This window comes from Streptomyces sp. ATLC9 (assembly GCF_057196705.1).
Genome location: NZ_JBXUOY010000001.1, coordinates 1 through 56,194, shown reverse-complemented (window position 1 = coordinate 56,194; position 56,194 = coordinate 1). Strand labels below are relative to the sequence as shown.

Genomic DNA, 56,194 nt, shown 5'->3' with positions numbered 1-56,194 from the left:
GGTGAGCTGCATCGCGGTGCGGGTGCCGAAGACCGACACCTCGTTGCCGGGCGGGCCGAAGGGGATCACCGCGATGGCCATGAAGGCCGGGATCGCGCCGATGATGGGGGCCAGGATGTAGACGGCCTTGTCGGCCGCCTTGACGTTGACGTCCTCCTTCAGCATCAGCTTCACGCCGTCGGCCAGCGACTGGAGCATCCCCCATGGGCCGTGCCGGTTGGGGCCGATGCGCAGCTGCATCCAGGCGACGACCTTGCGCTCCATGACGATGGAGATCAGCACGGTCACCATCAGGAACGCGAAGCAGAACACCGCCTTGAGGCCGATCAGCCACCAGGGATCGGTGCCGAACATCGACAGGTCCTCGTCGGCGAGGAACCTCGTCCCGCCGACCGGGACGGACGGGCTCATCACGCCTCCACCCCCTTCGTCTCCTGCGGGGTCCCGGCGGTCACCCCGGCGGTAGGGGCCGCCGACAGCTTCACGAGCCGGCCGGGCACGGTGCCCAGACCGTCCAGGACACCGGATCCCGTGGAGTTCAGCGGCAGCCAGACCACGCGGTCGGGCATCTCGGTGATCTCCAGCGGCAGGGTGACCGTCCCGGCCGGGCCGGTCACGGTCAGCGGCCGGCCGGTCGCCACCCCGACCTCGGCGGCCGTGGCGGCCGAGAGCCGGGCGACGGCGGCGTGCCGGGTCCCGGCCAGCGCCTCGTCGCCGTCCTGGAGCCGGCCCCGGTCGAGCAGCAGCCGGTGTCCGGCGAGCACCGCCTCGCCCGCGGCGGGCCGCGGGACCTGCCGGCTGCCGGCCTCCGGGGCGTCCGCCCGGGTGCCGTCCCAGACGCCCAGACGCCGCATCTCGGCGCGGACGGTGCGCACGTCCGGCAGTCCGAGGTGGACGTCGAGGGCGTCGGCGAGCATGTGCAGTACGCGGTGGTCGGACTGGACGAGCCGGCGGGTCATCTGGTCGGGCTTGATCGCGGCCTCGAAGGGCCGCGAGCGCCCCTCCCAGTTGAGGAAGGAGCCCGCCTTCTCCACGACCGCGGCGACGGGCAGGACCACGTCGGCCCGCTCGGTGACCTCCGAGGGCCGCTGTTCCAGGCTGACGACGAAACCGGTCTCGTCCAGCGCCCTGCGGGCCAGCTCCGGGTCGGGCAGGTCGGCGATCTCCACGCCCCCCACCAGCAGGGCCGCGAGTTCGCCGCCCGCGGCGGCCTCGACGATCCGGCCGGTGTCGCGGCCGAAGCGGGTCGGCAGCTGCGCCACGCCCCAGACGGCGGCCGTCTCCGCGCGGGCGTCCGGGTCGGTGGCGGGGCGTCCGCCGGGCAGCAGCGTCGGGATCGCCCCGGCCTCGACCGCTCCCCGCTCACCGGCCCGGCGCGGGATCCACACCAGGCGGGCGCCGGTGGCGGCGGCCGTCCGCAGGGCGGCGGCGAATCCCCCGGGCACGGCGGCCAGCCGTTCCCCGGCGATGATCACCGAGCCCTCGGCGCGCAGCGCCTCGGCGGCCTTCTGCCCGGTCTCGTCCAGCCCGACTCCGCCGGCCAGCGCGTCCAGCCACTCGGTCTCGGTGTGGGGCGCGGCCGGCAGCAGGGTGCCGCCGGCCTTCCTCAGCCCGCGGGTGGCGTGAGTGGCCAGGGAGAAGACGCGCTGACCGTGCTTGCGGTACGCCTTGCGCAGTCGCAGGAAGACGCCGGGGGCCTCCTCCTCGGCCTCGAAGCCGACCAGCAGCACGGCCGGGGCCTTCTCCAGCGCGGAGTGGGTGACACCGCGCCCTTCGGCGTCCAGTCCGCGTCCGGCGATGTGGGAGGCGAGGAAGTCGGCCTCCTCGGTGCTGTGGACGCGGGCGCGGAAGTCGATGTCGTTGGTGTCGAGGGCGACCCGCGCGAACTTGGCGTACGCGTAGGCGTCCTCGACCGTCAGACGTCCGCCGGTGAGCACGCCGGTACGGCCGCGGGCCGCCGCCAGTCCCCTGGCCGCGGCGTCCAGCGCCTCGGGCCAGCTCGCGGGTTCCAGCTCACCGGTTCCGGTGTTGCGCAGCAGCGGGTGGGTGAACCGGTCGCGCTGCTGGGCGTAGCGGAAGGCGAAGCGGCCCTTGTCGCAGATCCACTCCTCGTTGACCTCCGGGTCGTCGGCGGCCAGCCGCCGCATGACCTTGCCGCGCCGGTGGTCGGTGCGGGTGGCGCACCCCTCGGAGCAGTGCTCGCACACGCTCGGCGAGGAGATCAGGTCGAAGGGGCGGGAGCGGAACCGGTAGGCGGCCGAGGTGAGCGCGCCGACCGGGCAGATCTGGATGGTGTTGCCGGAGAAGTAGGACTCGAAGGGCGGCCCTTCCCCGATACCGACCTGCTGCAGGGCGCCGCGCTCCAGCAGCTCGATCATCGGGTCGCCCGCGATCTGGTTGGAGAAGCGGGTGCAGCGGGCGCACAGCACGCAGCGCTCCCGGTCCAGCAGCACCTGGGACGAGAGCGGCACGGGCTTGGCGAAGGTGCGCTTGCGGCCGTCGAAGCGGCTGTCGGCCTGCCCGTGGGACATGGCCTGGTTCTGCAGCGGGCACTCGCCGCCCTTGTCGCAGACCGGGCAGTCCAGCGGGTGGTTGATGAGCAGCAGCTCCATCACGCCGCGCTGGGCCTTCTCGGCCGCCGGTGAGGTCAGATGCGTCTTGACGACCATGCCGTCGGTGCAGGTGATCGTGCAGGAGGCCATGGGCTTGCGCTGGCCCTCGACCTCGACGATGCACTGGCGGCAGGCCCCGGCCGGGTCCAGCAGGGGGTGGTCGCAGAAGCGCGGGATCTCGATGCCGAGCAGTTCGGCGGCGCGGATGACCAGGGTGCCCTTGGGCACGCTGACCCCGATGCCGTCGATCGTCAGCGTCACCGCGTCCTCGGGAGCCTCGGGCGGCTTGGCCTCTCCGCCTCCGGAGGCCTTGGCGTCGGTGGTGACGGTCACGCTTTCACCTCCAGGTGTGCGGTCCTGTCGTCGGCCCACAGGGTCGACTTGGCCGGGTCGAAGGGGCAGCCCCGCCCGGTGACGTGCTGTTCGTACTCCTCGCGGAAGTACTTCAGGGAGGAGAAGATCGGGCTGGCGGCCCCGTCGCCGAGGGCGCAGAAGGACTTGCCGTTGATGTTGTCGGCGATGTCGGCGATCTTGTCGATGTCGGACATGGTCGCCTTGCCGGCCTCGATGTCGCGCATGAGCTGGACGAGCCAGTACGTGCCCTCGCGGCAGGGGGTGCACTTGCCGCAGGACTCGTGGGCGTAGAACTCCGTCCAGCGGGTCACCGCGCGGACCACGCAGGTGGTCTCGTCGAAGCACTGGAGCGCCTTGGTGCCGAGCATCGATCCCGCGGCGCCGACGCCCTCGTAGTCCAGCGGGACGTCGAGGTGCTCGTCGGTCAGCAGCGGGGTCGAGGAGCCGCCCGGGGTCCAGAACTTCAGCCGGTGGCCGGGCCGCATGCCGCCGCTCATCTCCAGCAGCTGGCGCAGCGTGATGCCCAGCGGCGCCTCGTACTGGCCGGGACCGGCGACGTGGCCGCTGAGGGAGTACAGCGTGAAGCCCGGGGACTTCTCGCTGCCCATCGTGCGGAACCACTCCTTGCCCCGGTTCATGATCGCGGGAACCGAGGCGATGGACTCGACGTTGTTGACGACGGTGGGGCACGCGTACAGGCCCGCGACGGCCGGGAAGGGGGGACGCAGCCTGGGCTGCCCGCGCCGGCCCTCCAGGGAGTCCAGCAGCGCGGTCTCCTCGCCGCAGATGTACGCGCCCGCGCCCGCGTGCACGGTGATGTCCACGTCCAGGCCGGATCCGAGGACGTCCTTGCCGAGGTAGCCGGCCTCGTAGGCCTCGCGGACCGCGGCGTGCAGGCGCCGCAGTACGGGGACGACCTCGCCGCGCAGGTAGATGAAGGCGTGGTTGGACCGGATCGCGTGGCAGGCGATCACGATGCCCTCGATCAGCGCGTGCGGGTTGGCGAAGAGGAGGGGGATGTCCTTGCAGGTGCCCGGCTCGGACTCGTCGGCGTTGACCACCAGGTAGTGCGGCTTGCCGTCGCCCTGGGGAATGAACTGCCACTTCATGCCGGTGGGGAAGCCGGCGCCGCCGCGGCCGCGCAGACCGGAGTCCTTGACGTAGGCGATGACGTCGTCGGGTTTCATCGCCAGGGCCTTGCGCAGGCCCTCGTACCCCTCGTGCGCCCGGTAGGTGTCCAGCGTCCAGGACGCCGGATCGTCCCAGAAGGCCGAGAGCACCGGGGCCAGCAGCTTCTCCGCTGATTCGGCGGTCATCACTTGCCCTCCTTCGCCACCGGGCCGGCCGGGTTGTCGGGGTCGGAGGCGGCCGTCCTGCGCGGCGCGTCGTGGGAGCTGGGGTGGGGCTGGGGCGCCTCGCCGGTCTCGGTGACGGGCTGCCCGGCCGACGCGGGCCCTTCCCCGCCGCGCGGCGAGACCACCTTCGGCCCGGCCTTCTCGCCCTTGGCCAGCTTCAGTCCGGCCAGCGTGGCCGGGCCCGCGCTGCCGCTCGCCTCGACGGCGCCGGGCCGCTCGTCGGGGAATCCGGCGAGGATGCGCGCGGTCTCCTTGAAGGTGCACAGCGGGGCGCCGCGGGTGGGCCGCACCTCGCGTCCGGCGCGCAGGTCGTCCACGAGCTTCCTGGCGCTCTCGGGCGTCTGGTTGTCGAAGAACTCCCAGTTGACCATCACCACGGGCGCGAAGTCGCAGGCCGCGTTGCACTCGATGTGCTCCAGCGTCACCTTGCCGTCCTCGGTGGTCTCGTCGTTGCCGACGCCGAGGTGTTCCTGGAGCGCCTCGAAGATGGCGTCGCCGCCCATCACCGCGCACAGGGTGTTGGTGCACACCCCCACCTGGTAGTCGCCCGAGGGCTTGCGCCGGTACATGGTGTAGAAGGTGGCCACCGCCGTGACCTCGGCCGTGGTCAGGTCGAGCAGCTCGGCGCAGAACCGCAGCCCGGTGGGGGTGACGTGCCCCTCCTCGGACTGCACCAGGTGCAGCATCGGCAGCAGCGCGGAGCGGCTGCCCGGGTAGCGGGCGATGATCTGACTGGCGTCCGCCTCCAGCCGGGCGCGGACGTCGGCCGGGTAGTCGGGGGCGGGGAGCCGGGGCATCCCGAGCGATACGTCTGTCACCGGTCGACGCCTCCCATCACGGGGTCGATGGACGCGACGGCGACGATGACGTCGGCGACCTGGCCGCCCTCGCACATCGCCGCCATGGACTGCAGGTTGGTGAAGGACGGGTCCCGGAAGTGGACCCGGAACGGGCGGGTGCCGCCGTCGCTGACCACGTGCACGCCCAGTTCGCCCTTGGCGGACTCCACCGCGGCGTACGCCTGGCCCGGCGGCACCCGGAAGCCCTCGGTCACCAGCTTGAAGTGGTGGATGAGGGCCTCCATCGAGGTGCCCATGATGTTCCTGATGTGGTCCAGCGAGTTGCCGAGCCCGTCCGGGCCGAGCGCGAGCTGCGCGGGCCAGGCGATCTTCTTGTCGCCGACCATCACCGGGCCGGGCTCCAGCCGGTCCAGGCACTGCTCGACGATCCGCAGCGACTGGCGCATCTCCTCCAGCCGGATCAGGAAGCGGCCGTAGGAGTCGCAGGTGGTGTCGGTGGGGACGTCGAAGTCGTAGGTCTCGTAGCCGCAGTACGGCTGGGCCTTGCGCAGGTCGTGCGGGAGTCCGGTGGAGCGCAGGATGGGGCCGGTGGCGCCGAGCGCCATGCAGCCGGCCAGGTCCAGGTGGCCGACATCCTGCAGGCGTGCCTTGAAGACGGGGTTGCCGGTGCAGAGCTTGTCGTACTCCGGCAGGTTCTTCCGCATCTTCTTGACGAACTCGCGGACCTGGTCCACCGCGCCGGCCGGCAGGTCCTGGGCGAGGCCGCCGGGCCGGATGTAGGCGTGGTTCATCCGCAGGCCGGTGATGAGTTCGAAGAGGTCCAGGACCAGTTCGCGGTCCCGGAAGCCGTAGATCATCACCGTGGTGGCGCCCAGCTCCATGCCGCCGGTGGCGATGGCCACCAGATGGGAGGAGATCCGGTTGAGCTCCATCATCATCACGCGGATGACGTCGGCGCGGCCGGGCACCTCGCCCTCGATGCCCAGCAGCCTCTCCACCGCCAGGCAGTACGCCGTCTCGTTGAAGAACGGCGTGAGGTAGTCCATGCGCGTCACGAAGGTCGTGCCCTGCGTCCAGGTGCGGTACTCGAGGTTCTTCTCGATGCCGGTGTGCAGGTAGCCGATGCCGCAGCGGGCCTCGGTGACCGTCTCGCCGTCGATCTCCAGGATGAGCCGGAGCACGCCGTGCGTGGACGGGTGCTGCGGGCCCATGTTGACGATGATCTTCTCGTCGTCGCCCCTGGCGGCGACGGTGGCGATCTCGTCCCAGTCGCCGCCGGTGACGGTGTAGACGGTGCCCTCGGTGGTCTCGCGGGCGCTGGCCTGCGAGGCGGTGGGGTCCGTCGCGTGCGGGGTTGCGTGCGAGGTGCTCATCAGCTGTACGACCTCCGCTGGTCGGGAGCCGGGATCTGGGCGCCCTTGTACTCGACGGGGATGCCGCCGAGGGGGTAGTCCTTGCGCTGTGGGAAGCCCTGCCAGTCGTCGGGCATCATGATCCGCGTGAGCGCGGGATGGCCGTCGAAGACGATGCCGAAGAAGTCGTACGCCTCGCGCTCGTGCCAGTCGTTGGCCGGGTAGACCGAGACGATCGACGGAATGTGCGGGTCGCCGTCGGGCACGCTCACCTCCAGCCGGATCAGCCGGTTGTGGGTGATCGAGCGCAGATGGTAGACGGCGTGCAGTTCGCGCCCGGAGTCGCCGGGGAAGTGGACGCCGCTGACGCCGGTGCACATCTCGAAGCGGAGCGCGGGGTCGTCGCGCAGGACGCGGGCGGTGACCGGCAGGTGGTCGCGGGCGATGTGGAAGGTGATCTCGCCGCGGTCCACGACCGTCTCCTCGATCACCTCCTCGGGCACCAGGCCCTGCTCCTCGAGCGCGCCCTCCAGCTCGTCGGCCACCTCGTCGAACCAGCCGCCGTACGGCCGGCTCGACGCGCCCGGCAGCCGCACGGTGCGCACCAGCCCGCCGTAGCCGGAGGTGTCGCCGCCCTCCTTGGCGCCGAACATGCCCCGGCGGACGTCGATCACCTCGCCCGTCCCGCCGCGCGGCGAGGGGACGGCGCCGTTGCCGTTGTCCTGTGCCTCGCTCATCGGAGCAGCCCCTTCATCTCGATCGTCGGAAGCGCCTTGAGCGCCGCCTCCTCCGCCTCGCGGGCGGCCTGCTCCCGGTTGACCCCGAGCTTCTCGCCCTGGATCTTCTGGTGGAGCTTGAGGATCGCGTCCAGCAGCATCTCGGGGCGCGGCGGGCAGCCGGGCAGGTAGATGTCGACCGGCACGATGTGGTCGACGCCCTGCACGATCGCGTAGTTGTTGAACATTCCGCCCGAGGAGGCGCAGACGCCCATGGAGATGACCCACTTGGGGTTCGGCATCTGGTCGTAGACCTGGCGCAGGACCGGCGCCATCTTCTGGCTGACCCGGCCGGCCACGATCATCAGGTCCGCCTGCCTCGGCGAGCCGCGGAAGACCTCCATCCCGAAGCGGGCGAGGTCGTAGCGGCCGGCGCCGGTGGTCATCATCTCGATGGCGCAGCAGGCCAGTCCGAAGGTCGCCGGGAAGACCGACGACTTGCGCACCCAGCCCGCGGCCTGCTCGACGGTGGTCAGCAGGAAGCCGCTCGGCAGTTTCTCTTCGATACCCATGTGTACGCCCCTAGTCCCATTCCAGGCCGCCGCGCCGCCAGACGTAGGCGTAGGCGACGAAGACGGTGAGCACGAAGAGCAGCATCTCCACGAGCCCGAACAGCCCCAGGACGTCGAAGGTGACGGCCCAGGGGTAGAGGAAGACGATCTCGATGTCGAAGACGATGAAGAGCATCGCCGTCAGGTAGTACTTGATCGGGAAGCGCCCGCCCCCCGCTGCCTGCGGAGTGGGCTCGATGCCGCACTCGTACGCCTCGAGCTTGGCCCTGTTGTAGCGCTTGGGGCCGACGATCGAGGCCATGACCACGGAGAAGACAGCGAAGGCTGCCCCGAGCGCTCCCAGTACGAGGATGGGCGCGTAGACGTTCACCGCTCCTCGCTCCTTCCAGTCGACGACGCTGCCGGCGGGCCGTTGCGGGCCGTTTTCGGACCGGTGTTCCGTTCACGAAGATCGTGCACATGTGAGGCAGTTCACAAGCCCGAGTCGACTGCATCCTATGCCCGCCCTTCTGTGATCTGCGACACGGGGTACGGCAACAAGTTTGTGATCTCCACCACCTGACGAATGATCATGAAGCCGGATGGACGGCGATCTTCACACGCGAAGCGGCCGACTGATCACCACACGTGATAATCCGATGCGTCTTCGCTGGTCGGAGAGGTTTCGCCCTATCAAATGATGTCCGCTACAAGCAAATTTGCCCTGGACGTCCGGACCCGCTAGACGATGCGGAACGAAATCCGGACGAGGCCCTGGACGAGACCCCGGGGCCGCCCCCGCGGCCTCCCCGGACCACCGTCGCGGCAAGATCGTGAATCCGTGCTCAATCTGTGACCTCCGCCACGCCCGCCCTCCCCGGCGCGGGGCCGCCTTTGCGGGGGGACGACCACTCGTGCTAGACGCGCGGAGCGAAGTGGATCAATCGGACAATGTCATGGTCACGGCCTCTTAACGGGGCAATGATCGACTTCCGGAAGAGCCCTCCGGAGCGCCCGACTCCGCTCGAAGTGGGCGCGTACACGCCGAGTGTGTCGCAACACACCTTTGTTGAACGGGACCTCCCGCGGCTGATAGCCGTGGTGGCATGTCCCAGACCGCCCACATACCCAGCCACCGGAAACCCCGTCGAGCCGGCAGGAACCCCCTGCTGCGCACGGGCGTTGCCGGTGGCGTCCTCAGCACTCTCGCGGTGACCGCCGCGGCCGCGCCCTCCTCCGCCGAGGAGAGGAGGACGGCCGCCGACACCGCCGAGACGCCCGCGATCGTCCCCGACGCGGCCACCGGCACCCTGCGGGCCGCCGACGCCAGCCGGACGGTCGCCACCCGGTACGAGACCGAGGCCGCGCGGACCCTGGCCGCCGAGCAGGCCATGGAGCGGGCCGGAGAACTGGCCGAGAAGAAGAAGGCCGAGGCCGAACGCAGGGCGGCGGAGGCCGCCGAGGCCGAGCGTGAGCGCGCCGCCCGGGAGCGCGCGGCGCGCGATTCCCGGCGCACCACCCTCAGCGCCGCCCCCGCCGAGACCGCGGCCCCCGCCACCCCCTCCGCCTCCGCGCCGGCCGGCGGCGGCAACGCGGCGACCCTGGTGAGCTTCCTGCGCGCGCAGGTCGGCAAGGCCTACGTCATGGGCGCCACCGGCCCGAGCGCCTACGACTGCTCCAGCCTCACCCAGGCCGCCTTCCGCCAGGTCGGGATCAGCCTCCCGAGGACCTCGCAGCCGCAGTCCACCGCGGGCACCCAGGTCTCCCTGAGCAGCGTGCGGCCGGGCGACATCCTCTACTGGGGCAGCGCCGGCAGCGCGTACCACGTCGCCGTCTACATCGGCAACGGCCGCTTCATAGGCGCCCAGAACCCCTCCACCGGCGTCGTCGAGCGCGACATGAGCTACGACATGCCGACGGGCGCGATGCGCGTGCTGTGACGCCTCCGGTGTCCCCGTGACGAGCACACGTGCGGTCCCGCCCGGGATTCCCGGGCGGGACCGCACGTGTCCGCCCCGCGCCGTACGGGCCCGCGCCCGCTATGCGCGGGGGGCGGCCTTCGTCAGCCCGTTGATGATCCGGTCCATCGCGTCGCCGCCCGTCGGGTCCGTCAGGTTGGCCAGCAGCTTCAGCGTGAAGCGCATCAGCACCGGGTGGGTCAGACCCCGCTCGGCCGCCAGTTTCATGACCCTGGGGTTGCCGATCAGCTTCACGAAGGCGCGGCCCAGCGTGTAGTAGCCGCCGTAGGTGTCCTTGAGGATCCTCGGGTAGCGCCGCAGCACCAGCTCGCGCTGTGCCGGGCTCCGCCGGGCGTGGGCCTGGACGATGACGTCGGCCGCGATCTGCCCGGACTCCATGGCGTACGCGATGCCCTCGCCGTTGAACGGGTTGACCATGCCGCCCGCGTCACCGACCAGCAGCAGCCCCCGCGTGTAGTGCGGCTGCCGGTTGAAGGCCATCGGCAGGGCCGCGCCGCGGATCGGGCCGGTCATGTTCTCGGGTGTGTACCCCCACTCCTCGGGCATCGAGGCGCACCACGCCTTGAGGACCTCGCGCCAGTCCAGCTCCTTGAAGGAGGCGGAGGTGTTGAGCACGCCCAGGCCGACGTTGGAGGTGCCGTCGCCCATGCCGAAGACCCAGCCGTAGCCGGGCAGCAGCCGGTCCTCCGTCCCCCGCCGGTCCCACAACTCCAGCCAGGACTCCAGGTAGTCGTCGTCGTGGCGCGGCGAGGTGAAGTACGTGCGCACGGCCACGCCCATCGGACGGTCCTCGCGCCGGTGCAGGCCCATCGCCAGCGACAGCCGCGTGGAGTTGCCGTCCGCGGCGACCACCAGCGGGGCGTGGAAGGAGGCCGGCGTCTTCTCCTCGCCCAGTTTCGCCTCCACACCGGTGATCCGGCCGGTGCGCCCGTCGGTGATCGGCGCACCGACGTTGCACCGCTCGTACAGCCGCGCCCCCGCCTTCTCGGCCTGCCGGGCGAGCTGCTCGTCGAAGTCGTCGCGCCTGCGGACCAGCCCGTAGTCCGGGTAGCTCGCCAGCTCCGGCCAGTCGAGCTGGAGCCGGGTGCCGCCGGCGATGATCCGCAGACCCTTGTTGCGCAGCCAGCCCGCCTCCTCGGAGACGTCGATGCCCATCGCCACGAGCTGCTTGACCGCGCGCGGGGTCAGCCCGTCGCCGCAGACCTTCTCCCGGGGGAAGGCCGTCTTCTCCAGCAGCAGGACGTCGAGCCCGGAGCGGGCCAGGTGGTAGGCGGTGGTGGAGCCGGCGGGGCCGGCTCCCACCACGATCACATCGGCGCTGTGCTCGGAGGCTGCCTTCGAGGGGGACTCGGTCACGACGGACTCCCGCAGGACTCGGTGTTCAACGTGCCGGTCGCGCCGGGCACTGGACGGAAGCAGTCTATGCAGGGGCCCCCGGCCCGCCGGGAACAGGGATGCGCGTGCGAAAACTCCCGCCCCCGCCACCGATCACTCTGCCGTCCCGGCCCGGTCCGTTCCCGGTCCTACGGGGCGAACCCCCGGTGCAGGGCGACGATCCCGCCCGTCAGATCGCGCCAGGCGACCCTCTCCCACCCGGCGTCCTGGAGCCCGCGGGCCAGGCCGGGCTGGTCGGGCCAGGCACGGATGGACTCGGCGAGGTAGACGTACGCCTCCGGGTTGCTGGAGACGGCCTCCGCCACGGGCGGCAGGGCCCGCATCAGGTACTCGGTGTAGACCGTGCGCAGCGGCGCCCGGGTGGGATGGCTGAACTCGCAGATGACGACCCGGCCGCCGGGCTTGGTCACCCGCAGCATCTCGCGCAGCGCGGCGCCGGTGTCCTGGACGTTGCGCAGCCCGAAGGAGATGGTGACGGCGTCGAACGCGTCGTCGGCGAACGGCAGCCGGGTCGCGTCCCCGGCCGTGAACGGCATCCACGGTTCGCGCTTCTTGCCCTCCCGCAGCATCCCGAGGGAGAAGTCGCACGGCACGGTGTACGCCCCGGCGGTCGCGAACAGCACCGAGGACGTCCCCGTCCCGGCCGCCAGGTCCAGCACCCGCTCCCCCGGCCGCGCGTCCACGGCACGGGCGACCTCGCGCCGCCACAGCCGGCTCTGCCCCAGGGACAGCACGTCGTTGGTGATGTCGTACCGGGCCGCCACCTTGTCGAACATCGCGGCGACTTCGTTGGGCTGCTTGTCCAGGGATGCGCGCGTCATGCGCCCATCCTCCCAGCACCACCCCCATGACCTCGCCCCGCCCCGCCCCGGGTTCCCGGCGCACGGGCGCACGGAGCTGTGGCACGCCATCGCGAACCGGCCGGCCGACACGGGGTCCGCGACCGCTGGGATCCGGCCGATCCCGTCAGGCCACGCCCAAGCTCTTTGCGGTGTCTCCCGCGGGTGCGTTACACACTGTTCCCGTAGATGTGTTGACCGTCATCATGGGGGAGATCGTGTCGTTCGACGAAGAGTGGGCCCGGCTCGTGGCGAAGGCCACGCGCGAGCAGGCGGCCCGCACCCGTCTCAACACACTCGACGGAGGCGGTGGCGGTGGCGGCGCGAACAAAACCCTCCACGTCACCCCGGGCGAGCTCATCAAACGCGCGGGCAGGACCGACACCATCCGCGGCGACTTCGCCGACGCGGACAACGCCGTCATCAAGCAGACCGGGGAAGTCCCCGCAGGCCTCGCCGGCTTCAGGTCCGCCACCGCGTTCACGACCTTCCGGGAACGCTGGGAGGAGCAGATGAAGTACCTCCAGGGATTGCTGGACAACGGGGTGGCCAAGCCTCTGCGCGCCGCTGCCGGCGAACTCCAGCAGGAGGACGGCGACCGGGCCAGGGTGATCGACGGTCTCAAGATGGAGGACGGGAAGGGTTCGGACGGGTGACACTGAGCTACAGCACGGTCAAAGACGCCGACCTCGCACCGCTGTCGGAGGCTGTGGCCAGGTGGAAGAACCTGCCGGGCAAGTTCACCACCATCGCCACGTCCTTCAGGACCGAGGTGGCCGACGCCCTGCGCGCCTCCGACTGGGAGGGGGAGGCCGCGAAGGCCGCGTTCAAGAAGTTCGGCCAGGTGCAGAAGCAGATGGGGAACGCCGCGGACGAGGCCGCCGACGTCCACCGGCTGCTCGACAGCGCTCTGGAGAGCTTCCGCTCCGCCCGGAAGCGACTCCGGAACGTCGCCGACGAGGTGGCCGAGGACAGGAATCTCAGACTCTCCTCCGCCGGGCTGGTGTACCTGGACCCGGACGACACGAAGAAGCCCGAGCGGCTCGCCGTCCTCAAGCAGGCCTACGAGGACGTGATCCGCGGTTACAACGACCGCGTCAAAGCGGCCCTCGAAGACGCGACCGATGCGGACACCGCACTGCACTGGGCCCTCTCCCAGGACCCCAACGGGCGTTCCCCCGGCTTCCATCCCGACATGTTCCGCAGCGTCCGGGAAGCCCGGCAGGGACGGGACCGGGCCCGCAAGGACGCCGACACCCTCGTCAAGCTCACCTCTCTCGGCCCCGGCATCACCGACGAACAGCTCGAACAGTTCAACCGCCTGGCCCGGAAGCACGAGGGTGACCCCTATTTCGCCGAACGGTTCGCCGTCAGAGCGGGTCCCGAGGGCACCCTGCGCTTCTGGCAGGGCATCGCCGACCAACGCCATCACTCCGACAAGGATGCGCTGAAAACCTTGGCCGGCATTCAGAAGTCCCTCTCCCACACCCTTGCCGCCGCCTCCCACTCCAAGAGCGAAGCCATGCAGGAGTGGAAGAAGAAGATGGTCGACCTCGGGGACGAGCGTATTTATTTCGTCCATTCAGGCGAAACAGCGATGCTGTCGAGTCAGGGATCCTACGGTTTCTCCATCATGAGCAGCATGATGCGCCACGGCGAGTATGAAACCGGCTTCCTGAAGGACTACGGAAAAGAGCTGTACAGCTTCGAAATGAAACATGAAGGTGACCTAAAGGAACTCTGGTACGTAGATGACCACAAAGCTCGACTCAGTTTCGGGAGTGACTCAGGGAACGACCCAATGGTCGGCTACATGGAAGCCTTGGGGCACAACCCAGAGGCGTCCAAGGAAATGTTCCTATGGGAAGGAGGGAAGAAGGAAGGCGAACCTGAATATATAAAATACATCATGGAGGAGCGCGAGTGGTTCAAAGACTCCACGGAAGGAAAGAAGGGAAGTTCTGAATTTAGGTATGACGAGTTGGGTCACGCCCTGGAGGCCGCCACTCTCGGAATCCCATACGACCAGCCCGAGGCCGGACTGAACAGGAATGACGGCACCGCGAACGTCATGTCTAAGGTTGTGAACATTGTAACAGAAAACCCGGGTTACATCAGCGAGCGACCCGGAATCGGAGATAGCATCGCAAAAGCAGGAGTCGGCTACATTGACGATCTCAACTGGTCCATCTCCGACTTCGGGGGAGCCGACTACAGTGCAGGCACTCGAGATGCCGCGTTTCAGCACAGCAAAGGGTTCACAGAAGGAAGCGAGGAAGGGTCTGGGCATGTAGAACTAAAACCCATGGAGGCCGCTAAATTCATGGCCTACGTCGGGCAGCACGAAGGGAACTACGAGATAATGGCCTCGGCGCAACAAGAGTTCACCTCAAGCCTTCTTAGGTCACACTCCGAACCCGACCGCGAAGCTCGGATAATTCTTGAGACGGGAGCGAAGGCGAACGGAATACTTGACAGCGCCCGGTCCTTTGCCGTACTGGATGAATACGGGGATAAATCCGAAGAGGCTGAGAGAAAACTAGCCGAAGCATCCGCCTGGGAAAGTTTTGCGGTTGAGCAAGGAGTCGGCCTCGGCAGTGATTTGCTTTCCCTCCCCTTTGAAACCGTCAAGTCTCCAGTGGTCTCCTTCGTCGTTCCCGCGCTGATCGAGACTGCAGCAGGCGCCATAGAGACACAGTACGAAAACTCCATGAACCGTCAGATGGAAGAAAGAATGAAGGAGTTCGAAGAAAGGAACAAGATCAACCTCCTGGAATTCACCCAACGCGGAAGCGATAGGTCGATGAGTCCATTGGATGCTTTTGTCGAAGCTCGCAAGATCCCGGAAAGCAGTGACTGGCCGTATAACGTTGACATCGAGGGTCGATACAACGACGGCGGCGACTTGACAGAAACGATCTTCGAAAGATGAGAACCATGGGAAATGGATCACAATCCACAGTTCACCGCATCGCCTTTCTGATGGGTTCCGTAGTTCTAGTGACGTCCTGCAACACGGACAGCAGCCCCGATCAGGCTTGGTATCCGGAGGTTGCCGTAAACCAGGCTTGCGAAGGAATATTCAAGGGGTCCCCCGAAAAAGAAATGAAAGAGAAGTTGAGCGACGGAAGAATTTATGAACACGATTCCAGTGAGAGATTTTCAATCACGGGGGAGGAGTCCGTAAAAGGCGCGGAAGGCTCCAGTAATTCCACCCTGGCCACTATCTGTAAGGTCTACGAGGGAGTCGGTGAAGAAAACTCCTCCATTAGGATCGACTTTCGCCGCATGGATCGACCTACCCTGCCTCGCCCTCCTGTCGGGGAAGACAAGAAAAAATATCTCATGGGAAGCGATATTGTTCTCGAAGAGAGGGGAGAGGTGATGAAACTGGGCGCGCCTTGCATCCTGCCCGCGCTGGCTGACGAATCCGGCGATGAGCACAGTATCCGTCTCACAATGGTGGACGACCTGGGGCTGGAGACCAGGACCCGGGCGATTATTCTCGCCTCGGCAGCGGAGAAGCTCGCTGTCGGGATGGGGTGCGCGAACGAGGTTGAGCACATGGAGGACACCAGGCTGAAGGAGATCAAAGGAGCGTGAACCGGGTCGCGCTTCAGAGGGACCCGCCACCTGAGTTCTGACGTGCGGGGTTCCGGCGCGGCTTCGAAAGGCCGGTTCGGCGGGACCTCGGAGGCCCGGAGGGTCAGGTGCGGCGGTGGAGGAGGCGGCCGGCGAGGACCGTGGCGAGGCAGCTGCCGTCCGCGGCGTGGACGGCGAAGTCCGCGCGGGCGCCTGCGGAGAGCGCGGCGGTGCGGAGGGCGGGCAGGACGGTCAGGCCCGAGCGCTGGACGGCGGTGCGCACCGAAGGGCGGGTGAAGGGGCCGACGACGGAGGTGACACCCTCCCGCAGCAGACGCTGCAGACCGCGACGGGCGCTGTGGCCCCAGCGCATCTCGTCCATCGGGAGGGCCGCCAGGGCGGAGCCCGTGAGCGGTTCGGTGTCGGGGATGCCGGGCAGACCGACCTCGCGCGGGTCCGGGTGGTAGGCGGCCTCCAGCCGGGCCACCGCGTCCACCGCGCAGCGGCCGGGGGCCAGTTCGCCGGGCCAGTGGCGGACACGGGCGGCCGGGTACGCCCCGGCGAGCCCGTCGGCGGGGCCGATCGCCACGATCCGGCCACCCGCGACCGCCACCGCGTGCCCGTCCAGCGGCTCACCGTCCTCGGTGGGGCGGACGGCGAGCGGAGTGTGGATGGTCAGCACGGTGGCGGGCGATTCGGTCGGGGCGGGGTCAGTTGGCGTCGACGAGCCTCAGTTCGGGGTGCGCGGTGCCGCCCTCGATCGCGGTGGAGGACAGGTGGGAGACGACGCGGTCGTCCACCGGGTCCTCTGCCGGGTCCCCGTGGACGACCAGGTGCTCGTACGTCGTCGAGCGCTGTGCCGGGACGCGTCCGGCCTTGCGGATGAGGTCGATCAGCTCCATGCGGTTGGAGCGGTGCTTCGCCCCGGCCGAGGAGACGACGTTCTCCTCCAGCATCACCGAGCCCAGGTCGTCCGCGCCGTAGTGGAGGGAGAGCTGGCCGATCTCCTTGCCCGTCGTCAGCCAGGAGCCCTGGATGTGGGCGACGTTGTCCAGGAAGAGCCGGGCGACGGCCAGGATGCGCAGGTACTCGAAGAGCGTGGCCTGGGTGCGGCCCTTGAGGTGGTTGTTCTCCGGCTGGTAGGTGTACGGGATGAAGGCGCGGAAGCCGCCGGTGCGGTCCTGCACGTCCCGGATCATCCGCAGGTGCTCGATGCGCTCGGCGTTGGTCTCGCCGGTGCCCATCAGCATGGTGGAGGTGGACTCCACGCCCAGCCGGTGGGCGGTCTCCATGATCTCCAGCCAGCGTTCGCCGGACTCCTTCAGCGGTGCGATCGCCCTGCGCGGGCGTTCGGGGAGCAGTTCGGCGCCGGCTCCGGCGAAGGAGTCCAGGCCGGCGTCGTGGATGCGGCGGATCGCGTCCTCCACCGTCACGCCCGAGATCCGTGCCATGTGCTCGACCTCGGAGGCGCCCAGGGAGTGGATCACCAGCTCGGGGAAGCGCTTCTTGATCGCCGAGAAGTGCTCCTCGTAGTACTCCACGCCGAAGTCGGGGTGGTGGCCGCCCTGGAACATGATCTGGGTGCCGCCCAGCGCCACGGTCTCCTCGCAGCGGCGCAGGATGTCGTCCAGGTCCCGCGTCCAGCCCCTGTCCGTGTCCTTGGGCGCGGCGTAGAAGGCGCAGAACCGGCAGGCGGTCACACAGACGTTGGTGTAGTTGATGTTCCGCTCGATGATGTACGTGGCGATGTGCTCGGTGCCCGCGTACCGGCGGCGGCGTGCCGTGTCGGCCGCCTGACCCAGCGCGTGCAGCGGGGCGTGCCGGTAGAGCTCCAACGCCTCCTCCTCGCTGATCCGCCCGCCCCCGGCGGCGCGGTCGAGTACGGACTGGAGGTCGGCGTTATCGGTCACCGGGCGGTCCTCTCGGGCTTGCGGTCGGGTCGGTCGGGCCTGGCGGTCGGGCCGGTCGCCACGCGGCGGCACGGCGTCCGATCCAGCGTACGCCAGTGCCCGTACGGCCTTTCGGCAGGTCAGTCCGTCCGGTCGGGCGGGCCGGGGCGGTACGGCGAGGGGGTGCGACCCCGGCTCAGGAGCTCGACGCGCACATCGGCCGGGAATCCGGTGGTGGGTCCGGTCCGGCGGGCGAACTCGGCGATTCCGTGGAGCTGTTCGGGGTCCAGCCGGAAGTCCAGGGTGGTGAAGTAGCGCTCCAGCAGTCCGGCGTCGAACGCCTCCCAGCGTGCCGCCTGCTCGGCCACCTTGCCGACCTCCTCGAGGGACAGGTCGCGGGAGGCGAGGAAGGCCCGGTGGACCTCCCGCACTGTCTCCGGCTCGCGTTCCAGGTAGTCGCGGCGGGCGGCGAAGACGGCGAAGACGAACGGCAGACCCGTCCACTCCTTCCACATCAGCCCGAGGTCGTGGACCCGGAGGCCGAGCCGGGGCGCGTCGTGCAGGGAGGCGCGCAGCGCGGCGTCGCCGATCAGCACGGCGGCCTGGGCCTCCTGCATCATCAGGCCGAGGTCGGGCGGGCAGGTGTAGTAGTCGGGGGCGAGGCCGTGGCGTTCGGCGAGCAGCAGCTGGGCCAGCCGCACCGAGGTGCGGGACGTGGAGCCGAGGGCGACGCGCTCGCCGTCGAGGGCGTCCAGCGGCACCTTGGAGACGATCACGCAGGACATCACCGGCCCGTCGCAGCCCACCGCGATATCGGGCAGCGCGACCAGCCGGTCGGCGTTGCGGAGGAATTCCACGAGGGTGATCGGGCCGATATCGAGATCCCCGTTCACCAGCTGTTCACTCAGTTTCTCCGGGGTGTCCTTGGTGAGCTCCAGGTCCAGCAGGGTGCCGGTGCGGGCGAGTCCCCAGTAGAGGGGCAGGCAGTTGAGGAACTGGATGTGCCCGACGCGGGGCCGCCTCCGCAGGGGCTCGGCGACGGGCTGGTCAGCGTCATTGGTGTCCACCTCGCGAGGCTATCCCCGCAGGTCCGGCTCGCCTCCTCGGGGGTGCTCACCCGGACGGGCGCGCCGGAACATGATCACCCTTCCACTCCGGTGGGCACCGTGCTACGCTCACAGCAAGTTGCAGTTTGGTTTCCCTTGCAGTACAGAGCCTGCGGAGCATGTGACCGCGGGCTCTCGTCGTTTTCAGAGTTCTTCAGTGGCTTCTGGAGCAGGGCAACCCTTATAGGCCCAAGGAGGGCTTATGGCTACCGGAACCGTCAAGTGGTTCAACGCCGAAAAGGGCTTTGGTTTCATCGCCCAGGACGGCGGCGGTCCCGATGTGTTCGTTCACTACTCCGCGATCAACGCGAACGGTTTCCGTTCCCTGGAGGAGAACCAGGCGGTCACCTTCGACGTGACGCAGGGCCCGAAGGGTCCGCAGGCGGAGAACGTCACCGCGGCCTGAGTTGCCCGGCTCGGCCAGATCTCCTGGCCGTGACGGCGTATGCCGCCCGTGAGGGCGGCGCGGCGCCGGCAGACGACCGGATAAGCAGTACCCAAGGAGCCCCCGCCCCGGCGGGGGCTCCTGCCTTTCCCGGGCCCGGCCCGGGGTGCGGCGCCACCCCGGCGCGGTACGCCGCGGGCCCCGCACGCCTCCCGCACCCGGGGCCCGGGTGCGGGAGGCGTGCGGGGCCCGGTGGGCGCCGTGCGGGGCCCGGTCAGGCGGTGGCGGGGGCCGGCTCACCGCTCCGGCGGTCCCCCGTCCCTCCGGCACCGCCGGTGCCGTCGAGGGAGTCGATGTCGAAGCTCCGGGCGCCGCGGAAGGCGTCCAGGTCGAGGATCCTCTCGCGGGCCGCGACCACGACCGGGACCACCGCCTGGCCGGCGACGTTGGTGGCCGTCCGGATCATGTCCAGGACCGGGTCGATCGCCAGCAGCAGACCCACGCCCTCCAGCGGCAGGCCGAGGGTGGAGAGGGTCAGCGTGGTCATCACGGTGGCGCCGGTGAGACCGGCGGTGGCGGCCGATCCGATGACCGAGACGAAGGCGATCAGCACGTAGTCGGCGACGCCGAGGGAGATCCCGAAGATCTCCGCGACGAAGATCGCGGCGAGCGCCGGGTAGACCGCCGCGCAGCCGTCCATCTTGGTGGTGGCCCCGAACGGCGCGGCGAAGGAGGCGTACTCCCTGGGCACCCCGAGCCGTTCGATGGCCTTCTGGGTCACCGGCATGGTGCCGACCGAGGAGCGGGAGACGAAGCCCAGCTGGATGGCGGGCCAGGCGCCGCGGAAGAACTGCAGCGGACTGACGCGGGCGGCCAGGGCCAGCAGCAGCGGGTAGACGCCGAACATCACCAGCAGGGAGCCGATGTAGACGTCGGCGGTGAAGGTGGCGTACTGGCCGATCAGATCCCAGCCGTACTGGTCGATGGCGCGGCCGATCAGGCCGAGGGTGCCCAGCGGGGCCAGCCGGATGACCCACCACAGGGCCTTCTGCAGCAGGGTGAGGGCCGACTCGGCGAAGGAGAGCAGTGGTGCTGCCCTCTCCCCGATCCGCAGCGCGGCGATGCCGGCGACGGCGGCCATGAAGACGATCTGCAGGACGTTCAGCTCGGTGAACGGCGTGACCACGTCGGTGGGGATGATCCCGGTGAGGAAGTCCAGCCAGGAACCGGCCTGTTCGGGCCGGGCGCCGTCCTTCGGGGACAGTCCGGTGCCCTCGCCCGGATTGGTCAGCAGACCGATCGTCAGGCCGATCCCGACGGCGATCAGCGAGGTGGCCATGAACCACAGCAGGGTGCGTCCGGCCAGCCGGGCCGCGCCCGAGACGTTCCGCAGGTTGGTGATCGAGACGGTGATGGCGAAGAAGACCAGCGGACCGACGGCCAGCTTCAGCAGCTGGACGAAGGTGCCGCCGATCCTGTCGAGGGCGGTGCTGAGCCAGGCGATGTCGCCGCTGCGGGCGGCCCAGCCCAGCAGGGCTCCCAGGACCAGTCCGAGGAGGATCTGGGCCCAGAAGGGGACTCTGGCGAGGCCTGTGCGGCGCTTCGGCCCGGTGGACGCGGCGGTCTCGGTGGACACGGCGGTCTTACCGGGCTCGCCGGGCGCGCTGGATGGCGTGTTGGAGGACACGGACACACTCCGGTGGGACATGTGACGGGGACAGAGTTCTCTGGGGGGTTCTCCGGGTTCTGCGCGTGCGTCGAGGACACGACGGTCCCGGAGAACCGGGAAAGAGGGAAGAGCGCACCGGAGGAAACCCGGCCGCCGTGGTCGCGCGGGGCTCAGCCGATGCGACAGGCCGCGGACAGGCAGCGGCAGAGGTCGACGTGCAGCCGGGCCACGAGCATCGTGCTCCTGGCCTGGGGAGTGGTGCGGGCTGCGCTCGTCATGGTCCTCACGCTAACACCGGGCCCCGGGTCTTCCCGGGTGCCGCCTGGGCGGAACGGTTTCCGCCGACGCACAACGCCCCGCGGGGGGAAGGGCATTCCCGGCGGGGCGTCGTGAGGGAGTGTGACGAGGGTTACGTGCGGCGAGGAGCCCGCCCTCAGTCCTCCTGGCTCTGGTTGGCGGCCAGCTTCCGCTTGGCATGGTCCACGCGCTCGGCGATCCGCACGGACATCTCGTCGCGCTGCCGGCGCAGCAGCACCAGGCTGAGCGGCGCAGAGACGACCATGGCGAGCATCAGCAGCCACAGCGGGTTGGCCTTGCCGATGGCCTCGGGCAGGACGCCGACGTAGGCGAGCACCGCGACGACCACGAAGCAGGCGAGGAAGACGCCCAGCCGCATGGCCGTGTAGCGGAGCGTCGCGTGCGGCTTGCGGACCGGCGCGGCGGCGGACGCGGTGTCCGGTCCGGTGTTCGTGTTGCCGGTCTCCGAGGTGCTGGTCACGGTGGTGGATCCTTTCGGCGTGGCCGGGTCAGCTGAGCCGGAGCCACATGGTGATGTCGTCCCGGAGGTCGTCGTCCGCGACGCGGATGGCATCGGGCACGCGTCCGACCTCCTTGTAGCCGCACGAGCCGTAGAAGTGCTCCAGCCCGAGCCCGCCCCGGCAGGTGAGCCGGATGCCGTGGACGCCGTCCATGCCCCGGGCGGCCTCCTCCACGGCGGCCATCAGGGCCCGGCCCTCACCCCGGCCCTGGCGGTCGGGGCTCAGCATCACGGTGTACAGCCACACCCAGTGTCGCATCAGCCGGTGTGTGTTCGGCATCAGGAAGGCGGTGCCCGCGACCCGGTCCTCCTCGTCGTACGCCGCCAGCAGCCGCGCCCGCCCCCCGGCCATCGCCGTCAGGTGCCGGGCCAGCTCGGGCCGTACCTCCTGGGCGGTCACCGGCGGTGCGAAGCCGACGGCGCCGCCCGCGTTGGTCACCCGCGCCCACAGGTCGCAGATTCCGTCGGCCAGCCGCCGGTCGACGGGAGGATCGAGTACGTACCGCAGTGTCATCGAGCCGTTCTCACCGGTGTTCCGCGTCACGCCCGACGCCGGATCACAGCCGCATCGGCTGCGGCGACTCGCGCCGCGCCGGGTCCGGGCCGTCGTACTCGCGGACGATCTCGTAGCGGGTGTTGCGCTCGATGGGGCGGAAGCCGGCGTCGCGGATCAGCTCCAGCAGGTCCTCCCGGGTGAGCTTGTCGGGGGTGCCGTAGTTGTCCGCGTCATGGGTGATCTTGTACTCGACCACCGAGCCGTCCATGTCGTCCGCGCCGTGCTGGAGGGCGAGCTGGGCCGTCTGCACGCCGTGCATCACCCAGAACACCTTCACGTGGGGCACGTTGTCGAACAGCAGCCGCGAGACCGCGAACGTCCTGAGCGCCTCCGCGCCGGTGGCCATGGTGGTGCGGGCCTGGAGCCGGTTGCGGACCTTGCCGTCCTTCATGTCCACGAAGTCGTGCTGGTAGCGCAGCGGGATGAAGACCTGGAAGCCGCCGGTCTCGTCCTGCAGTTCACGCAGCCGCAGCACGTGGTCGACGCGGTGGCGGGGCTCCTCGATGTGCCCGTACAGCATGGTGCAGGGCGTCTTGAGACCCTTGGAGTGCGCCAGACGGTGGATGCGCGACCAGTCCTCCCAGTGGGTGCGGTGGTCGACGATGTGCTGCCGCACCTCCCAGTCGAAGATCTCCGCGCCGCCGCCGGTGAGCGACTCCAGTCCGGCGTCGATCAGCTCGTCGAGGATCTCGGAGGCCGACAGGCCCGAGATCGTCTCGAAGTGGTGGATCTCGGTGGCGGTGAACGCCTTCAGGGAGACGTCCGGCAGGGCCTTCTTCAGCTCCCGCAGCGAGCGCGGGTAGTAGCGCCAGGGCAGGGTGGGGTGGAGGCCGTTGACGATGTGGAGCTCGGTGAGGTTGTCGCCCTCCATCGCCCTGGCCAGCCGCACGGCCTCCTCGATGCGCATGGTGTACGCGTCCTTCTCCCCCGGCTTGCGCTGGAAGGAGCAGTAGGCGCACGAGGCCGTGCACACGTTGGTCATGTTCAGGTGGCGGTTGACGTTGAAGTGGACGACGTCACCGTTCTTGCGGGTGCGCACCTCGTGGGCGAGGCCGCCCAGCCAGGCCAGGTCGTCGGACTCGTACAGGGCGATGCCGTCCTCACGGCTCAGCCGCTCACCGGCGCGGACCTTCTCCTCCAGCGCGCGCTTGAGCCCAGCGTCCATGCCTCGCCGCCTCCTTGTTCGGTGTGTACGGGGTCGCGGGTCCTGCGGGGCCGTCCTTCGCGGGCGGCTCACTGAGCCTACGCCTGCCCCGCCGCGCACCGGGCGGGGCCCCGGGGTGCGGGCGGGCGGCGGACGCGGTCACTCCTCCTCGGTGGGCAGTACGCCGACCCGGTTCTCCCACTTGGTGGAGAGCACGATGGTGGTGCGGGTCCGCGAGACGCCCTTGGTGCCCGAGAGCCTGCGGATCGTCCGCTCCAGGCCGTCCACGTCGGTGGCGCGCACCTTGAGCATGAAGGAGTCGTCCCCGGCGATGAACCAGCAGTCCTCGATCTCCGCCTGGTCCCGCAGCCGCTCCACCACGTCCTCGTGGTCGACGGAGTCCGAGAGCTGGATGCCGATCAGGGCGGTGACGCCCAGGCCCAGGGAGGGGGCGTCGACGGTCGCGCGGTATCCGGTGATGACGCCGGCCGCCTCCAGCCGGTTGATGCGGTCGGTCACACTGGGGCCGGAGAGGCCGACGAGCCGGCCCAGCTCCGCGTACGAGGCCCTGCCGTTCTCGCGCAGCGCCTGGATGAGCTGTCTGTCCACCGCGTCCATGCGTCCTGGTGCCTTCCGTCGTTCGGGCCGTCGTACGGGCTGTTCGGCTGTCGGATACCGCAAGAGCTTTCCGTAATCGAATCTAAGGCATCCGGGGGCGTCGCCCTACGACTGCCTCTGTGCGCCCCCCAGCTCACCTTCCCATCGGCGGTAGAGATCGTGCGGAACGCCCAGTGCGTCCAGCGCGCGGCCGGCGACGAAATCGACCAGTTCCTGGATGTGCGCCGCCCCCGCGTAGAACGCGGGCGAGGCCGGCAGCACCACGGCCCCGGCCTCGTCCAGGGTGACCAGGTGCCTGAGCGTCTGGCCGTTCAGCGGCGTCTCGCGCACGGCGACGACCAGCGGGCGGCGCTCCTTGAGCGTGACGCTCGCCGTGCGCTGGAGCAGGTCCTTGGAGAGCCCCAGGGCGATGCCCGCCACGGACGCGGTGGAGGCCGGGACGACGATCATGCCCCTGGCCGGGTACGAGCCGGACGACGGACCCGCGGCCAGGTCGCCGGCGGGCCAGTACCGTACGGTGCCGGCCGCGTCACCGGCCGAGCCCGGCTCCGGGCCGGTCCGGGAGCCGGACTCGGGGACCGCCACGTCGTACGCGCCCGGGGAGCCGTCCGCGCCCCGGGCCAGCCAGCGGCGCAGGTCCTCGCGCCAGTGGGCGTCGCGGAAGGGGTGGCCGGTCTCGTCCAGCAGGGTCAGCCGGGAGGCCCGGCTGACCACCAGGTCCACGTCCTCGCCCGCCGCGAGCAGCGCGCGGATCACCGACGCGGCGTACGGCGTCCCGGACGCCCCGGATACACCGACGATCCACGGCCGTCGCACACTGTCCCTCACGGCACCGAGCCTAACGGCCGCCGTACCGCCCTCCCGCGCCGACCGGGGTACTCCGGGCCCTGGCCGTCTCCGCCCCCGAAGTAGTTGGATCGCCGCATGTCCCGTACGCCCCGCACGCCCGTCGCGCACCCCGAGCGCCTCCCGCTCGCCTCACGCACCCCAGGCGCCCCCCGGAGCCCGCGCGCCGGGCGCATGTGCCTGGCGGCGGCCGGCTGCGCCCTCCTGGTCGCCGCCGCCTGTGGGACTCCCCAGAAGAGCGGCGCCGAGGCCAGGGCCCGCCAGTCCGTCGAGAGGCTCGGCGAGTGGGAGACGGTGTCGGTCGCCGTGCGCGTCGAGGCCCCCGCCGACGAGATACACGCCTTCCTGCGGCGCAACCACGAGCGGGGCATGGGCCCGGCGGCCTCCCGCACCGACGCGCTGCTGCTGTCCCGGATGGAGACGGCGTTCGTGTTCGGCGCGGACGGGCCGCTGAAGGACCTCGGCCGGAAGGACAGGGTCGACACGGCCGCGTCCGTGAACTTCGGCAACCGGGACGTGGCCGCCTACAAGTCGGTCGGCGCCGACTTCTACGTGCGCGCCGACTGGGCACGGCTGGCGCACGAGACGGACCGGAGCCGCGAGACGGTGGTGCAGGCGGCCGAACTGGCCCGCTCGGCGGACGGCCTGCCGCCCTCCCTGGCCGCCGCCCGGGACATGCTCGAGGGCCGGTGGGTGCAGATAGACCCCGAGGAGTTCGACCACTTCGCGCGGGCGGTGGGCGGCAAGTACGGCGAGCGCGCCCAGCGGCTGGCCAACAGTGTGGACCTCCTGCAGAGCGCCCGGGCCCAGCACCATGTGATCGGCGCGGTGCGCCGGGCCCTGGACGACCACGCCGTCCTGCGGGACGCCGGGCGGGCGGACGGCACCGAGCGCGTCAGGGTGACGCTCCCGGCCCGCGAGGTCGCCGACGGCCTCGCGGAGGCGCTGGCCCCGCTGGAGGACCGCTTCGACGGGATCGGGTTCTCCTGGCTGGAGCGGGCTCCGGACCGGCGGGTCACGGCGGAGCTGGCACTGCGCGGCGGCGTCCTGTCGGGAATGACGGTGGATCTGGCGCAGTTCACCGGGGGGACGGGCGCCGGGGGTTCGGCGGAGATACCGCTCACGATGTCCTTCGCGCCCGGTTCAGCGGTTCCGGTGAAGGCCCCGCGGGGAGCCAGGTGGCTGGATCCGCAGGACGTGATGGCCGCGGTGCTCTACGGGGAGCTGGGCTCGTCCCGGCCCTGAGTCGCACCGGCCGGAACTACCGACACGTTCCGTGACGTTCTCAGGACGTACGCGGTGGTGGAACGGGCAGACCGGAAGACGGCGGCGCTGCCGCCGGCGTCGGCATCGGCAGTGGTGTCCGGGGTGCCGGGGATGCCGGGACCGACAGCGGTATCGAACGGGAGAGACCGGATGGTGTACGGACCGACGGCCGGGGCGTCCCGCCCCTCACGCGCCTCCAGAGCGGTGTCGGCGGGGGCGCTGATGGCGTCCTGGGTGGCGCTGCTGTGGGTGCTGGAGGCCGTCGACGTGGCCACCGGCAACTCCCTGGACCCCTACGGCATCTCGCCGCGCGAGACGGACGAGCTGGCCGACGTGGTGCCGGCGGCTTTCCTGCACTTCGGCTGGGACCACGTGGCGGCCAACAGCCTGCCGCTGCTGGTGCTGGGCTTTCTGGCGGCCGTCCGCGGAATAGGCCGCTTCCTGGCCGTCTGCCTGACGATCATCGTCGTCAGCGGCCTCGGTGTCTGGCTCACCGCGCCGGAGAACTCCCTGACGGCGGGCGCCTCGGGCGTGGTCTTCGGTCTCTTCGGTTATCTGCTGGTGCGCGGTTTCGTCGACCGGGACGCACTCGACATAACCGTGGGCATCACGGTCGTGCTGCTCTACGGCTCGATCCTGTGGGGCGTGCTGCCCACGGCACAGGGCGTCTCCTGGCAGGGGCATCTGTTCGGGCTGATCGGCGGGGTGCTGGCGGCGTTCTGGTTCCGCCGGTCGGCGCCGGCCTCACGAGTCCGGCGGCGGATACCCTGACCACCAGTCCTGACCTGATCGGCCGGACCGGCCGGGGCCGCACCGTCAGACCGTCAGGCCGCGCAGCACCAGATCGAGCAGGGCGCAGCCGAACAGCGCGATCCCGATGAAGCCGTTGACGGTGAAGAACGCCCGGTTCAGCCGGGACAGGTCGCCGGGCCGCACGATGGAGTGCTCGTAGACGAACGCCGCCACCACGACCACCAGCCCCGCCCAGTACGGCGCGCCGGCCCCGGTCAGCACCCCGTACCAGGCCAGCAGCGCCGCGGTGACGGCGTGGGAGCCGCGGGCCCCGTACAGCGCGGCGGCTATGCCGAAGCGCGCCGGGACGGACCGCACCCCGTGGGCCCGGTCGGCGGCCACGTCCTGGCAGCCGAAGATCAGGTCGAAGCCGCCGATCCACACGCCCACCGCCAGCCCCAGGACCAGCGCCTCCCACGACCAGGCGCCGGTGACCGCGATCCAGGCGCCCACGGGCCCCATGGCCTGCGCGAGCCCGAGTATGGCGTGCGGGAAGTCGGTGAACCGCTTCCCGTACGGGTAGACCACCATCGGCACCACGGCGACGGGCGCGAGCATCAGGCACAGCGGGTTCAGCAGCGCGGCGGCTCCCAGGAAGACGGCGAGCGCGACCAGCGCCCCGGCCCACGCGGTGCGCACCGACAGCGCCCCGGTGACCAGCTCGCGCCCCGCGGTGCGCGGATTGCGGGCGTCGATCTCCCGGTCGATGATCCGGTTGGCGGCCATCGCGAAGGTCCGCAGCCCCACCATCGCGACGGTGACCAGGAGCAGCTCCCGCCAGTGGACCGTGCCGTCGTCCAGGAACATCGCGGTGAGCGAGGCGATGTAGGCGAAGGGCAGCGCGAAGACCGAGTGCTCGATCATCACCAGCCGCAGGAACGCCCTGACCCGGCCGGCGGGCCGGGCGGGCCGGGGACCCGCGACGCCCTCGGTGACGGCGCTCACAGCCCGTACTCCCGCCAGCGGCGGTCGACCTTCTCGGCCGTGTCGGGGTCGGACAGGACCATGTCCGGCCAGCCCCCGTCGCGCGTGTAGCCCTCCTCGGGCCACTTGGCGGTGGCGTCGATGCCCGCCTTGCCGCCCCAGAACTGCTGGTAGGAGGCGTGGTCCAGGTGGTCCACCGGCCCCTCGGTGAGGAGGAGGTCGCGGGCGTAGTCGGTGTTGCCCAGGGCGCGCCAGGCGACCTCGTGCAGATCGTGGACGTCGCAGTCGGAGTCGACCACCACGATCAGCTTGGTCAGCGACATCATGTGCGCGCCCCAGATGGCGGACATCACCTTCTGCGCGTGCTTGGGGTACTTCTTGTCGATCGAGATGATCGCGCAGTTGTGGAAGCCGCCCGCCTCGGGGAGGTGGTAGTCCACGATGTCCGGGACGATGATCTTCAGCAGCGGCAGGAAGAAGCGTTCCGTCGCCCGGCCCAGCGGCCCGTCCTCCGTCGGCGGACGGCCCACGACGATGGACTGGAAGACCGGCCGTCTGCGCATCGTCACGCAGTCGACGGTCAGGGCCGGGAAGTCCTCCTGCGGCGTGTAGAAGCCGGTGTGGTCGCCGAACGGCCCCTCCGGGAGCATCCTGCCCGGCTCCAGCCACCCCTCCAGCACCACCTCGGCGCGGGCGGGGACCTGGAGCGGCACCGTCTCGCAGTCCACCATCTCCACCCGCCTGCCCTGGAGGAACCCGGCGAACAGGTACTCGTCGATGTCGCCCGGCAGCGGCGCGGTGGAGGCGTAGGTGACGGCGGGCGGGCAGCCGAAGGCGATGGCGACCGGCAGTCGCTCGCCGCGCCGTGCGGCCGTCTGGTAGTGGTTGCGGCTGTCCTTGTGGATCTGCCAGTGCATCCCGATGGTGCGCCGGTCGTGCCGCTGGAGGCGGTACAGGCCCAGGTTGCGGATGCCGGTCCCGGGGTCCTTGGTGTGGGTCAGTCCCAGGTTGAAGAAGGAGCCGCCGTCCTTCGGCCAGGTGAACAGCGCGGGCAGCTTCTCCAGGTCGACGTCGTCGCCGGTGAGGACCACCTCCTGGACGGGAGCCTCCTTCACCTTCCTCGGCGGTACGTGCGCCATCGCGCCGAGCTTGCCGAACGCCTCGCGCATCCCGACGAAGCCCTGCGGCAGCTCGGGGCGCAGCAGTCCGCCGATCTTCTCGCTGATGTCGTCGTAGGAGGACAGGCCCAGCGACTTGAGCGTGCGGCGGTCGGTACCGAAGACGTTCATCGCCAGCGGCATGTCGGAGCCCCTGACGTTCTCGAAGAGCAGCGCCGGACCGCCGGACTTCTGGACCCGGTCGACGATCTCCCCGACCTCCAGATGGGGATCGACCTCGGCCTTGATCCGTACCAGGTCGCCGTCGCGCTCCAGGGCCCGCAGCAGCGAGCGGAGATCGTCGTATGCCATACGGGCAAGTATCCGACACCGATTACCCTGGGCGTGTCACGGGGCCTCCTCCGGCTCCGGCCAGGCATCCCGGACCACGGGCCCGCACAGGGACCGGCACCTGCCGCACTACACGCTTCCAGGGGGCGTTGCCCAATGCTCAGGCTTCTTCCGACCGTTCTGATCCTGGCAGTGTGGATCTACGCCTTCATCGACTGCCTGAACACCCCCGAGGACGAGGTCCGCAAGCTGCCGAAGCTGGCATGGGTCTTCATCATCGTGCTCTTCGGCTCGGTGCTGTTCGGGCCCATCGCCTGGTTCCTGGCAGGACGGCCGCGCAGGAACGCGCCCTACGGCGCCACCCGCTCCGCCGAGCGCCGCTGGGTCGCGCCGGACGACAACCCCGACTTCCTGAAGTCGATCAATGAGCACGGACGGCAGCGCCCCGAGACGCCGGAGCCGGAACGGAAGCGGGAGCCGGAGTCCGGTGAGGAGCGGGGCAGGAAGGCCGGCGGCGCCGACAGCTCCGGCAGGGAGGCCGACAGGGAGAACGGCGGGCCGGAGGACACCACCCCGCCCGCCGCCTCCTGAGAGCGCGCCCGCGTCGCCTCGCGTCACGTCGGGGCGGTCACACCCCGCCGTAGGAGTGCAGGCCGTCGAAGAAGACGTTGACGCCGTAGTAGTTGAACAGGAAGCACAGGAAGGCGATCAGCGCCAGGTACGCCGCCTTGCGCCCCTTCCAGCCCGCCGTGGCACGGGCGTGCAGGTACGCCGCGTAGCCGACCCAGGTGATGAAGGACCAGGTCTCCTTGGGGTCCCAGCCCCAGTAGCGGCCCCAGGCGTTCTCGGCCCAGATGGCGCCCGCGATGATGGTGAAGGTCCAGAACGGGAAGACGGCGGCGTTGACGCGGTAGGCGAAGCCGTCCAGCGAGGCGGAGCTGGGCAGTCGCTCCAGCACGGAGGTGGCGAAGGCGCCCGGCCGGCCGCCGGCCTCCAGCTTGGCCTCGTGGCGGTCCCGGAACAGGTACAGCAGCGTGGAGACCGCGCCGAGGTAGAACAGCGCGCCGCACACGATGGCCAGCGAGACGTGGATCCACATCCAGTACGAGTCGAGCGCCGGGACGAGCTGGTCGCTCTCGGTGTAGAAGACCACGATGGCCAGGCCCAGGTCGAGCAGCACGGTGGTCACCAGCGGCAGCCCGATCCAGCGGATGTCCTTCTTCGCCACCAGGAAGGCCAGGTAGGCGCCGACGGCGACCATCGAGAAGGCCGTCGAGAACTCGTACATGTTGCCCCAGGGGGCGCGCTGGACCGACAGGGCGCGGGTGAGCACCGCGCCGAAGTGCAGCAGGAAGGCCAGCACGGTGAGCGAGACGGCGATCCGGCCGTACAGGTCGCCCCGCTCGTCGCCGCCGTGCGCGCCCGGACCGTCCGGCACACCGGCCCGGCGGCCCGGGGCGGAGCGGGTGACGACCGCGGGCCGCTCCAGCACCTCCGTGCCGCCGCCGGAGGTGCGCACGGTGACGGAGACCTTGTCGGCACCCTTCCCCGCGGCGGTGCTCCGGGCGCCCGCGGGCTTTCCGGAACCGTCGGCGGTCAGCGCGGCGGCGGTGCGGGCCACCTTGCTGCGGCTGCCGAACACCCACTCCACGATGTGCGCGACGAAGGCCAGGGCGTACACGGCCATCGCCGACTTGATCAGCAGGTTGCTGAACTCGGCGAGACCCTCGTTGGCTGCGACGGCGATGTCCACTGGGTTCACTCGTTCTCTCCTCGTGACGAGGGGCCGGCGTCCTCGGTGGCAGCCGGTACGTCTTCTGCGGTCCCCCCTGTGCTTCCCCCCGCGTCCCGGCCGGCGGCCGGTTCCGCCGCGGGCGGCGCGTCGTCCTGGAGGGCGAAGGCCAGCTCGCCCAGTTCCTCGGGGAGCCGCGCGGACTCGCTGCGGCCCAGCCCGGCCATCTCCACCACGGTGACGCCGTCCGCGCCGCGCCGGGCGCGGACCCACACCCTGCGGCGCCGGACGAACAGCGAGCCGGCCAGGCCGAGCACGGCTGCGACGGCCCCGCCCAGCGCCCAGCCCTCCCCGGGCTCCTGGGAGATCTGGAAGCTGGCCCACTGCTCGACGCGGTCGAAGGTCAGCGTGCCCGCGCCGTCCGGCAGCTCCACCGACTCGCCGGGGCGCAGGTCGGCCCGGAACAGGTCGCCGTCCTCGGCCTCGAACTGCTCCATCTTGTCGGTGTCGAGCTGGTAGACGTTCTGCGGGAGTCCCGCGTCGACGCCCAGGTCACCGTGGAAGGCGTTGAGGGAGAGCACCGGGTAGTCCAGCTCGGGGAAGGTCGAGTGCGGCCCGCGCTCCGCGTCGATCCCGTAGGTGGGCGTGAAGATGCCCTGGAAGCCGAGCTGCTCCTTCTCGCCGTCCTTGTCGCGGTAGTCGGTGACCTTGATGACGCCCGTGGAGGTCAGGCCCAGGCTCTCCTGCGGCAGGAACGGCACCGGGCCCCGGTACGCCATCTTCCCCTGCCCGTCGGTGACGGTGACGACCGGCGCGTAGCCGTGGCCGACCAGGAAGACCTTGGAGTCGCCGACCTTCAGCGGGTGGTTGACCTCGATGGAGGTCTTCTTCTCGGGGCCGTCGGCGCCCTCCCAGTACGAGACGTCGGCGCGGAAGGTGCGCGCGGTGCCGCGCTGCGGGCCGGTGCGCTCGAAGGAGGCGTGGAACTCCTCCAGCGTGAAGCCGAAGACGTCCAGGTCGCCGGTGTCGTACAGCGACCCGGAGGTGAAGTCGTCGTAGTGGACGAGCGTGTTGGAGAACCCGTCGCCCTCCACGATGAGCTTGCCGCCCTCGGAGTTCCACAGCTGCCCGGCCGCGAAGGCGAGCAGCATCACGATCAGCGAGATGTGGAAGACGAGGTTCCCGGCCTCGCGCAGGTAACCCTTCTCGGCCGCGACCGAGTCCCCCGAGCCGGACCCGCCGGACCCGCCGGACCCGTCCGGCACTCCGGGCTCCTCGGCCGGGGAGGTGCGGAAGCGGCGCCCCCGCAGCAGCGTCCGTGCCGCCCGGAGCACCCGCTCCGGCTCGGCCTCGGTGCGCCAGGTGGTGTGGGCGGGCATCCTGGTCAGCCGGCGCGGCGCCTGCGGCGGCCGGGAGCGGAGCTGGCCGGCGAACTGCCGGCTGCGCGGGAGGATGCAGCCGATGAGCGAGACGAACAGCAGGATGTAGATCGCGGAGAACCACACCGAGCTGTAGACGTCGAAGAGCTGGAGTCTGTCGTAGACCTCCGCCAGCGTCCCGTTGCGCTCCCTGAAGTCCCGCACGGCGAAGGCGTTCGCGCCGTTCTGCGGGATCAGCGAACCGGGGACGGCGGCGAGCGAGAGCAGGAAGAGCAGGATCAGCGCGATCCGCATCGAGGTGAGCTGCCGCCAGAACCAGCGGGCCCAGCCCACCGGCCCCGGAACGGGGACGTCGACCGCCGGGTCCTCGCGGGGGGCCGTGGAGATCCGGCCGCCCGTCTCCCGCTCCTCGGCGTCGGCCCGGGTGTCGTCGGGGGCCTTCCCGACATCGGCTGTGGGCATCTCAGATCCCTACGGTGAAACTGGAGGTCCAGGTGAGCATTTCGGTCAGCAGCAGGTCCCACACCCCGGTGAGCATCAGGACCCCCAGCGCGACCAGCATCCCCCCGCCGATCCGCATGACCCACGCATAGTGCCGCTTGACCGCGGCGAAGGCGCCGATCGCCCGCCGGAAGGCCACCGCCGCCAGTATCAGCGGCAGGCCCAGACCCAGGCAGTAGACGACTGTCAGCAGCGCCCCCCGCCCCGCGCTCGCCTCGTTGAACGCCAGCACGTTGACGGCGGCCAGTGTGGGTCCCAGACACGGGGTCCAGCCGACGCCGAAGAGCACACCGAGCACGGGGGCCCCGGCCAGGCCCACGGCCGGTCTGCGGTGGAAGCGGAACTCGCGCTGCCCGACCCCCCTGAGCAGCCCCGCGAAGAGCAGGCCCATGGCGATCAGGACCACGCCCAGGATCCGGCTGATCGTCTCCTGGTGCCCCAGGAGGGTCTGGCCGAAGTATCCGAAGAGGGCGCCGCCCGAGACGAAGACCGCCGTGAAGCCCGCGACGAACAGGGAGGAGCCGATCACCATCCGCCCTCTGCGCGCCTCGGCCAGGTCGGCGCCCCCGATCCCCGTGACGTAGGAGAGGTAGCCGGGGACGAGCGGCAGGACGCAGGGGGAGAAGAACGACACCAGCCCGCCCAGCAGGGCGACGGGGATCGCCAGGAGCAGACCGCCGGTCAGGACGGTCTCGTTGACCCCCGTGGCCGAGGCGAGGTGGAGCATCCCTCTCACTCCTCCTCGACCAGGGGGTCGATCATGGAGCGGAGTTCCTCCTCGCCGAGCGGCTTGAGGGCCCGGGCGGCGATCCTCCCCTCCCGGTCGAGGACGAGGGTGGAGGGGATGGCCTGCGGGTTGAGGCTGCCCTTGGGGAAGCGCAGCAGGAGCTTGCCCGAGGGGTCGTAGAGGCTGGGGTAGGGCACCTCGTACTCCTCCTCGAAGCGCTGGGCCGGGACGCGGTCGAGGTCACGGGTGTTGATCCCGACGAACCGCACCCCCCGGTCCTCGGTCTCCCCGGCCACCTTCACCAGGTGCGGCATCTCGGCGCGGCAGGGCGGGCACCACGACCCCCAGACGTTGAGGACCACGACGTCGCCCCGGTAGTCGGCGACGTCGAGCCGCTCGCCGTCCACCGTCTCGCCGGAGAGCTCGGGGGCGGGCTCGCGGTCGGCCGGCTCCACCTCGGTGACCGCGCCCGTTCCGTCCACGTAGTTCTTGCCGGAACCGCTGCTCTGCTCCTGACCGCCCTCACCGCCGCAGCCCGACAGGAGCAGCGCGCAGACCGCCGCGGCGGTGACGGCCGCGGACCGCCGGGATCGGCCTGGGGAGCCGGTAGCGCGAAGAAACATGTGAAAAGTTTCCCATGGGCCTCGCGCAGGCGTTCCCCCGCCCCCGCCAAAAGGCCCCACCGGGCGATAACCCGACAACTCCCCCCGTCCGGATGTGACTTGGGTCACTCCTGGATGCGGTCGCCGGGCGGCCGCGACCGGCTCCGGAACCGCCGCCCCGCGGCCCTTCGCGGGACGGCGGCGCGAACCGGTCAGGCGCCGAACCCGGGGCCCCCGCCCCCCTGCCCCCTGACCGGCTTCGCCCCGGCCCTCAGGTGCGGCGGCACCAGATCGCGGGCCGGCTCGCTGTAGCCGACCGAGACGATCCGGTCGCCGACGAAGGTGAAGGTGGTCAGCGACGCCAGGGTGCACTGCCGCCTGCGCGGGTCGTGCCACAGCCGGCGGCGCTCGACGAAGCTGCGCACCGTCCAGATCGGCAGCTGGTGGCTGACGCACAGCGCCTCGTGGCCGCGGGCGGCGTCCCGGGCGGCCTCCAGCGCCGCCATCATCCGCACCACCTGGTCGATGTACGGCTCGCCCCACGACGGGCGGAAGGGGTTGCGCAGGTGCGGCCAGTTGGCGACCCGCCGCAGGGCTCCGTCACCGACGCCGAAGGTCCTGCCCTGGAAGATGTTCTCCGCCTCGATCAGCCGCTCGTCACCGGCCACGTCCAGGCCGTGGGCCTTGGCGATCGGCGAGGCGGTCTCCTGGGCGCGCTCCAGCGGGGAGGCGACGACATGGGAGATGTCGCGCCCGGCCAGGTGCTCGGCGACCCGCTCGGCCATACGGCGGCCCAGGTCGGAGAGGTGGTATCCGGGCAGGCGCCCGTAGAGGATCCCCTTGGGGTTCTCCACCTCGCCGTGCCGCATCAGGTGGACGACGGTGCGCCTGCCGCCGCCGTGCTGCTCGCGCTCCCCCGCCGTCTCGCCGGTGACCGCCACGTCCGCCGGATCCGTCATGCCCGCGGGGTCCGCCGACTCCGCCGGGTTCGGGGCGCCCCCGTTCGGCTCGCCGGTCATGCCCCCTCCTCCGCGGCCGCGGCCCGCGCGGCGGCGCGTGCGGCCGACGGCAGGGCGGCGGCGATCCGCTCGACGGCCCGGCCGTCGTGGGCGGTGGAGACGAACCAGGACTCGAAGGCCGAGGGCGGCAGATAGACCCCCTGGGCCAGCATCTCGTGGAAGAAGGCGGTGAAGCGGAACGACTCCTGGCGCCGGGCCGCGTCGTAGTCCGCCACGTCCTCGTCGGTGAAGAAGACCGAGAACATGTTGCCCGCGCTCTGCAGCCGGTGCGCCACGCCCTCCCCGGCCAGCGCCTCGGCGACCAGCGTGCGGATCTCGGCGGAGACGGCGTCCAGCCGCTCGTACGCCGCGTCGTCCAGCAGACGGAGCTGGGCGAGGCCGGCGGCGGTGGCGACCGGGTTCCCGGACAGGGTGCCGGCCTGGTAGACGGGGCCGGCGGGGGCGAGGTGGGCCATCACGTCGGCCCGGCCGCCGAAGGCCGCGGCCGGGAAGCCGCCGCCCATCACCTTGCCGAAGGTCATCAGATCCGGCACGACGCCGTCCAGGCCGTACCAGCCGGCCTTCGAGACGCGGAATCCGGTCATCACCTCGTCCGAGACGTACAGCGCGCCGTTCTCCTCGCACAGGCGCTTGAGCCCGGCGTTGAAGCCGTCGCGCGGCGGCACGACGCCCATGTTGCCCGGCGACGCCTCGGTGATCACGCAGGCGATCTCGCCGGGGTGCGCGGCGAAGGCGGCGGCGACCGAGTCCAGATCGTTGTACGGCAGCACCAGCGTGTCCCCGGCCTGCGCGCCCGTCACACCGGGGGTGTCGGGCAGGGCGAAGGTGGCCACCCCCGAGCCGGCGGCGGCCAGCAGCGCGTCGACGTGCCCGTGGTAGCAGCCCGCGAACTTGACCACCTTGGCCCGCCCGGTGAAGCCGCGCGCCAGGCGGATCGCGGACATCGTGGCCTCGGTGCCGGAGGAGACCAGCCGCACCCGGTCGACGGGGGCGACACGGGCGACGATCTCCTCGGCCAGCCCGACCTCGCCCTCGCCGGGCGTGCCGAAGGACGTACCGCGCGCGACCGCCGCGCGGGCCGCCTCGACCACGGCGGGGTGGGCGTGCCCGAGGACCATCGGGCCCCAGGAGCACACGAGGTCCACGTACTCACGTCCGTCGGCGTCGGTGAGGTACGGACCGGTGCCGGACACCATGAAGCGGGGCGTACCGCCCACGGCGCGGAAGGCGCGCACCGGAGAATTCACGCCTCCGGGCGTCACGGCGGCGGCACGGTCGTACAGCGACTGCGATACTGGGGCATCGTACGGATAGCTCACGCAAGCCATGGTCTCAGAGCCTCGCGCGCATGTGCGGCCGGGCGTTTCACAGCCCGCCAGAAGGGGAGGTCTCTGGAAGTCTCTGAGACGATGATCTGGTTGCGCGGCGGGGGCCGCAAGTGGTCGGGTGGTGACATGCAGCGCGGTGGCGGACTGGGCGAGGGCACGGGGGACTTGGGCCGGGGACCCAGGCGGGCGCGGGGGCGCCACCGGCGGGACCGCGACGCGAGGGCGGTCGGCGAGACCGGAGGGGCGGCCGGAGCCGGTACCGCCGGGGCCGAGGGCACGGAGACGAGGAGCAGCAAGGGTGGCCGGGTGGGGGTGACCTACAAGTACTTCGGCGCGCCGGACGGCGCCACAGCCGCCCGTGTGCCCATCACGATGCGCCCGGACGAGCTCGGCGGGGACGAGCTGGGTCACGGCATGTTCACCAGGATCAAGCCGGAGACGATGGCCGCCATGGTCCTCACCGGCATCGAGGGCGTCCCGCTGCACAGGGTGCCGCCCCTGGAGCTGGTCGTCCTCCACTCCGACTACGCCGTGGTCAAGCTCCCCATGACGGTCGTCGACCCGCTGCGCGGCGTCGGGGAGGAGTCGGTGGGCGCCGCCGCCTTCATCTGGTCCACCGTCCCCGACCGGGGCGGCCCGTGCGACGCCTTCGACGTCTACCGCCTCCTGCACGAGTGGCAGGACTTCAGCCACCGGCTCCACGAGGCCGGCCACCAGCCGTACTGCCTGGTCTGGCCCTGAGGACCCCGTCGCGGGAGCGCGGGCCGGGCCGGCCGGGGCCTCGCCGATCGCACACGCGCCGCGGGGCGGATGAACCGGCCGCCTTGTCCTTCGAGATCCTTCGAGGCGATCCGACCGGAAACGCCCGCCACCCTGCGAGGAGCCCCTCATGCCCCTGCCCGCCGAGCAGCAGCCCACCGCCGTCGTCACCGGCGCGAGCAGCGGTATCGGCGCCGCCGCCGCGCGCCGACTGGCCGCCGCCGGGTACCGCACCGTGCTCACCGCCCGCCGCGCCGACCGCGTGGAGGAACTCGCCGCCGAGCTGAACGCCGGCGGGCACCGGGCCGAGGCGCACCCCCTGGACGTCACCGACCGCGCCGCCGTGGACGCCTTCGCCTCCCGGCTCGGCGCCCTCGCCCCCGGCAGCGTGCTGGTCAACAACGCCGGCGGCGCCCTGGGCCTGGACCCCGTGGCCACCGCCGACCCCGCCGACTGGCAGTCGATGTACGAGGTCAACGTGCTGGGCACGCTCCACGTGACACAGGCCCTGCTCCCGGCCCTGACCGCCTCCGGCGACGGCACCGTGCTCGTGCTCTCCTCCACCGCGGGCCACGGCACCTACGAGGGCGGCGCCGGATACGTCGCCTCCAAGCACGGCGCCCACGTCCTGGCCGAGACCCTGCGCCTGGAGCTGTGCGGGCAGCCGGTGCGCGTCGTCGAGATCGCGCCCGGCATGGTGCGCACCGAGGAGTTCTCCCTCACCCGCTTCCGCGGCGACGCCCAGCAGGCGGCGAAGGTCTACGAGGGCGTCGCCGAACCGCTGACCGCCGAGGACGTGGCCGACACCGTCGTCTGGGCCGTCACCCGCCCCCCGCACGTCAACGTCGACCTGCTGGTCGTCCGCCCCCGCGCACAGGCGTCCAACACCAAGGTGCACCGCGAGCGCTGAACGGCGGGCCCGCGCCGGATATCCCCCCTCCGGAGCGGGCCCGCGGCCCGCCCCCGGAGCCCGGAGACCTCAGAGCCGCTCGGGGGTGCGGATGCCCAGCAGCGCCATGCCCTGCCGCAGGGTGCGGGCCGTCAGGTCGCACAGGAAGAGCCTGTTCTCCCTGACCGCCTCCGACTCCGCCCGGATCACCGGGCACTGGTCGTAGAACGTCGTGTAGAGCGAGGCGAGCTGGTAGAGGTACGCGGCCAGCTTGTGCGGCTCGTACGTCTCGGCCACCCCCGCCAGCGTCTCGGCGAACTCGTCCAGGTGCAGGCCCAGCGCCCGCTCGGCCGGGGCCAGTTCCAGCTCCGGGTGCGCGGCGGGCCGCGCACCGCCCGCCTTGCGCAGGATCGACTGGATCCGGGCGTAGGCGTACTGGAGGTAGACGCTGGTGTCGCCGTTGAGCGAGACCATCCGGTCCAGGTCGAAGACGTAGTCGCGCGACATGGACGTCGACAGGTCGGCGTACTTCACCGCGCCGATGCCCACCTGGGCGCCGCGTTCGGCGATCTCCTCCTCCGTCAGCTCCAGACCGCCCTGCTCCGCCTTCTCCCGCACCACGGCCGTGGCCCGCTCGACGGCCTCGCCCAGCAGGTCCACCAGCCGGACCGTCTCGCCCTCACGGGTCTTGAAGGGCTTGCCGTCCTTGCCCAGCACCGTGCCGAAGGCGAGCTGCCGCGCGGCGCCCTCGGGCAGCCAGCCGGCCCGGCGCGCGGTCTCGAAGACCATCTTGAAGTGCAGCGCCTGCCGGGCGTCCACCACGTACAGCAGGGTGTCGGCGCCCAGCTTCCCCGTCCGGTCGCGGATGGCGGCCAGGTCGGTGGCGGCGTAGCCGAAACCGCCGTTGGACTTCTGCACGATCAGGGGGACGGGCTTGCCGTCGGGGCCCTTGACGTCGTCGAAGAACACACACAGCGCGCCCTCGGAGCGGACCGCGACGCCGCTGTCCTCCAGCTCCTTCACGACTTGCTGGAGATCGTCGTTGTAGGCGCTCTCGCCGACCACGTCGGCGTCGCGGATCTCCACGTCGAGCTGGTCGTAGACCGCGTGGAAGTAGATCATCGACTCGCCGACGATCCTCCGCCACATCTCCAGCGTGTCCTGGTCACCGCTCTGCAGGAGCACCACCCGGTCGCGGGCCCGCGCCTTGAACTCCTCGTCGGAGTCGAACAGCGCCCGGGACGCCTTGTAGAGCCGGTTCAGCCGGGACATCGCGGCCTCACCGGACGCGCCGGAGCCGCCGGCCTCCTCGCCGGAGGCGTGGTCCAGCTCGTGCGGGTGCTCGACCAGGTACTGGATGAGCATGCCGAACTGCGTGCCCCAGTCCCCGATGTGGTGCCGCCGGACCACCTTCTCGCCCCGGTGCTCCAGGATCTGCACGATCGCGTCGCCGATCACCGTCGAGCGCAGGTGCCCGACGTGCATCTCCTTGGCCACGTTGGGCTGCGAGTAGTCGATGACGGTGGTGCCGGGCCGCTCGGCGTACGGCACGCCCAGCCGCTCGTCGGCCGCCCGTGCCGCCAGCGTCCGCACGATCGCGGCATCGGAGACGGTGATGTTGAGGAAGCCGGGTCCGGAGACCTCGACGCCGGCGATCTCGTCCGCCTCCGGCATCGCCTCGACCACCCTGCCCGCCAGCTCCCGCGGGTTGCCCCCCAGCTTCTTGGCCAGCGCCAGCATCCCGTTGGCCTGGAAGTCCGCCCGGTCGCTGCGTCGCAGCATGGGGTCTCCCCAGCCCGAAGAGCGAGGGGAGGGGTCGGCACCCGATGCCACAGCCTCCGGCAGGGCTGCCGAGAGGGCGTCCGCGACGCGCTGGTGGACGGTTGCGGCAAGGGAGGGGACCGAGGCCATGAAGGAGTGCCGTTCCTCTGAGTGGGGTTTTCGGACCGGTCCAGTATCCCACGCGGCCCACCACCGGAGCGCGCGCTTGTCACGGGCGCGGGGCCCGCACCGCGTCTGAAACAATGGAGCCGTCATCTTGGACACCACAGCTTGGACACCACAGCCAGGAAAGGGACGTGCCGACCGTGGCTCAGAGCACAGAGGCCGACTGGGTCTCCCGCATCGCGGACGAGGTCATCGCCGAGGCGGAGCGCCGCGCCCCCGGCAAACCGGTCGTCTGCGCCTCGGGTCTGAGCCCCTCCGGCCCCATCCACCTGGGCAACCTCCGCGAGGTCATGGTGCCGCACCTCGTCGCCGACGAGATCAAGCGGCGCGGCGTGCCCTGCGAGCACATCCTGTCCTGGGACGACTACGACCGCTTCCGCAAGGTCCCGGCGGGCATCGAGGGCGTCGACGCCTCGTGGTCGGAGCACATCGGCAAGCCGCTCACCCTGGTGCCCGCGCCTCCCGGCAGCGAGCACTCCAGCTGGGCCGAGCACTTCAGGGCCGCCATGGTGCGGGCGCTGGACGAACTGGGCGTCGAGGTGCGCGGCATCAGCCAGACGGAGATGTACACCTCCGGCGCGTACACCGAGCAGATCCTCTTCGCCATGCGCGAGCGCGCCCGCATCGACGCCGTCCTGGACCGCTACCGCACCAAGGTCACGCCCGAGAGCGCCGCCAGGGCCCCGAAGAAGCAGGGCAAGCCCATGGACGACGCGGAGATCGAGGCCGCCGAGGGCTCGGGCGCCGCGGGCGAGGACGACGGCAGCACGGGCGACGCCGGGTACTTCCCGTACAAGCCGTACTGCTCCGTCTGCGACCGCGACCTGACGACGATCACCGCGTACGACGACGAGAGCACGCGGATGACGTACGTGTGCCGGTGCGGCAACGAGGAGACGGTGCCACTGTCGGAGCACCGCCGCGGCAAGCTGGTCTGGAAGGTCGACTGGCCGATGCGCTGGGCGTACGAGGGCGTGGTCTTCGAGCCCTCCGGCGTGGACCACCAGTCCCCCGGCTCCTCCTACGTCGTCGGCGGACAGCTGGTGCGGGAGATCTTCGGCGGCGAGCAGCCGATCGGCCCGATGTACGCCTTCGTCGGCATCAGCGGCATGGCGAAGATGTCCAGCTCCAAGGGCGGGGTGCCCACCCCACTCGACGCGCTGGAGATCATGGAGGCCCCGCTGCTGCGCTGGCTGTACGCCCGCCGCCGCCCGAACCAGTCCTTCAAGATCGCCTTCGACCAGGAGATCCAGCGGCTCTACGACGAGTGGGACGCCCTGGAGCGCAAGGTCGCCGAGGGCGCCGCGCAGCCCGCGGACGCCGCCGCGCACCGCCGTGCCACCACCACGGCCGGCGGCGAACTGCCCCGCACCCCGCGCCCGCTGCCGTACCGCACACTGGCCTCGGTCGCGGACATCACCACCGGGGACGAGGCGCAGACGCTGCGCATCCTGAGCGAGCTGGACCCGGACAACCCGGTGGGCTCCCTGGACGAGACGCGTCCGCGCCTGGACTGCGCACAGCGCTGGATCAGCACCCACGTCCCGGCCGGACAGCGCACCCGGGTGCGCGAGGAGCCGGACAGCGAACTGCTGGCCTCGCTCGACGACGACGCGCGCGAGTCGCTGCGGCTGCTGCTGGAGGGTCTGGACGAACACTGGTCGCTGGACGGGCTGACCACGCTGGTCTACGGCGTGCCCAAGATCCGGGCGGGCCTGTCGCCGGAGGCCAGGCCGACGCCGGAGCTGAAGGTGGCCCAGCGCGCCTTCTTCGCGCTGCTGTACAGGCTGCTGGTGGGCCGTGACACCGGCCCGCGGCTGCCCACGCTGCTGCTGGCAGTCGGCGCGGACCGGGTGCGCAAGCTGCTGGGCGCCTGACGCAGGCGCCCGCCCGTGCCGGGCCCCGGCACGGGGCGTTCCGCACTCGGGCCGGGAGGGCCGGCCTCCCGGCCCGGGGGCTCGGCTCCCTGCCGGACGGAGCCGGCCACCCGGCGGGCGGTCAGCCCCCCAGGCCCGTCCGGTACCGGTCCTTGAACTCGTGTACGTAGGGGCGGAGATAGGACTCGCTCAGGGGACCGCCGTTGGCGTCCTTGATGCCCTCGTCCAGGAGTGTCAGAGCGAGCTGGTGAGGGTTGGGGAAGTCGCTCTTCTCCACGATGTACCTGTGGTAGGCCCGGTAGTAGGCGTCCTCGCGGGGCATCCCATCCGGTATGCCGACGGGCTCGTCGGCCACTTCCGCCTCTGCTTCCGGCCGGGCTGTACGCTGCGCCGGCACAGGGGCGGAGCGGCTGTCCGACGGCGCCCCGCCCAGCGGGCGGTGGGGCCCGCCCGGATTGGCCGGGTCCCTCGGAATCGTCAGCCCGGTCGCGGGGGCCTCCTCCGGCGCGGACCGGTTCCGGGGCACCGTCTCCGGCACGGTCTCCGGCGCCACAGCCGCCCTTTCCGCCGGTGCGGCCCGCACATAGGTGACCGCCTCCCGTGCGGAAGGCACCGGCTCTTGCGCGGCCTCCCTCACCGTGCCCCCTCTCTCCCCGGCGGTCCGCCAGGACGGCGGAAGCAGTTCGTGCCGCTCCTGTCCGGCCGCCTCCGCGGCCGAGGCTCCGTCCGGCCCGGAGCCGGACCCCTCACCGCTCCGGGCCGCCCCGCCGGGAGCGGGCTCCCGCTCCGCGGAGGTCCCCGCGGGGAGCGCCTCGGCCGGCGTGGTCCTCCCGCTCTCGACCGCGGCCTTCCCGCCCACGGCGGGCAGCGCCTGCGGGTCGATGCCGGCGGCGGCCAGTCCGGCCGGGCCGGTCTCCGCCAGCGGCACCCCGTACCGGGCCAGCCGCAGCGGCATCAGCGCCTCCACCGGAGCCCGCCGCTTCCAGGCACGCCCGTAGCGCGCCCGCAGCCGCGCCTCGTAGATGAGGCGGTCCTGCTCCATGCGGATCACCTGGTCGTAGGAGCGCAGCTCCCACAGCTTCATCCGGCGCCACAGCCGGAAGGTGGAGGGGAAGGCCAGCAGCCAGCGCGAGAGCCGCACGCCCTCCATGTGCTTGTCGGCGGTGATGTCGGCGATCCGGCCGACCGCGTGCCGCGCGGCCTCGACCGCGACGACGAACAGCACCGGGATCACCGCGTGCATCCCGACCCCCAGCGGATCGGGCCAGGCGGCGGCGCCGTTGAAGGCGATGGTGGCGGCGGTCAGCAGCCAGGCGGTCTGCCGCAGCATCGGGAAGGGGATGCGGATCCAGGTCAGCAGCAGGTCCAGGGCGAGCAGCACCACGATCCCGGCGTCGATGCCGATGGGGAAGAACGGCGCGAAGCCGCCGAACCCCTTCTGCTCGGCGAGGTCGCGGACGGCGGCGTACGATCCGGCGAAGCCGATCGCCGCGATCACCACCGCCCCGGCGACGACCACGCCGATGAGTATTCGGTGAGTGCGTGTCAGGTCCACTGCTGCGTCCTCGCGAGATCGTCGTCGGCGCCGGTGCCCGCCGCCCGGCCGGGACGGCGATGGGGAACGGAAGGTCCCCGAGGGGAAGACAGGGTACGCTCGGCGGGTGACGGGGCGGGGGACCCCGGCCCGGTCACTTGACGGCCTTGACGGCCTCCTTCGCCGCCTTCTCCGCGTTCTCGCGGATGTCCTCCGCCTTCGGCGTCCCGCCGGTCTCGAAGCCGGCGCCCTCGTAGTCCACGGTCACCACGACGTTGCCGGTGACGGCGACGACCCGCTGCTCGCGGTACTCCTCGGTCTTCTCGCCGTCCTTGCGCTCGGTCTCGAAGGCTATGGACGTCGCCTGGTCGCCGACCCCGTCGAGCGGGGTGTCCTTGACCTTCTCGTTCTCCTCGTCCTGCGAGACGGCGGCCACCTGCCGGCCGGCGTACTCGGCGGCCCGCTCGCCGCCGCTGCCGAGCGTCACGTCGGAGTCGAACCGCTTGAGGGAGACGGTGAGCGCCCGGTACTGGTAGTCGTCCAGCCCGCTCCACAGACAGGTGCCGTAACCGTCGGCGTCCTTGGAGCCGAGGTTCTTGCCCTTCTTCTTCGCCTCGGGCACCACGTCGCCGACCGTGTCCCCCGAGAGGGTCTCGCATGGGTCGGGCAGGGTGGTGAACTTCACCGGCGCCGGGGTCGGGGACGCGCTGGAGGCGGACGCGCTGGGCGAGGGCTTGGCGGAGTCGTCGCCACCGGAGCCGGAGGAGCAGCCCGCGGCCAGCAGCATGGGCACGGCGGCGCAGGCGAGGGTGCGGACGGCGGTGCGCGTGGCGTTACGGTGCATGGTTCCTTCGCTTCCGGATGTGCTGGGCGCCGGGCACGCCCTGTCGGACGGTACGCCGATCGGGCGATGACACCGCAGCAGCCTAGCGCCGCGTCGGTCAGGGTTTGCCCGGTGGCGAGGCCCCCCCAGCCTCCGGCCGGGGGCCCCAGGTGCGTGCGATCGCCGGGCGGCCGGAGGCCGCGTGTGGTTTGTCCTGCCCGGGCTTTCGGCCAACGCGGCGAGCGGGGTGAACCTCGGCTGACGCGGCACTGGAGCGGCCGCGGCTCCTGCCGGGCGGTTCCGGGGCGGGGTGTGTCCGTCGTCTCAGTTCCGGTGGGGGCGCGGAGCGGGTGGGGCGGGGGCGGGCCGGTGAGCGGGCGTCAGGTCTCGAACCCCCCGACGAGCCGGCCGGCCAGTTTCAGCGCCTTCTCCTGCAGTTCGGCGCTGTCGGGCAGCCTGCGCTCATCCGTCACCCACTGCTCGTACTCGACGGTGACGATGACGTTCCCGGTGCGGAAGGCCAGGGTGATGTCGCGGTGGACGCCCGAGTCCGCGGTGACCAGTTCGTCGTCGATGTACGCGGCGTCCCCGATGTCCTCCAGAGGGCGCGGGGCCAGCGCCGCGCTGGGCGTGGACTGCGGAACGGCGACCTCCGGTTCGTCGTCGCCGCCGCTCTCCGCGGGCTCGCCGCTCCCCGTCCCGGTCGTGCTGCCGGAGTCCTCGCCGCCGTCCCCGCCCGTTTCCTTACCGGAACCGGGGGACTCCTCGTCCGCGGGAGACGAGGGCGGGATGCCCGCCTCCAGCGCCATGTCCTCGTACAGGCGCGCCGCCCGTTCGTCGTCGCTGACGGCGGGGTCGTAGGACACCACCCGCTCGAAGTCGACCAGGAGGTGGCGGCTGCCCAGGCCGGTGGAGTGCTTCCAGCGGCAGCCGACCCGGCGGTCGTCGTCGTAGGTGACGGTCTGCTCGCCCTCGTACGCCGCCGTGGTCTCGTCGCCGCCCTCCGCGCCGTCCTCCGGGGAGGCGCTCTCCACGCCCGGCAGCATCACCCGCAGGAGTCCGGTGTCGACCGCGCCGCAGGGCTCGGGCAGATCGCGGTAGGTGCCGGGCGGGGCCGTGGCGGCGGCGGTGCCGACCGTGCCGGGCCTGCTGTCGGCCGCGGAGCCGCCCGCGCCGGAGCCGCCGGTGCAGCCGACGGTCCCGACGGCCAGCACGGCGACGAGCGCCGCGCCGGTGGCATGTGCCTTCCGCTGCACTGCCCAACTCCTCACGTCCACGCGAACACTCGAAAACACGTTGCCGTCATACGACCACAACAGAACACGATGTCTATCGCACGGTGTCCGTCATATGCGCCGCGGGACCCTCACCCATCGGCGCATATGCAGTAATACGTCCGTCTTCTGTGTGCGGACGTACGCGGTTCGCACGCGATCCGTACACGACTCACACGCATGCGGCAGCGTGTGCTCACACTTCTTCGCCAGGGGGATGAACGAACATGTCGTACACCGAGGTTCCCGGGGCACGGGTGCCGATCCGGATGTGGACCGCCCTCTCCGGCGTCGAGGACGGCGGCGAGCTGACCGTCGACTTCGGCGAGCCCGTGAAGATCACCGACACGTCCGTGGAACTCACCATCACCACGGACGGTTTCCCCCGCGACCGACACCGGCCCCACGGGCCCGGCCCCGGGCACGCCCGGGGGCCGGGGGCTCAGCGCAGCCGCCGGGCCACCTCCGTCGCCCAGTAGGTCAGGATCATGTCCGCGCCGGCCCGCCTGGCGCCGGTGAGCGTCTCCATGATCGCCCGGTCCCGCTCGATCCAGCCGCGCTGCGCGGCGGCCTCGACCATCGCGTACTCGCCGGATACCTGGTAGGCGGCCACGGGCACGTCCACCGCGTCCGCCACCCGGCGCAGCACGTCCAGGTAGGGCAGCGCGGGCTTGACCATCACCATGTCCGCGCCCTCGGCGAGGTCGAGCGCCAGCTCGCGCATCGACTCCCGCGCGTTGGCCGGGTCCTGCTGGTATGCCTTGCGGTCGCCCGTCAGCGAGGAGTCCACCGCCTCGCGGAAGGGACCGTAGAACGCGGAGGCGTACTTGGCCGTGTAAGCCAGCAGCGACACGTCCTGGTGACCGGCCTCGTCCAGCGCGCGGCGGACGAAGGCGACCTGGCCGTCCATCATCCCGCTGGGCCCCAGCACGTGCGCGCCCGCCTCGGCCTGGACGCACGCCATCTCGGCGTACCGCTCCAGCGTGGCGTCGTTGTCCACCCGGCCGCGCTCGTCCAGGACGCCGCAGTGGCCGTGGTCGGTGAACTCGTCCAGGCACAGGTCGGACATGACGACCAGGTCGTCCCCGGCCTCCGCGCGCACGTCGCGCAGCGCCACCTGGAGGATGCCGTCCGGGTCGGTGCCGCAGGAGCCGGTGGCGTCCTTCCTCCCCTCCTCGGGCACGCCGAAGATCATGATCCCGCCCACGCCCGCGGCCACGGCCTCGGCCGCCGCCTTGCGCAGGGTCTCGCGGGTGTGCTGGTACACGCCCGGCATCGAGGAGATCTCCACGGGGGAGGCGATGCCCTCCCGCAGGAAGACGGGCAGGATCAGATCGGCCGGGTGGAGCCGGTGCTCGGCGACCATCCGGCGCATCGCCGGAGTGGTGCGCAGCCGCCGGGGGCGCACCACGGGGAAGTCCCCGTAGCCGCCGCGCCCCCGGTCGTAACCACTGCCGTAGCCGCCGCCGTAGGTGCTCCCGATCGTCACGATGTCCGTGCCCTCCTCCTGGCCGGACGCTTCTCGCTGGGCCGCTGCACCGCCTCGCCGGCCTCGATCATCGCGTCCCGGCGCCTGGCGCCGAACCCCGCCAGCGCCTCGGCCAGCCTGTGCACCGACGGCTCCGGCGCCATGACGTCCACGCGCAGCCCGTGCTCCTCGGCGGTCTTCGCCGTCGCCGGGCCGATGCAGGCGATCACCGTCACGTTGTGCGGCTTGCCCGCGATCCCGACGAGGTTGCGGACGGTGGAGGAGGAGGTGAACAGCACGGCGTCGAACCCGCCGCCCTTGATCGCCTCCCGGGTCTCCGCCGGCGGCGGCGAGGCGCGCACCGTCCGGTAGGCGGTGACGTCGTCCACCTCCCAGCCCAGCTCGATCAGACCCGCCACCAGCGTCTCGGTGGCGATGTCGGCGCGCGGCAGGAAGACGCGGTCGATCGGGTCGAAGACCGGGTCGTAGGGCGGCCAGTCCTCCAGCAGCCCGGCCGCGGACTGCTCGCCGCTGGGCACCAGGTCGGGCTTGACGCCGAAGTCGACCAGCGCCTTCGCGGTCTGCTCCCCGACGGCCGCGACCTTGATCCCGGCGAAGGCGCGGGCGTCCAGGCCGTACTCCTCGAACTTCTCGCGCACCGCCCTGACCGCGTTGACCGAGGTGAAGGCGATCCACTCGTAGCGCCCGGTGACCAGGCCCTTGACCGCACGCTCCATCTGCTGCGGGGTGCGCGGGGGTTCCACGGCGATGGTGGGCACCTCGCTGGGCACCGCGCCGTAGGAGCGCAGCTGGTCGGAGAGCGAGGCGGCCTGCTCCTTGGTGCGGGGCACCAGCACCTGCCAACCGAACAGCGGCTTGGACTCGAACCACGCCAGCCGGTCGCGCTGCGCGGCGGCGCTGAGCTCGCCGACCACGGCTATCGCCGGCCGGGAGCCGTTCGCCGCGGGCAGCACCTTGGCGGCCTTGAGGGTCTGGGCGATGGATCCCAGCGTCGCCGTCCAGGTGCGCTGCCGGGTGGTGGTGCCGTCGACGGTGACCGTCAGCGGGGTGTCGGGCTTGCGGCCCGCCGTGACCAGTTCGGCGGCGGTGGAGGCGACCGTCTCCAGCGTCGTGGAGACCACCAGGGTGGCGTCGCTGGAGCCGACCTCGTTCCACGCCTGGGCGTCGGCGGTCCGCGCGTCCAGGAACCGCACGTCCGCGCCGTGACCGTTGCGCAGCGGCACACCCGCGTAGGCGGGGACCCCGACCGCGTTGGCGATGCCGGGCACGACCTCGAAGGTGACACCCTCGGAGGCGCAGGCCAGCATCTCGCTCGCCGCGTCCGCGTCGAGTCCGGGGTCGCCGGCGACCGCACGGACGACCCGCTTGCCGCCGCGCACGGCCCGCATGACAAGATTTACGGCATCGTCGGCACCCGCGGAGGCTGTTGACGTGTCGTCACCCGCTGCCTGCAGCGGGGTGTCGGCACCTGCCCGCACGTGCGCCCGCACGACGTCGTACACCTGCGGGTCGGCGACCAGTACATCGGCCTGCGCCAGCGCCTCGACGGCGCGAAGCGTCAGCAGTCCCGGGTCTCCGGGCCCGGCGCCGAGGAAGGTGACGTGCCCGTGGGCGCCGTACGAGTGATCGGTGGTGGGGTTCAATGTGCTCGCTCCCCCATCAGACCGGCCGCGCCCTTGGCGAGCATCTCGCCGGCGAGCTCGCGCCCCATGGCCTGGGCCAGGGAGAACAGCTCACCGTCGGACGCCGGTACGCGACCGGTGGTGGACAACTGCACCAGTGTGGTGCCGTCGGTCGTGCCGACGACACCGCGCAGACGCAGCTCGGTGACATCCTGCCCTTCCGCCGGGAAATCGGCCAGTGCGCCGACGGGCGCGCTGCAACCGGCCTCCAGAGCGGAGAGCAGGGTTCGCTCGGCGGTCACGGCGACCCGCGTGCGCGGGTCGTCGAGCTCGGCGAGCAGGGCTGCGAGGTCCGTGCGCGAGGCCGCGCACTCGACGGCCAGCGCCCCCTGGCCGGGTGCGGGGAGCACCGCGCCGGGGTCGAGCAGTTCGGTGGCCTCGCCGATCAGGCCGACGCGCCTGAGGCCCGCGGCGGCGAGGACGACCGCGTCCAGTTCGCCGGAGCGCACGTACCCGATGCGGGTGTCGACGTTGCCCCGGATCGGCACGATCTCGACGTCCCGGCCCAGCGACCGGGCCCAGGCGGCCAGCTGCGCCATGCGGCGCGGCGAGCCGGTACCGACCCGCGCCCCGTCGGGCAGCTCCTCGAAGGTGAGGCCGTCACGGGCGACCAGCGCGTCACGGGGGTCCTCCCGTACGGGCACGGCCGCCAGCGCCAGCTGTTCCGGCTGGCTGGTGGGAAGGTCCTTCAGCGAGTGAACGGCGAAGTCGATCTCGCCGCCGAGCAGCGCGTCGCGCAGCGCGGAGACGAAGACCCCTGTGCCGCCGATCCGGGCGAGGTGCTCACGGGAGACATCGCCGAAGGTGGTGATCTCCACCAGCTCGACGGGCCTGCCGGTGAGCCGCCGGACGCGCTCGGCCACCTGCCCGGACTGGGCCATGGCGAGTCGGCTGCGGCGGGTGCCCAGCTTCAGCGGCTGGGGTGCTTTGGTGCTCATTGCCGCTCCTGTTCGGGGTTACTGACGGCCGCCACGGTCTGCGGGTCGAGGTCGAAGAGCTCTCGCAGCGCGTCGGCGTATCCGGCGCCGCCCGGTTCGCCGGCGAGCTGCTTGACGCGCACGGTCGGCGCGTGCAGCAGCTTGTCGACGACTCGGCGCACGGTCTGGGTGATCTCGGCGCGCTGTTTGGCGTCGAGTCCGGGGAGGCGCCCGTCCAGGCGCGCCATCTCGGCCGTGACGACATCGGCGGCCATGGCGCGCAGCGCGACCACGGTGGGTGTGATCGTCGCGGCCCGCTGGGCCGCACCGAAGGCCGCGACCTCGTCGGCGACGATGCCGCGCACCTTGTCGACGTCCGCGGCCATGGGCGCGTCGGCGGATGCCTCGGCCAGCGACTCGATGTCCACCAACCGTACGCCTTCCAGGCGGTGCGCGGCGGCGTCGATGTCACGGGGCATGGCCAGGTCGAGCAGCGCCATCGGCTCCTCGCGGGAACCGCTGGAGTCGCGGGGTCCGGGGGAGCCGGCGCGCGCGGCGAGCGCGGCCGACAGGTCGTCGGCCGTCAGCACCAGTCCGGTGGCGCCGGTGCAGGAGACGGCGATGTCCGCGTGCGGAAGCTCGGCGGGCATCTCGTGGGCGGGCACGGCGCGCGCGGTGAGCCCGCCGCCGTGGAGCCCGGCGGCCAGGCGCCGGGCGCGCTCCAGCGTCCTGTTGGCGATCGCCAGCTCGGTGACGCCCGCGCGCGCCAGCACCGTGGCGGCCAGAGAGGACATCGAGCCGGCGCCGATCACCAGGGCGCGCCGGCCGCGCGCCCACTCGGCGACCGGGCGCTCGCCGGCGAGCTGCTCCAGGCCGAAGGTGACCAGGGACTGCCCGGCCCGGTCGATGCCGGTCTCGCTGTGCGCCCGCTTGCCGACCCGCAGCGCCTGCTGGAACAGGTCGTTCATCAGCCGCCCGGCGGTGTGCTGGTCCTGCGCCACGGCCAGCGCGTCCTTGATCTGGCCGAGGATCTGGCCCTCGCCGACGACCATCGAGTCCAGCCCGCAGGCCACCGAGAACAGGTGGTGGACGGCCCGGTCCTCGTAGTGGACGTACAGGTACTGGGTCAGTTCCTCCAGGCCGACGCCGCTGTAGCGGGCCAGCAGGGAGGACAGCTCGGCGACGCCGGCGTGGAACTTGTCGACGTCGGCGTAGAGCTCGGTGCGGTTGCAGGTGGAGAGCACCGCGGCCTCGGAGGCGGGCTCGGCCCCGACCGCGTCCTGCAGGAGCTTGCCGCGCACCTCGGGCGCCAGCGAGGCCCTCTCCAGGACGCTCACCGGTGCGCTGCGGTGGCTCAGCCCCACTACCAGCAGGCTCATGCGCGTCCTCCGCTCCGCTCGGGCCGTACGGCGTGCGGTGCGCGCGTGAGGTGTCTCACGGCCGCTCGTTCGTTCATGCCGGCATCACCGCGGGCACGTCCCCGTCAGGTCCCTGTTCGGTCCCCTCGCCGCGTCGGCGTACGGCCGCGGCGGGCGGCGCCGCGGGAGGGGTGGTGTCGCCGCCGGCTTCGCCGGGCGCCTCCTCACCGGCCTTGCGCTGCTCGTGGAAGGCGAGGATCTGCAGTTCTATGGAGAGGTCGACCTTGCGCACGTCCACGCCGTCCGGCACGGACAGCACGGTCGGCGCGAAGTTGAGGATGGAGGTCACCCCGGCGGCCACGAGCCGGTCGCAGACCTGCTGCGCGGCTCCGGCGGGGGTGGCGATGACACCGATGGAGACGCCGTTCTCCTCGATGATCGCCTCGAGATCGTCGGTGTGCTGCACGGGTATGCCCGCGACCGGCTTCCCGGCCATCGACGGGTCCGCGTCGATCAGCGCGGCGACTCTGAAGCCCCTGGAGGCGAAGCCTCCGTAGTTGGCGAGCGCGGCGCCCAGGTTTCCGATGCCGACGATCACGACGGGCCAGTCCTGCGTCAGGCCCAGCTCACGGGAGATCTGGTAGACGAGGTACTCGACGTCGTAGCCCACACCGCGCGTGCCGTACGAGCCGAGGTAGGAGAAGTCCTTGCGCAGCTTGGCGGAGTTGACGCCGGCGGCGGCCGCCAGCTCCTCCGAGGAGACCGTGGGCACCGAGCGCTCGGAGAGCGCGGTGAGCGCCCGCAGGTACAGCGGAAGCCGGGCGACGGTGGCCTCGGGGATCCCTCGGCTACGGGTCGCCGGTCGGTGTGTTCGGCCAGTTGCCACGTTGCTCCTGCCGTCTGCGCGAAGCGGTGAGCGGTCCCGCTGGACACCCGCTGGACATGCGTCCGGACCGCTCCGTCCCGCCCAGGCTATGTCTTTGTGAACGTGTGCACAAAGACGGTGTCCGCTTTGTCCGGCCAAAGTGACCGGTGCCACACGCCCAGGACGGAACCGGATCCCGCCCGGCTCACCTCCCACGTATACGCCCGTCGGCCGTGGAACGTCCTGAGGAGCGGTCGAGACGCGGTCGAACCCCCGGGGGGCGGGCCCTCTCCGCACGGGCCCCCGGCGAACGCCCCCGCCGCCGCGGTCACCCCTCCAGCGCCGCGCGCAGCCGCCGCGGGTCCACCCGCCAGAAGTCGTGCTGCGCGCCGTCCACCAGCACCACCGGGATCTGCTCCCAGTAGCGGCGGTACAGCTCCTCGTCCTGCGTGATGTCCTTCTCCTCCCAGCGCGCGCCCAGTTGCGCGCACACCTCACTGACCACCGCGCGTGCGTCGTCGCACAGATGGCACCCGGGTTTGCCGATGAGAGTGACGGTCCTCATGACCGCCATTGTGCCGCCGCGCCCGGTCACCGCCCTCCCCCGGCCCCCGTCCCCGGCGGGGCCGGGAGCGCGCTCTCCCCGGTTGGCTCAGTCCCCGCCCTGCCGACACCTCTCCGTCACCGGAACCCCGTGGAACACTGGCTATGCTCGCGGCATGGCCGCACTTGGATGGCTCGTTCCCCGCAGGCGTTCGGCGACGGCTCGCAGCGTTCTCGCAGGCGAGGCCGCCGCCGAGGCGGCGCGCAAGACCTCGCGGGAGGTCGACGCGCTCCCTCCCGGCGAGGCGGGGAAGCCGGCGGAACCGGAGTTCCCGGTGCACGGGGACGCCAGGGCGGCGGCCTTCTTCGACCTCGACAACACGGTCATGCAGGGCGCGGCCCTGTTCCACTTCGGCCGCGGCCTGTACAAGCGGAAGTTCTTCCACAAGCGCGAGCTGTTCCGCTTCGCCTGGCAGCAGGCCTGGTTCCGGCTCGCGGGGTCGGAGAACGCCGAGCACATGCAGGACGCCCGTGACAGCGCGCTGTCCATCGTCAAGGGCCACCGCGTCTCGGAGCTGATGGAGATCGGCGAGGAGATCTACGACGAGTACATGGCCGGCCGGATCTGGCCGGGCACCCGCGCGCTGGCCCAGGCACACCTGGACGCGGGCCAGAAGGTGTGGCTGGTCACCGCGGCCCCCGTGGAGACCGCCACGATCATCGCCCGCCGGCTGGGGCTGACCGGCGCCCTGGGCACGGTCGCCGAATCCGTCGACGGCGTCTACACCGGGCGCCTGGTCGGCGAGCCGCTGCACGGCCCGGCGAAGGCGGAGGCGGTACGCGCGCTGGCCGCCGCCGAGGATCTGGACCTCTCCCGTTGCGCCGCGTACAGCGACTCGGCCAACGACATCCCGATGCTCTCGCTGGTCGGGCACCCCTACGCCGTCAACCCCGACAGCAGACTGCGCGCCCACGCACGCGCGCGGGGCTGGCGGCTGCGCGACTACCGGACCGGCAGGAAGGCCGCGAAGGTGGGCATCCCGGCCGCGGCCGGGGTGGGCGCGGTGGCCGGAGGCGCCGCCGCGGCCATGGCGATCCAGCGCCGCCGCCGCTGAGCCCGCCGCCGGGACCGCGACCGGAGCCCGCGGCGCGGGCCCCAGCACCGCTCGCCCGTTCGAACGGGATCGCCCGCCGGCCACAAGCGAACCGCCCGCCGATCGGAAAGTGGCACGAAACGATCGGACCAGCACCCCGGTTCGCCGCCCGGGCGGCCGTAAACGCATAGCAGACCGAACCTAACCGGCGATTTCGGCGACCAGGTGTAGCACCCCCTGCACGAAGCGTTATTCTCCTCAGACGCAATCCGGTGTCCACACGCCCCTGTGACGGGCGGGCGGTCCCGCACTGCACGTGATGGAAGCTCTGCCTCTGGGAGTCCCGTGTACCCACACGTCGGGGTTGACGCCTCGGGCCTGGCTGCGCTGCGCACGCTGGTCATCGACCAACTGCGCGTCCTCGTCCCCTCCGCGCACGCCGTTCCCGCCCTCGCCGCACCTGTCCCCGCAGGCCCCGTCTACGCGCTGGCCGAGGGAGCCGCCGGCACCGCCGCGGGGGGCCGGCGCGCCCGCGCCGCGGCCGCCTCGGGCACCGTCCGGCGGCCGGTGGACGGCGACAGCCGCCGCATGATGGACCTCGTCGAACGCGCCCAGGGCGGCGAGGCCGAGGCCTTCGGACACCTCTACGACCAGTACTCCGACACCGTCTACCGCTACATCTACTACCGTGTCGGCGGCCGGGCCACGGCCGAGGACCTCACCAGCGAGACGTTCCTGCGCGCCCTGCGCCGGATCGGAACCTTCACCTGGCAGGGCCGGGACTTCGGCGCCTGGCTGGTCACCATCGCGCGCAACCTGGTCGCGGACCACTTCAAGTCGAGCCGTTTCCGCCTCGAAGTGACCACCGGCGAGATGCTCGACGCCAACGAGGTGGAGCGCAGCCCGGAGGACTCGGTCCTGGAGTCCCTCTCCAACGCCGCCCTGCTGGACGCCGTCCGCCGCCTCAACCCACAGCAGCAGGAGTGCGTGACGCTCCGCTTCCTGCAGGGGCTGTCGGTCGCCGAGACCGCGCGGGTCATGGGGAAGAACGAGGGCGCGATCAAGACCCTCCAGTACCGGGCGGTGCGGACCCTGGCCCGGCTGCTGCCGGAGGACAGCCGATGACACACGGTGACGCGTGGTAACGTTCCGTTCGGCGGGGGGCGGCGGGGTGATCGCGCCTCCCCCGGGGCGTAACCCCCTCGACCGGTGGTCGTTGTGCGGTTTGCAGACTCCCCGCGGCCCGTCGCGTCCGGACTGCGGCTTCCGAGCCGCCGCCGCACGGCCGTGCAACCCTCCTGTGGGGCAGGGAGTCGACTGTGCTGACGAGAGGAGGTGCCGCCCGTGATGGGAGCCGTATCGCCGAGCCGGCGGGCAAACGCCTTCGCCCAGGCCCTCGACGAGCGCGAGCCCGAGGGTACGGCGGCCGACCGGTCCGGGGGCGCCGCCTCCGCCGCCCCGGCCGGGGCGGCGAAGAGGACGCAAGCCGCGCCGGAGAGCGGACCGCCCGACGAGCGGACGACACTGCTGTCGCTGGCGGACAGGCTCGGCGCCCTGCCGCGACCGGCGCTGGACCCCGGCGTCAAGGCCGCCCAGCGGGCGCGGCTCCTCGCCGCCGCGGAGAGCGCCTTCGCCGGAGTCGGCGAGAGCGCCTCGGTCCCCGGCCCGCGCTCCGCCCGCGCGGGGCGCGGCGGGTCCCACCGGGCCTCTTCGCTGGGAGCATTGCGCAGGCTGCGTCCCAGGACACGGCTGACCAGGGGACTGGCGGCGGGCGGCCTGGGCATCGGCGTCGCGGCGGGCGCCCTCGGCGGAGCCGCCGTGGCCAGCACCGACGCCCTGCCCGGCGACACCCTCTACAGCCTCAAACTGGGCATGGAGGATCTCAGACTCGGAATGGCGGGCGACGAGACCGACCGCGGCAGAGTCCATCTGGACCACGCCTCCACACGGCTGAACGAGGCCCGGCGCCTGCTGGAGCGCGGCCGATCGGGCCCGCTGGACCACGAGTCGCTCGGCGACATCCGCAGGACGCTCTCCCACATGCGCGACGACGTCTCCGAGGGCCACCGGCTGCTCAGCCAGGCGTACGAGCGCGAGGGCGAGATCGCACCGATCCGCTCGCTGTCGTCCTTCTCCCAGTCCCACCGCACCAGGTGGGACGAGGTACGCGCGGGCCTCCCCGTCCAGCTCACCGACGTGGGCGAAGAGGTCAGTTCGCTCTTCGACGCCATAGAGGACGAGGTCGGCCCGCTGCGGTCCCTGCTGGACCCCGGGCAGGAGGACACCGACTCCGTCTCCGGCACCGAACGCGGCGAACGGCCAGGCGCCGGCCGTACGGCCCGGCCGCCGTCGCCCGCGCCCGGTGAGAGCGGTGCGGACGGCGCGGAGGAGGGCGACCGGGACGGTGGACGGCGGCCCAGCCCGTCCGGCTCGTCCGGATCCGCCGCCCCGGACGGGGAGAGGCTTCTCCCCGATCCCGGCGATCTGCTGGAACCGTCTCCCGGCGAGGACGGCACGTCGGCGTCACCGGACGGCGCTCCCCGGCTCCCCGAGCCGGACATCACCATCCCGCCGCTCCTCCCGAACCTCCTGCCGGGGCTGGGGATCGAGGCGGGTGACGACTCCGACTAGTACCGCGTCGGTCAGGGTTTGCCCGGTGGCGAGGCGCCCTGGCACGTGCGATCGCCGGGCGGCCGGAAGCCGCGTGTAGTCGTCCTGCCCGGGCTTTCGGCCAACGCGGCGAGCGTGCGTGCCAGGGCGGCGAGCGGGGCGAACCCTGACCGACGCGGCACTAGCGGACGGGGGGGGGCGGGCCGCGGGGGCTCCCGCCCCCCCCGGCGCCCCCCCGCCCGCCGCCCGC

At 71.6% G+C, this 56,194-nt stretch carries 52 protein-coding genes (1 of these 52 cut by a window edge); 15 read left to right on the top strand and 37 right to left on the bottom strand.

What is annotated here, in order from left to right; all coding sequences use genetic code 11:
* The 8 genes in view from nuoH to AC2CJA_RS00225 are tightly spaced (at most 17 nt apart) and all read right to left on the bottom strand, a layout consistent with a single transcriptional unit that may run on beyond the window.
* Positions 1–411, bottom strand: partial view of an NADH-quinone oxidoreductase subunit NuoH gene (nuoH, locus tag AC2CJA_RS00260; protein WP_484600568.1) — the beginning only. The gene continues 996 nt to the left of window position 1, outside the view; only the first 411 of its 1,407 coding nucleotides appear in the window; it begins with the start codon at positions 409–411; its stop codon lies off the left edge, out of view.
* A complete protein-coding gene (locus AC2CJA_RS00255) occupies positions 411–2,945 on the bottom strand; it encodes an NADH-quinone oxidoreductase subunit G (RefSeq protein WP_484600567.1) in 2,535 nt (844 codons plus the stop codon). The genes nuoH and AC2CJA_RS00255 overlap by 1 nt, the downstream gene beginning before the upstream one ends.
* Positions 2,942–4,282 (bottom strand): NADH-quinone oxidoreductase subunit NuoF, encoded by a 1,341-nt coding sequence (nuoF, locus tag AC2CJA_RS00250; RefSeq protein WP_484600566.1) that lies wholly within the window; start codon positions 4,280–4,282, stop codon positions 2,942–2,944. The genes AC2CJA_RS00255 and nuoF overlap by 4 nt, the downstream gene beginning before the upstream one ends.
* Positions 4,282–5,118, bottom strand: a complete 837-nt coding sequence (gene nuoE / locus AC2CJA_RS00245) for an NADH-quinone oxidoreductase subunit NuoE (RefSeq protein WP_484600585.1) — start codon at positions 5,116–5,118, stop codon at positions 4,282–4,284. Before nuoE ends, nuoF begins: the two co-directional genes overlap by 1 nt.
* Before the next feature lie 17 nt (positions 5,119–5,135).
* On the bottom strand, positions 5,136–6,494 hold the full coding sequence (locus tag AC2CJA_RS00240) for an NADH-quinone oxidoreductase subunit D (protein ID WP_484600565.1): 1,359 nt from the start codon (positions 6,492–6,494) through the stop codon (positions 5,136–5,138).
* Positions 6,494–7,210: an NADH-quinone oxidoreductase subunit C gene (locus tag AC2CJA_RS00235; protein WP_241717492.1), complete on the bottom strand. Its 717-nt coding sequence runs from the start codon at positions 7,208–7,210 to the stop codon at positions 6,494–6,496. The genes AC2CJA_RS00240 and AC2CJA_RS00235 overlap by 1 nt, the downstream gene beginning before the upstream one ends.
* On the bottom strand, positions 7,207–7,761 hold the full coding sequence (locus AC2CJA_RS00230; RefSeq protein WP_093660456.1) for a NuoB/complex I 20 kDa subunit family protein: 555 nt from the start codon (positions 7,759–7,761) through the stop codon (positions 7,207–7,209). Before AC2CJA_RS00230 ends, AC2CJA_RS00235 begins: the two co-directional genes overlap by 4 nt.
* A 10-nt stretch (positions 7,762–7,771) precedes the next feature.
* Entirely contained in the window at positions 7,772–8,131 is a 360-nt protein-coding gene (locus AC2CJA_RS00225) for an NADH-quinone oxidoreductase subunit A (RefSeq protein ID WP_206348966.1), read from the bottom strand.
* 715 nt (positions 8,132–8,846) lie between these two features.
* Between AC2CJA_RS00225 and AC2CJA_RS00220 the strand changes: the two genes are divergently transcribed.
* Complete coding sequence (locus AC2CJA_RS00220) at positions 8,847–9,680, top strand: C40 family peptidase (RefSeq protein ID WP_484600564.1); 834 nt, start codon at positions 8,847–8,849, stop codon at positions 9,678–9,680.
* Between the two features lie 99 nt (positions 9,681–9,779).
* Here the strand turns inward: AC2CJA_RS00220 and AC2CJA_RS00215 are convergent, their stop codons facing one another.
* Positions 9,780–11,075 (bottom strand): geranylgeranyl reductase family protein, encoded by a 1,296-nt coding sequence (locus tag AC2CJA_RS00215; RefSeq protein ID WP_484600563.1) that lies wholly within the window; start codon positions 11,073–11,075, stop codon positions 9,780–9,782.
* 167 nt (positions 11,076–11,242) lie between these two features.
* Positions 11,243–11,935 carry a demethylmenaquinone methyltransferase gene (locus tag AC2CJA_RS00210; RefSeq protein ID WP_484600562.1) on the bottom strand — a complete coding sequence of 231 codons (693 nt, stop codon included), beginning with the start codon at positions 11,933–11,935 and terminating at the stop codon, positions 11,243–11,245.
* A gap of 212 nt (positions 11,936–12,147) precedes the next feature.
* Between AC2CJA_RS00210 and AC2CJA_RS00205 the strand changes: the two genes are divergently transcribed.
* Genes AC2CJA_RS00205 through AC2CJA_RS00195 form a run of 3 tightly spaced genes read left to right on the top strand, consistent with a single transcriptional unit; the run spans position 12,148 to position 15,556 of the window.
* Positions 12,148–12,609, top strand: a complete 462-nt coding sequence (locus AC2CJA_RS00205; RefSeq protein WP_484600561.1) for a type VII secretion target — start codon at positions 12,148–12,150, stop codon at positions 12,607–12,609.
* Positions 12,606–14,885: a PPE domain-containing protein gene (locus tag AC2CJA_RS00200; protein ID WP_484600560.1), complete on the top strand. Its 2,280-nt coding sequence runs from the start codon at positions 12,606–12,608 to the stop codon at positions 14,883–14,885. Before AC2CJA_RS00205 ends, AC2CJA_RS00200 begins: the two co-directional genes overlap by 4 nt.
* Positions 14,882–15,556: a hypothetical protein gene (locus AC2CJA_RS00195; protein ID WP_484600559.1), complete on the top strand. Its 675-nt coding sequence runs from the start codon at positions 14,882–14,884 to the stop codon at positions 15,554–15,556. The genes AC2CJA_RS00200 and AC2CJA_RS00195 overlap by 4 nt, the downstream gene beginning before the upstream one ends.
* A gap of 103 nt (positions 15,557–15,659) precedes the next feature.
* Here AC2CJA_RS00195 and AC2CJA_RS00190 read toward each other — a convergent pair whose 3' ends face one another.
* From AC2CJA_RS00190 to AC2CJA_RS00180, 3 genes are all read right to left on the bottom strand, one after another.
* On the bottom strand, positions 15,660–16,217 hold the full coding sequence (locus AC2CJA_RS00190; protein ID WP_484600558.1) for an imidazolonepropionase-like domain-containing protein: 558 nt from the start codon (positions 16,215–16,217) through the stop codon (positions 15,660–15,662).
* A gap of 28 nt (positions 16,218–16,245) precedes the next feature.
* Positions 16,246–17,445, bottom strand: a complete 1,200-nt coding sequence (gene mqnC, locus AC2CJA_RS00185; RefSeq protein WP_484600557.1) for a cyclic dehypoxanthinyl futalosine synthase — start codon at positions 17,443–17,445, stop codon at positions 16,246–16,248.
* Positions 17,446–17,564: 119 nt separating this feature from the next.
* Complete coding sequence (locus AC2CJA_RS00180; RefSeq protein ID WP_484600556.1) at positions 17,565–18,491, bottom strand: menaquinone biosynthetic enzyme MqnA/MqnD family protein; 927 nt, start codon at positions 18,489–18,491, stop codon at positions 17,565–17,567.
* Between the two features lie 241 nt (positions 18,492–18,732).
* Here AC2CJA_RS00180 and AC2CJA_RS00175 point away from each other — a divergent pair, with 241 nt between their 5' ends.
* Complete coding sequence (locus tag AC2CJA_RS00175; protein ID WP_093660436.1) at positions 18,733–18,936, top strand: cold-shock protein; 204 nt, start codon at positions 18,733–18,735, stop codon at positions 18,934–18,936.
* Positions 18,937–19,189: 253 nt separating this feature from the next.
* On the opposite strand, the gene AC2CJA_RS00170 is transcribed toward AC2CJA_RS00175, so the two are convergent.
* The 6 genes from AC2CJA_RS00170 to AC2CJA_RS00145 form a co-directional block, all read right to left on the bottom strand.
* Positions 19,190–20,623 (bottom strand): dicarboxylate/amino acid:cation symporter, encoded by a 1,434-nt coding sequence (locus AC2CJA_RS00170; RefSeq protein WP_484600555.1) that lies wholly within the window; start codon positions 20,621–20,623, stop codon positions 19,190–19,192.
* A 394-nt stretch (positions 20,624–21,017) separates the two neighbouring features.
* A complete protein-coding gene (locus AC2CJA_RS00165; protein ID WP_484600554.1) occupies positions 21,018–21,362 on the bottom strand; it encodes a DUF4229 domain-containing protein in 345 nt (114 codons plus the stop codon).
* A gap of 28 nt (positions 21,363–21,390) precedes the next feature.
* Complete coding sequence (locus AC2CJA_RS00160; protein ID WP_484600584.1) at positions 21,391–21,915, bottom strand: GNAT family N-acetyltransferase; 525 nt, start codon at positions 21,913–21,915, stop codon at positions 21,391–21,393.
* 43 nt (positions 21,916–21,958) lie between these two features.
* Positions 21,959–23,122, bottom strand: a complete 1,164-nt coding sequence (gene mqnE, locus AC2CJA_RS00155; RefSeq protein ID WP_484600553.1) for an aminofutalosine synthase MqnE — start codon at positions 23,120–23,122, stop codon at positions 21,959–21,961.
* A gap of 138 nt (positions 23,123–23,260) precedes the next feature.
* Positions 23,261–23,719, bottom strand: coding sequence for an Lrp/AsnC family transcriptional regulator (locus tag AC2CJA_RS00150; RefSeq protein WP_093852066.1), 459 nt, complete (start codon positions 23,717–23,719; stop codon positions 23,261–23,263).
* A 105-nt stretch (positions 23,720–23,824) separates the two neighbouring features.
* A complete protein-coding gene (locus tag AC2CJA_RS00145) occupies positions 23,825–24,547 on the bottom strand; it encodes a UbiX family flavin prenyltransferase (RefSeq protein ID WP_484600552.1) in 723 nt (240 codons plus the stop codon).
* 96 nt (positions 24,548–24,643) lie between these two features.
* Between AC2CJA_RS00145 and AC2CJA_RS00140 the strand changes: the two genes are divergently transcribed.
* On the top strand, positions 24,644–25,810 hold the full coding sequence (locus tag AC2CJA_RS00140) for a hypothetical protein (protein WP_484600551.1): 1,167 nt from the start codon (positions 24,644–24,646) through the stop codon (positions 25,808–25,810).
* Positions 25,811–25,981: 171 nt separating this feature from the next.
* Positions 25,982–26,602 (top strand): rhomboid family intramembrane serine protease, encoded by a 621-nt coding sequence (locus AC2CJA_RS00135; RefSeq protein ID WP_484600550.1) that lies wholly within the window; start codon positions 25,982–25,984, stop codon positions 26,600–26,602.
* A 45-nt stretch (positions 26,603–26,647) separates the two neighbouring features.
* Here the strand turns inward: AC2CJA_RS00135 and mqnP are convergent, their stop codons facing one another.
* Positions 26,648–27,568, bottom strand: coding sequence for a menaquinone biosynthesis prenyltransferase MqnP (gene mqnP / locus AC2CJA_RS00130; protein ID WP_484600549.1), 921 nt, complete (start codon positions 27,566–27,568; stop codon positions 26,648–26,650).
* Positions 27,565–29,016, bottom strand: coding sequence for a menaquinone biosynthesis decarboxylase (locus tag AC2CJA_RS00125; protein WP_484600548.1), 1,452 nt, complete (start codon positions 29,014–29,016; stop codon positions 27,565–27,567). The genes mqnP and AC2CJA_RS00125 overlap by 4 nt, the downstream gene beginning before the upstream one ends.
* Before the next feature lie 135 nt (positions 29,017–29,151).
* On the opposite strand from AC2CJA_RS00125, the gene AC2CJA_RS00120 reads away from it, so the two are divergent.
* Positions 29,152–29,586: a PLD nuclease N-terminal domain-containing protein gene (locus AC2CJA_RS00120; protein WP_484600547.1), complete on the top strand. Its 435-nt coding sequence runs from the start codon at positions 29,152–29,154 to the stop codon at positions 29,584–29,586.
* A 37-nt stretch (positions 29,587–29,623) separates the two neighbouring features.
* Here AC2CJA_RS00120 and ccsB read toward each other — a convergent pair whose 3' ends face one another.
* From ccsB to hemL, 6 genes are all read right to left on the bottom strand, one after another.
* Positions 29,624–30,748, bottom strand: coding sequence for a c-type cytochrome biogenesis protein CcsB (ccsB, locus tag AC2CJA_RS00115; protein WP_484600583.1), 1,125 nt, complete (start codon positions 30,746–30,748; stop codon positions 29,624–29,626).
* Positions 30,749–30,753: 5 nt separating this feature from the next.
* Positions 30,754–32,568, bottom strand: coding sequence for a cytochrome c biogenesis protein ResB (resB, locus tag AC2CJA_RS00110; protein WP_484600546.1), 1,815 nt, complete (start codon positions 32,566–32,568; stop codon positions 30,754–30,756).
* Between the two features lies 1 nt (position 32,569).
* Complete coding sequence (locus AC2CJA_RS00105) at positions 32,570–33,334, bottom strand: cytochrome c biogenesis CcdA family protein (protein WP_484600545.1); 765 nt, start codon at positions 33,332–33,334, stop codon at positions 32,570–32,572.
* A 5-nt stretch (positions 33,335–33,339) separates the two neighbouring features.
* Positions 33,340–33,957 carry a TlpA family protein disulfide reductase gene (locus AC2CJA_RS00100; protein WP_484600544.1) on the bottom strand — a complete coding sequence of 206 codons (618 nt, stop codon included), beginning with the start codon at positions 33,955–33,957 and terminating at the stop codon, positions 33,340–33,342.
* Positions 33,958–34,148: 191 nt separating this feature from the next.
* Positions 34,149–34,805, bottom strand: a complete 657-nt coding sequence (locus AC2CJA_RS00095) for a histidine phosphatase family protein (protein WP_484600582.1) — start codon at positions 34,803–34,805, stop codon at positions 34,149–34,151.
* A 146-nt stretch (positions 34,806–34,951) separates the two neighbouring features.
* Positions 34,952–36,283, bottom strand: coding sequence for a glutamate-1-semialdehyde 2,1-aminomutase (hemL, locus tag AC2CJA_RS00090; protein WP_484600543.1), 1,332 nt, complete (start codon positions 36,281–36,283; stop codon positions 34,952–34,954).
* A gap of 126 nt (positions 36,284–36,409) precedes the next feature.
* On the opposite strand from hemL, the gene AC2CJA_RS00085 reads away from it, so the two are divergent.
* Both AC2CJA_RS00085 and AC2CJA_RS00080 read left to right on the top strand, forming a co-directional pair.
* Positions 36,410–37,024, top strand: coding sequence for a hypothetical protein (locus AC2CJA_RS00085; protein WP_484600581.1), 615 nt, complete (start codon positions 36,410–36,412; stop codon positions 37,022–37,024).
* 148 nt (positions 37,025–37,172) lie between these two features.
* Positions 37,173–37,952: an SDR family NAD(P)-dependent oxidoreductase gene (locus AC2CJA_RS00080; protein ID WP_484600542.1), complete on the top strand. Its 780-nt coding sequence runs from the start codon at positions 37,173–37,175 to the stop codon at positions 37,950–37,952.
* A 69-nt stretch (positions 37,953–38,021) separates the two neighbouring features.
* Here the strand turns inward: AC2CJA_RS00080 and argS are convergent, their stop codons facing one another.
* Positions 38,022–39,842, bottom strand: coding sequence for an arginine--tRNA ligase (argS, locus tag AC2CJA_RS00075; RefSeq protein WP_484600541.1), 1,821 nt, complete (start codon positions 39,840–39,842; stop codon positions 38,022–38,024).
* A gap of 176 nt (positions 39,843–40,018) precedes the next feature.
* Here argS and lysS point away from each other — a divergent pair, with 176 nt between their 5' ends.
* A complete protein-coding gene (lysS, locus tag AC2CJA_RS00070; protein WP_484600540.1) occupies positions 40,019–41,755 on the top strand; it encodes a lysine--tRNA ligase in 1,737 nt (578 codons plus the stop codon).
* A gap of 121 nt (positions 41,756–41,876) precedes the next feature.
* On the opposite strand, the gene AC2CJA_RS00065 is transcribed toward lysS, so the two are convergent.
* The 3 genes from AC2CJA_RS00065 to AC2CJA_RS00055 form a co-directional block, all read right to left on the bottom strand.
* Positions 41,877–43,304: a DUF2637 domain-containing protein gene (locus AC2CJA_RS00065; protein ID WP_484600580.1), complete on the bottom strand. Its 1,428-nt coding sequence runs from the start codon at positions 43,302–43,304 to the stop codon at positions 41,877–41,879.
* Positions 43,305–43,443: 139 nt separating this feature from the next.
* On the bottom strand, positions 43,444–44,133 hold the full coding sequence (locus AC2CJA_RS00060) for a DUF3558 family protein (RefSeq protein WP_484600539.1): 690 nt from the start codon (positions 44,131–44,133) through the stop codon (positions 43,444–43,446).
* Positions 44,134–44,492: 359 nt separating this feature from the next.
* Positions 44,493–45,368, bottom strand: coding sequence for a hypothetical protein (locus tag AC2CJA_RS00055; RefSeq protein WP_484600538.1), 876 nt, complete (start codon positions 45,366–45,368; stop codon positions 44,493–44,495).
* 245 nt (positions 45,369–45,613) lie between these two features.
* Here AC2CJA_RS00055 and AC2CJA_RS00050 point away from each other — a divergent pair, with 245 nt between their 5' ends.
* On the top strand, positions 45,614–45,865 hold the full coding sequence (locus tag AC2CJA_RS00050; RefSeq protein ID WP_484600537.1) for a hypothetical protein: 252 nt from the start codon (positions 45,614–45,616) through the stop codon (positions 45,863–45,865).
* On the opposite strand, the gene hemB is transcribed toward AC2CJA_RS00050, so the two are convergent.
* The 6 genes from hemB to AC2CJA_RS00020 form a co-directional block, all read right to left on the bottom strand.
* Positions 45,829–46,761, bottom strand: coding sequence for a porphobilinogen synthase (hemB, locus tag AC2CJA_RS00045; protein WP_484600579.1), 933 nt, complete (start codon positions 46,759–46,761; stop codon positions 45,829–45,831). The genes AC2CJA_RS00050 and hemB overlap by 37 nt on opposite strands.
* A 110-nt stretch (positions 46,762–46,871) precedes the next feature.
* Positions 46,872–48,518, bottom strand: coding sequence for a bifunctional uroporphyrinogen-III C-methyltransferase/uroporphyrinogen-III synthase (locus AC2CJA_RS00040; RefSeq protein WP_484600536.1), 1,647 nt, complete (start codon positions 48,516–48,518; stop codon positions 46,872–46,874).
* On the bottom strand, positions 48,515–49,495 hold the full coding sequence (hemC, locus tag AC2CJA_RS00035) for a hydroxymethylbilane synthase (protein ID WP_484600535.1): 981 nt from the start codon (positions 49,493–49,495) through the stop codon (positions 48,515–48,517). Before hemC ends, AC2CJA_RS00040 begins: the two co-directional genes overlap by 4 nt.
* Entirely contained in the window at positions 49,492–50,853 is a 1,362-nt protein-coding gene (locus AC2CJA_RS00030) for a glutamyl-tRNA reductase (protein ID WP_484600534.1), read from the bottom strand. Before AC2CJA_RS00030 ends, hemC begins: the two co-directional genes overlap by 4 nt.
* 73 nt (positions 50,854–50,926) lie before the next feature.
* A complete protein-coding gene (locus AC2CJA_RS00025; RefSeq protein WP_484600533.1) occupies positions 50,927–51,718 on the bottom strand; it encodes a redox-sensing transcriptional repressor Rex in 792 nt (263 codons plus the stop codon).
* Positions 51,719–52,025: 307 nt separating this feature from the next.
* Positions 52,026–52,271 carry a glutaredoxin family protein gene (locus AC2CJA_RS00020; RefSeq protein WP_484600532.1) on the bottom strand — a complete coding sequence of 82 codons (246 nt, stop codon included), beginning with the start codon at positions 52,269–52,271 and terminating at the stop codon, positions 52,026–52,028.
* Between the two features lie 145 nt (positions 52,272–52,416).
* On the opposite strand from AC2CJA_RS00020, the gene AC2CJA_RS00015 reads away from it, so the two are divergent.
* From AC2CJA_RS00015 to AC2CJA_RS00005, 3 genes are all read left to right on the top strand, one after another.
* Entirely contained in the window at positions 52,417–53,355 is a 939-nt protein-coding gene (locus tag AC2CJA_RS00015; protein WP_484600531.1) for an HAD family hydrolase, read from the top strand.
* A 324-nt stretch (positions 53,356–53,679) separates the two neighbouring features.
* Positions 53,680–54,459: an ECF subfamily RNA polymerase sigma factor, BldN family gene (locus AC2CJA_RS00010; RefSeq protein ID WP_484600530.1), complete on the top strand. Its 780-nt coding sequence runs from the start codon at positions 53,680–53,682 to the stop codon at positions 54,457–54,459.
* Positions 54,460–54,678: 219 nt separating this feature from the next.
* Positions 54,679–55,965: a DUF5667 domain-containing protein gene (locus AC2CJA_RS00005; protein WP_484600529.1), complete on the top strand. Its 1,287-nt coding sequence runs from the start codon at positions 54,679–54,681 to the stop codon at positions 55,963–55,965.
* Positions 55,966–56,194: the final 229 nt, after the last annotated feature.

Excerpts from the sequence above, each read along its gene's own strand:
- mqnE (WP_484600553.1), bottom strand. The coding sequence starts at position 23,122 with ATGGACGCTGGGCTCAAGCGCGCGCTGGAGGAGAAGGTCCGCGCCGGT.
- AC2CJA_RS00140 (WP_484600551.1), top strand. The coding sequence starts at position 24,644 with ATGTCCCGTACGCCCCGCACGCCCGTCGCGCACCCCGAGCGCCTCCCG.
- AC2CJA_RS00080 (WP_484600542.1), top strand. The coding sequence starts at position 37,173 with ATGCCCCTGCCCGCCGAGCAGCAGCCCACCGCCGTCGTCACCGGCGCG.
- AC2CJA_RS00050 (WP_484600537.1), top strand. The coding sequence starts at position 45,614 with ATGTCGTACACCGAGGTTCCCGGGGCACGGGTGCCGATCCGGATGTGG.
- AC2CJA_RS00230 (WP_093660456.1), bottom strand. The coding sequence starts at position 7,761 with ATGGGTATCGAAGAGAAACTGCCGAGCGGCTTCCTGCTGACCACCGTC.
- hemC (WP_484600535.1), bottom strand. The coding sequence starts at position 49,495 with ATGAGCACCAAAGCACCCCAGCCGCTGAAGCTGGGCACCCGCCGCAGC.
- AC2CJA_RS00160 (WP_484600584.1), bottom strand. The coding sequence starts at position 21,915 with ATGACACTGCGGTACGTACTCGATCCTCCCGTCGACCGGCGGCTGGCC.
- argS (WP_484600541.1), bottom strand. The coding sequence starts at position 39,842 with ATGGCCTCGGTCCCCTCCCTTGCCGCAACCGTCCACCAGCGCGTCGCG.
- AC2CJA_RS00105 (WP_484600545.1), bottom strand. The coding sequence starts at position 33,334 with ATGCTCCACCTCGCCTCGGCCACGGGGGTCAACGAGACCGTCCTGACC.
- AC2CJA_RS00150 (WP_093852066.1), bottom strand. The coding sequence starts at position 23,719 with ATGGACGCGGTGGACAGACAGCTCATCCAGGCGCTGCGCGAGAACGGC.
- AC2CJA_RS00095 (WP_484600582.1), bottom strand. The coding sequence starts at position 34,805 with ATGCGGCACGGCGAGGTGGAGAACCCCAAGGGGATCCTCTACGGGCGC.
- AC2CJA_RS00135 (WP_484600550.1), top strand. The coding sequence starts at position 25,982 with ATGGTGTACGGACCGACGGCCGGGGCGTCCCGCCCCTCACGCGCCTCC.
- resB (WP_484600546.1), bottom strand. The coding sequence starts at position 32,568 with ATGCCCACAGCCGATGTCGGGAAGGCCCCCGACGACACCCGGGCCGAC.
- AC2CJA_RS00240 (WP_484600565.1), bottom strand. The coding sequence starts at position 6,494 with ATGAGCACCTCGCACGCAACCCCGCACGCGACGGACCCCACCGCCTCG.
- AC2CJA_RS00170 (WP_484600555.1), bottom strand. The coding sequence starts at position 20,623 with ATGTCCCACCGGAGTGTGTCCGTGTCCTCCAACACGCCATCCAGCGCG.
- AC2CJA_RS00085 (WP_484600581.1), top strand. The coding sequence starts at position 36,410 with ATGCAGCGCGGTGGCGGACTGGGCGAGGGCACGGGGGACTTGGGCCGG.
- nuoE (WP_484600585.1), bottom strand. The coding sequence starts at position 5,118 with ATGCCCCGGCTCCCCGCCCCCGACTACCCGGCCGACGTCCGCGCCCGG.
- AC2CJA_RS00175 (WP_093660436.1), top strand. The coding sequence starts at position 18,733 with ATGGCTACCGGAACCGTCAAGTGGTTCAACGCCGAAAAGGGCTTTGGT.
- hemL (WP_484600543.1), bottom strand. The coding sequence starts at position 36,283 with ATGGCTTGCGTGAGCTATCCGTACGATGCCCCAGTATCGCAGTCGCTG.
- AC2CJA_RS00015 (WP_484600531.1), top strand. The coding sequence starts at position 52,417 with ATGGCCGCACTTGGATGGCTCGTTCCCCGCAGGCGTTCGGCGACGGCT.
- AC2CJA_RS00060 (WP_484600539.1), bottom strand. The coding sequence starts at position 44,133 with ATGCACCGTAACGCCACGCGCACCGCCGTCCGCACCCTCGCCTGCGCC.
- AC2CJA_RS00120 (WP_484600547.1), top strand. The coding sequence starts at position 29,152 with ATGCTCAGGCTTCTTCCGACCGTTCTGATCCTGGCAGTGTGGATCTAC.
- hemB (WP_484600579.1), bottom strand. The coding sequence starts at position 46,761 with ATGCGCCGGATGGTCGCCGAGCACCGGCTCCACCCGGCCGATCTGATC.
- AC2CJA_RS00100 (WP_484600544.1), bottom strand. The coding sequence starts at position 33,957 with ATGTTTCTTCGCGCTACCGGCTCCCCAGGCCGATCCCGGCGGTCCGCG.
- AC2CJA_RS00030 (WP_484600534.1), bottom strand. The coding sequence starts at position 50,853 with ATGAGCCTGCTGGTAGTGGGGCTGAGCCACCGCAGCGCACCGGTGAGC.
- AC2CJA_RS00220 (WP_484600564.1), top strand. The coding sequence starts at position 8,847 with ATGTCCCAGACCGCCCACATACCCAGCCACCGGAAACCCCGTCGAGCC.
- AC2CJA_RS00020 (WP_484600532.1), bottom strand. The coding sequence starts at position 52,271 with ATGGCGGTCATGAGGACCGTCACTCTCATCGGCAAACCCGGGTGCCAT.
- AC2CJA_RS00210 (WP_484600562.1), bottom strand. The coding sequence starts at position 11,935 with ATGACGCGCGCATCCCTGGACAAGCAGCCCAACGAAGTCGCCGCGATG.
- nuoF (WP_484600566.1), bottom strand. The coding sequence starts at position 4,282 with ATGACCGCCGAATCAGCGGAGAAGCTGCTGGCCCCGGTGCTCTCGGCC.
- AC2CJA_RS00235 (WP_241717492.1), bottom strand. The coding sequence starts at position 7,210 with ATGAGCGAGGCACAGGACAACGGCAACGGCGCCGTCCCCTCGCCGCGC.
- AC2CJA_RS00195 (WP_484600559.1), top strand. The coding sequence starts at position 14,882 with ATGAGAACCATGGGAAATGGATCACAATCCACAGTTCACCGCATCGCC.
- AC2CJA_RS00125 (WP_484600548.1), bottom strand. The coding sequence starts at position 29,016 with ATGGCATACGACGATCTCCGCTCGCTGCTGCGGGCCCTGGAGCGCGAC.